Raw genomic sequence first — 57,671 nt, 5'->3', positions numbered from 1 at the left:
CCGCGAAGGACGGGTCGAATCCGCAGTGCTGCAAAGACACGATCAGCATCGAGGTGGTCGAGGTCTTGCCGTGCGTGCCCGAGACCAGCAGCGTGCGATGCCCGCGCATCAGCGAGGCGAGTACGGCGGGGCGCAACAGCACCGGAATATCGCGCCGATTCGCCTCGACCAGTTCGGGATTGGTCTTCGGGATGGCGGCATAGGTGGTGACCACCGCGGTCGGGCCGCCGGGCAGCAGATCGAGGGCACTGGCATCGTGCCCGATGCGCACCTGCGCACCGCGGGCCCGCAGCGCAAGCACACCGCGGCTCTCCTTGGCATCCGAACCGGAGACCGAGCCACCACGCGCGAGCAGGATGCGGGCGATTCCGGACATGCCGGCACCGCCGATCCCGACCATGTGCACGCGCGCCAATTCGGGCGGCAGAGCCGAGCGCGCCTGGTCGGCGCCGGATTCGACCGCCCCGGATTCGGTGGCATCGGCTCCCGTGGTCACCGGCCGCTCACCTCGACGACAATGCGCGCGAGCGCGTCGGCGGCATCGCGGTGTCCGGCGCCTGCGGCGGACAGGCTCATTTCGATCAGCCGTGTGCGGTCGGTCAGCAGCGGTATCACCTCGTCGATCACATATTTCGGGGTCAGCTCGGCATCGGGGACGATTCTGCCACCACCCTGGCGGACGATCGGCCTGGCATTGAGTTCCTGTTCACCGTTGCCGTGCGGCAGCGGCACATAGAACGCGGGCAGGCCGACCGCCGACACCTCGGCGACGGTCATCGCGCCGGAGCGGCAGACGACCGCATCGGCGGCGGCATAGGCCAGGTCCATTCGGGAAAGATACGGCACGGCGATATACCGCGCCCCATCCTCATCCGATTGCGGGACCTCGAGAGTGTTCTTGGGGCCGTGCGCGTGCAGCACCGAAACGCCCGCCGCCGCCAGCTGTGGCGCCGCCCCGGAGATCGCCTTGTTCAACGAGACCGCCCCCTGCGAGCCACCGAAGACCAGCAGAACCGGGCCCTCGGCAGGCAGGCCGAAATGGGCACGGGCTTCGGCCTGCAGCGCGGCCCGATCCAGCGAGGTAATGGACCCGCGCACCGGAATGCCGATGACCTCGGCCTTGGCCAGCCCCGAATCGGGTACGGCGGCGAGCACTCTGGCCGCGCGCCTGGCGCCGACCTTATTGGCGATACCTGCCTTGGCATTTGCCTCGTGCACCACCACCGGCACCGCGCGCCTGCGGCCGAGCGCGCCCCGGCCCGCCGCGAGGTAGGCGGGCAATGCGACATAGCCGCCGAAGCCGACGATCACATCGGCCTCGACCGCATCGATGACCGCTCTGGTCTTGGCCACCGACGCACGGACACGGCCGGGCAGCCGCAGCAGATCCGCGCTCAGCTTGCGCGGCAACGGAACCGGCGGGATCAACTCCAGCCGATAGCCGCGCTCGGGCACCAGTTTGGTCTCGAGTCCGCGTTCGGTGCCGAGTGCGGTGACCCGGATCGATTCGTCGAGTCGCCGCAGCGCGTCGGCGACGGCCAGCGCGGGCTCGATATGTCCCGCGGTACCACCGCCCGCGACGATCACCGACAGTGGTTTGCGGGGTCGCTCCGCACTCACCTGGATCTTCCCCGATCTCTCGCATGGTTTATCGGATAGCTCGGCTCCCACGCCCTGGTCGCCCGCAGTGAACTCGTCCCTCGGCTCTCTGGCACGCGCCGTCGACCGGATTCGGACTGACTCCGCTGCCCCTGCGGCCGTGCGCCCCGCGCCCGGTCGGCCTTGGCCCGTTCGGCCCGTGCCCGCTGTTCGGCCGCCTTGGCCTTGGCCGCGGCCGAGCGCGCACGTGCCGCATCCGCCCGCGCCGGTGAGTACACCTCCGGCTTGGGCAGTCGCAGCAGTCGGCTGAATCTGCCGTCCTGTCCGGCCTGCAGCGCCGCAATCGCCTCGGGCTCGTGCCGGGCCGCATTGGCGATGATGCCGAACATGAACAGAGTGATCGCCAGCGACGAACCGCCCGCCGAAACCAGCGGCAGCTGCAGACCGGTCACTGGCAGCAGGTTGACCACATAGCCGATGTTGATCAGCGCCTGGCCGGTGATCCAGGTGGTCGCGGTCGCGGTGAGCAACCGCAGGAACGGATCGACCGAACGGCTCGCGATGCGCAGGCCGGTGTAGACGAACAGTGCAAACAGGCCCAACACCAGTGCGCAGCCGAGAAATCCGAGTTCCTCGCCGATGATGGCGAAGATGAAGTCGTTGTGTGCATTCGGCAGGTACTGCCATTTGGCCCGGCTCTGGCCGAGGCCACGACCCCAGATGCCGCCGTCTGCCAGCGAGTACAGCGCTTGGCGCGCTTGGTAATTGATGCCCTGCGGATCATCACCCGGGTTGAAGAAGGCGCGCATCCGGTCCGAGCGATACCCCGCGGACAGTGCGAGGACGCCTGCGGCGATCACGCCCGAAATCGCGATAGTGACGAACAACCGCACCGGCAGTCCGCCGAACCACAGCAGTGCGGCGAGCACGATGCCCAGCGCGATGGTGGTCGATAGATTCGGCTCCAGCACGACGAGCAGACACACCAGCAGACCGGCAGGCACCAGCGGCACCAGAATATCTTTCAGGCCGGCCTGTTCCGAGCGACGCGAAGCGAGCAGATGCGCACCCCACACCACCAGCGTCACCTTCACGATCTCCGAGGGCTGCACCGAGATCGGCCCGATGAAGAACCAGCGCCGCGCACCTTGCACCTCGGAGCCGATGCCGGGAATCAACACCAGCAATAGCGCCAGCACCGAGATCGCGAACAGCGGAAACGACCATTGCCGCAGTCGGCGCAAGGAAATCCGCAGTGCCAGATAGAACAGCACCGCGCCGATCGCGGCGAACATGGCCTGCTGGATGAACAGCGAATACGCCGATCCGCCGTCGACATACGCCTCGACGCTCGATGCCGACAACACCATGACCAGACCGAGCACCGTCAGCAGTGTCGCGATCGTGACGACGAGATGGAACGACGCGAGCGGGCGCGCCAGCCAGGCGCCGAATTTGGTGGCAGCCAGCCGATTCCGCCGTGTCGTCTCGGTCATAGATGCCGCCCGATGTCACCGTCTTCCAGCGCGGCCACCGCGGCGGCGAAACTGCGCCCGCGGTGGGTGTAATCGGCGAACATATCCAAGGAGGCCGCGGCCGGAGCCAGCAGTACGGTGTCCCCGGGACGAGCGAGCCCGGCCGCGGCGCGCACGGCACGCGTCATCACGGCGTCGGCTGTCTCATCGATACCGGCCTCACCCATCCCTGCATGGTCTCCCGCGCGGGCCTCGACAACCGGGACCTCGGGCGCGTGTCGCGCCAATGCGGCCGCGATCACCGGCGCGTCGGCCCCGATGAGCACGGCGGCGGCGAGGCGATCGGCGATCTCCTCGACCAGATCCTCGACCGACGCACCCTTCAACTGCCCACCGGCGATCCAAACCACTTGCGGGTGAGCGAGTATCGACGAGCGCGCGGCATGCGGATTGGTGGCCTTGGAGTCATCGATGAATTCGACACCGGCCACATCGCGCACGAAGGCGGCTCGATGCGGACCGACCTTGTGCTCGATGAGGCCTTCTCGCACGAATTGCGGCGCCACATCGATGGCCCTGGTCAGCGCGGCGGCGGCGAGTGCGTTGGCGACACCGGCTGGTCCCTTGGGGCTGATATCGCCGACCTCGGCCAGGATGGCGGCCTTGGTGAAGGCGCGGTCGAGCAGTTTGCCGTCCACGACACCGAGTTCGCCGTCGGCGGGTACGCCGATCCGGAAGCCGACCGTCCGGCGCGCCTTACTGCGCCGGGCCAGCGAGGCGGCCACCGGATCGTCGAGTCCGACGACACCGACGCGACCGTAGAGTGCCCTGGACTTGGCGGCAGCATAGGCGTCGAGGCCGCCGTGCCAATCCAGGTGATCCTCGGCCACATTCAGCACCACACCGGCCTCGGGCCGCACCGAAGGCGCCCAATGCAATTGGAACGAGGACAGTTCGACCGCGAGCACCTGCGGACCGGGATTGCGGCGCAGCGCATCCAGGATCGGCAGCCCGATATTGCCGCAGGCGACACTGGCGATACCGGCCGCGCGCAGGATGGAATGCACCATCGAGGTGGTCGTGGTCTTGCCGTTGGTACCGGTCACCACCAGCCATTTGCGGACCGGGCCATAGATCCTGGCCTGATCGACCCACCAGGCGAATTCGACATCGCCCCAGACCGGGGTGCCCTCGGTCACCGCGGCGGCGAGCACCGGCGAATCCGGCCGCCAGCCCGGACTTGTGATGACCAGTGCGAAGCGGCTCCAGTCCGCGGTTTCCAGTTCGGTGCAGGTCGCGATGTCCAGACCGAGCCCGGCCGCCTCCGCCAATGCGGCGGCACCGCCGTCGGTGACCACCGGACGTGCGCCGATGTCGCGCAGCGGTTCGATCAACGAGCGGCCCGAGACACCCCATCCGGCCACCAGAACCTCGCGGCCACGCAGGAATTCGAGCATGGGCCCCGGTGTTCGCAGGGCCCGCGGAGAATGTTCGACCATCGCTACTTCACCCGACCGCTGAGAGATATTCGCTGTAGAACAGGCCGAGTCCGACCGCCGACGCCATGGCCGCCAACAGCCAGAACCGGATGATCACCGTAGTCTCGGCCCATTTGCTGAGTTCGAAGTGATGATGGAACGGCGCCATCTTGAACAGCCGATTGCGGGTTGTGCGGTACACCGCGACCTGCAACACCACCGAGGCGGTTTCCGCGACGAACAGCGCACCGATCACGACCATCAGCAACTCGGTGCGCGTCGTAATGGACAGGCCCGCGAGCATGCCGCCGAGGGCCAGCGAACCGGTATCGCCCATGAAGATCTTGGCGGGCGCGGCATTCCACCACAGGAACCCGACACACGCGGCTGCCGCCGAGGCGCAGACCAGCGCCAGATCCAGCGGATCGCGCACGTTGTAGCAGCCCGCCTCCGGGATCGTCGCGCAGGCGTTGCGGTACTGCCAGAACGTGATGATCACGTAGGCGCCCAGCACCAGGCTCATCGACCCCGCGGCAAGACCGTCCAGGCCGTCGGTCAGGTTCACCGCATTCGACCAGGCCACGACCAGCAGGCAGACCCAGCACAGGAAGATGATCACGCCCATCGACACCGTGGTGATATCGCGGACATAGGACAGATGCTTACTCGCCGGAGTCAACCCGTTGCCGCCGCGGAACTGCAGGGCGAGGATACCGAAAAGTACCGCCGCGCTGATCTGACCGACGTACTTGCCCGCGGCCGACAGCCCAAGATTGCGCTGCTTGCGCAGCTTGATGAAGTCGTCGAGGAAGCCGACCACACCGAGTGCGGTGGTCAGCCCGAGCACCAGAAGGCCCGAGGCGGAAGGCCCGTCGGCGTCGTAGCCGATGCCGATCAGATGTGAGCCGAGGTAGCCCGCCCACATGCCGACCAGGATGGCCACACCACCCATGGTCGGGGTGCCGCGCTTGGCCTGATGACTGGCCGGACCGTCGACCCGGATCTCCTGCCCGAAGCCCTGCCTGGCGAAGATGCGTATCAATAGCGGAGTCAGCAGGATGGAGACCGCAAGCGCGATCCCAGCCGCGAACAGAATCTGTCTCACGACTGAACCTCGCTGACGCTCGGCTCAGTCGTTCGGCAGAATGCCGCAGTGCCCATGGTTCGGCAGGAAGCCACGGCGTTCATGGTTCGCTCGCTTCGCTCACTCACGACTCCGCCTCGCTGCCGCTCGGCTCCGTCGTTCGGCCGATGGCCGCTGTGCCTTTGGTTCGCTCGCTCACGCCTCGCGCCTCCGTGCTACCCCGACTAATTCCCGCACGTTCCGCGCCGGTCAAATGTTCGGCGACCGCCCACAGTCCGACCGCCTTGGACGCCTTGACCAGCACCACATCGCCCGGCTCGACCTCGTTGTCGAGCAGCGCGATGGCCGCGCCGATATCGGGCACGAGGATCGACTCCTCGCCCCACGAGCCTTCCATTACCGCGCCCTGGTGCATCGCGTGGGATGGCCTTCCGGTGCCGACCACGATCAGCCGGGAAACATCCAGGCGCACCGCGAGGCGGCCGATCCGGTCGTGTTCGATGACGGATTCCTCGCCCAGTTCACCCATTTCGCCGAGGACGGCCCAGCTGCGGCGCGGGGTTCCGCCCGCACGAGACATGGTCACCAGCGCCTTGAGCGCGGCGCGCACCGAATCCGGATTGGCGTTATAGGAGTCGTTGACGACGGTGATGCCGTCGGCGGTGGTGCGCACATCCATGCGGCGGGCCGATGCGGCATGCGCGCCGCCGAGTGCCTGCGCGACGGTGTCGAGATCCGCACCGCATTCGAGCGCGACGGCGGCGGCGGACAGCGCATTGCCGACTTGGTGTTCGCCGTGCACGGCGAGCTGCACCGGGACGCTGCCCTTGCTGGTGTGCAGCGTGAAGCCCGCGCGTGCCTCGGCATCGAGATGCACATCGGTGGCGCGGATTTCGGCATTGCTCGCCTGGCCGACCGTCACCACGCGGGCCTGCGTGCGCGTGGCCATCGCAGCCACTTGCGGATCGTCGGCATTGAGTACCGCCAGTCCCGTCGACGGCAATGCCTCGACGAGTTCCCCCTTGGTCTGCGCGATCGCCTCGCGACTGCCGAATTCACCGAGATGGGCGGTGCCGACATTGAGCACGACACCGATCTTCGGCGGCGCGACCTGCGCGAGCGCGGCGATATGGCCCGGTCCACGCGCGGACAGTTCCAGCACCAGGAAGCGGGTGTCGGCATCGGCGCGCAACGCGGTCCACGGATGACCGAGTTCGTTATTGAATGATCCGGGCGGTGCGACGACCGGACCCAGCGGCGCTAGCACGGCCGCGAGCAGATCTTTGGTCGAGGTCTTGCCCGAGGAGCCGGTCACCCCGATCACGGTGAGTCCGCCTCTCGCAGTGTTGGATTTGCCGCGCTCGCGGGGCCCTGCGTGGTCCAGCTCCGCTACCGCCTCCGGGCCCGTCGCTCCCGCGGCGGAAAGACGTTCGACGCTCACCCGGGCGAGCGTAGCGAGCGCGGCCAGTACCGCGGCACCCGACCCATCCGAATCACCGGCCAGCGCAACGGATTTCGCGGGCACAGTACCCGGACTGGGAGTCACCACGATCGCGGGCACGCCAACCGGGCGCGCCGCGAGCACCGCGACCGCACCGGCGTCGACAGCTGACTTCGCATAGTCGTGGCCGTCGGCGTGCTCACCGGGCAGGGCCAGGAAAAGATCCCCGGAACCGATTCGACGCGAATCGAATTCGACCGAACCCGTTACCGTCACCTCCGGGTCGGGGGCGTCGTGCAGCGTGCCGCCGACGACCTCCGCGATCTCCCGCAGTGTCATCTCGATCATGAAACCGTCAAGTCCTCCGCGTCCGACCCCTGCGGACTCTGCTCAGTATTGGATCGGCCGCGCTCGCGGGGCCCTGCGTGGTCACGCTTCGCTGCCACCTCCGGGCCCGTCGCTCCCGCGGCGGTGTTGTCGTCCCGCGGGCCCCGCTCCCGTCGCTCCAACGCCGCCGCGAGCACCTCGCGGTCGTCGAACGGATGCTTCACACCCTGGATCTCCTGCCCTACCTCATGTCCCTTACCCGCCACCAGCACCACGTCGCCGGGACGGGCCCAGTCGACGGCGGCGGCGATGGCCGCGGCCCGGTCCCCGATTTCGCGCACCGCGCCGCGTTCAGCCTCCGGCACCGCCAGCGCGCCCCGGCGCAGCGCGGCGCGGATGGCGGCCGGATCCTCGCTGCGCGGATTGTCATCGGTGATGATCAGCAGATCGGCGCCGCGCGCACCGGCCGCACCCATCAGGGGGCGCTTACCCGCGTCCCGGTCGCCGCCCGCGCCGACGACCACGGCCAGCCGACCACCGGTATCGGCGGCAGTATCGGATTCGCGGTGCCCGCCGTGGATGCGCGTATCCCTTCCGGTGCCCGACGTCGACGGCCCCCCACTACCTGCCGCCTCCGGGCTCGTCGCTCCCGCCGCCAGATGACCGCGCAGCGTGGCGATCACCGACTCCACCGCCGCGGGCTTGTGTGCGTAGTCGACGATGGCCAGGAAGTCCTGTCCGCGCTCGACCCGCTGCATCCGGCCCGGCACGTCGACGGTGGCCAGTGCGGGCGCGGCGACGGCGGGATCCACACCGGCCGCGGTGCAGACCGCGACCGCGAGCAGTCCGTTGGCGATGTTGTAGCGCCCCGGAAGCCGCAGGCGCACATCGACATTCGCGTCCGGTCCGGCGGCGGTGAATTCCTGCTCACCGCCGTGCGCGGATACCTCGCCGGTCAGCTGCCAGGTGCCGGAACCGGTGGTGCATACGGTGATCGGTGCCGCGAGATCGGCGGCGAGGCGCCGGCCCCATTCGTCATCGACGCAGATGACCGACGTGTGCGCGGCGATCGGCGAATCGGCTTCGAAAAGCCTGCGCTTGGCGGCGAAGTAATCCTCGAAGTCGGCGTGGAAGTCCAGGTGGTCCTGGGAAAGGTTGGTGAACGCGCCCACGGCGAAGCGCACGCCATCCACCCGGCCCAGCGCCAGTGCGTGGCTGGAAACCTCCATCACGACCGCGTCCACGCCCTGCTCGACCATCAGCGCGAACATGGCGTGCAACTGCGGCGCCTCGGGCGTGGTCAATGCGCTCGGCACGCGGCGACCGCCGATCCTGGTCTCGATGGTGCCGATCAGCGCCGTGGACAGGCCGGCGGCGGTCAGCCCGGCCTCCACCAGATACGCGGTGGTCGTCTTGCCCGAGGTGCCGGTGATGCCGACGATGCGCAGCCGCTCGGACGGATTGCCGTAGAGCGCGCCGGAAAGTTCGCCGAGCACCGACCTGGGCTGCTCACGCGCCAACACCGGCACATCGAGCTCACCCACCAGTTCGGCGCCCGCGGGGTCGGTGAAGACGGCTACCGCGCCCCGTTCGACGGCATCGCGCGCGAAACGGGCGCCGTGCGCCTGCGCGCCCGGCAGTGCGGCGAACAGATCACCCGGTCGCACCGCATGCGAGCGCTGCTCGATGCCGGTGACCTGGATCTGCGCGAGGTCGGCTCGTGACGAGCTGGCACCGGTCATGGCCAGTACGGTGGACAACGGCGTCGACCGCGGATGGGTCGGCCGGAGCACGTGCTGGCTGGACTGCGCGGGCACAGGGCTCCTCTCGGGAATCGGCATGGACGGGATTGGGTGTCGAGTCAGGTTACCGACGTCGGCTCACCGCCGGGCAACGCGGCTCCAATCTTATGAAGCCTGCAGAACGAATCGTCGCGACGGCTCGAGTGATGGCGGGATCCGATCGCGCTGCAGCACCCAGGATGCGATGCTGTGGAACAGCGGTGCAACCGACCCGCCACCGCTGCCGTCGGAGCTGCGGATCGGCGCGTCGAGCATCAGGCCGATGACGTAGCGCGGGTTGTCCGCGGGGGCCATACCGGCGAAGGTGATGTAGTACGACGAGGTCGAATAGCAGCGGCAACTCGGGTCGACCTTCTGCGCGGTGCCGGTCTTGCCCGCAACCTGATAACCATCGACCGCCGCCGACGCACCGGTGCCCATTTGCACGCCCATCGGATCGCGCTGCACGACCGCCTGGAACATGGTGCGCAGCGTGGCCGCGGTCTGTGCGCTCACCACACGCACGCCGTCGGGCTGCGGCTCCTCGGTGCGGGTGCCATCCGGGGCGGTCTCGGCCTTGACGATGCGCGGCGGAATCCGCACACCGCCATTGGCAATGGCCTGGTACATCCCGGTCATCTGCAGGGTGGTCATCGAAAGGCCCTGTCCGATGGGCAGGTTCGCGAAGGTACCGCCGGACCACTGGTCGCGCGCGGGCACCTGGCCGGGGCTCTCACCTGGCAGCCCGACACCGGTGCGCTGGCCGAGGCCGAAGCGGTTGACCATATCCGCGAACCGGTCCTCACCGACCCGCTGCGCCAGCATCAGTGTGCCGACATTGGACGACTTACCGAAGATGCCGGTGGTGGTGTAGGGCAAGGTGCCGTGCTCCCAGGCGTCGTGCACGGTGACGCCCGACATCCGGATCTCACCGGGCACCTGCAGCACCTCATCGGGGTTGGTCAAACCGTATTCGATGGCCGCGGCCGCGGTCACGATCTTGTTGACCGAACCTGGCTCGAACGGATCCTGCACCGCGGGATTCTGCATTTCGGCATTGCCCCAATGCTGCGACCCCAGCGCGGGATTGAAGGTGTTGTCATTCGACATCGCCAGCACCTGGCCGGTCTTCGCATCCAATACCACGGCGGAGGCCGCGTTCGCGCCGGACATCTCCTTGGCCTGCTGCACCTGCTGCTGCACGTAGTACTGCAGGTCCGAGTCGAGGGTCAATTCGACGGAGTAGCCGTTTACCGCGGGCTGCTTATCGCGCCAGCTGCCCGGAATAACCGCACCGTCGGAGCCGCGGTCGTAGGTGTGCGAACCGTCGGTACCCGCCAGCAGCGAGTCCAGCGACGATTCGAGCCCCATCTGGCCGTGTCCATCCCAGCCGGTGGTGCCGAGCACATTGGCCGCCAGCGAGCCGCCCGGATATTCGCGCACATCCTGGCGTTCGGCGCCGATCTCGGGAAATTGCACGGTGATATCGGAGGCGATGCGCGGATCGACATTGCGGGCCAGGTAGACGAAGGCTGTATCGCTCTTCAGCTTGTCCAGCAGCGCCGATTCGGCGGGCGCATCCTTGCCGATCTTGTCGTGGATGGCCTTGGCGATGATTTTGAGCCGCTCATCGGGATCCGGGGCCTTGGCCGACTTCTCCTTCGCATCGGCGAGTTGTTTGCGCACGACCACCGGCTGGAAGGTCAGCGCCTGCGCGCTCAGGGTGTACGCCAGGGACTTGCCGTAGCGGTCGGTGATCGGGCCGCGGGTCGCCGTATCGATCTTGCGGGTGGTGCGCTGGCTGGCCGCCTGCGCGGACAGGCTGGGCGCGGAAATGCTCTGCACCCACAGCAATTGGAGCGCGACGACCGCCAGTGCGACCAGCATGATCACCCGGCCGACGCCGAGACGCAGGCGCAGCGGACGATCCGGGGCGGACGTGCGCGGTCTGGATGCGGTTGCCGGCCTCGATGTTCCAGCGGCTCTGGTCGAGCCCGCCTTGGATGCCGACGGCCCGCGGCGCTCACGCGACGCGGGCCTGGTCTGCCGCATGCTCATCGGGCGCCCTCGTCAGGGTTGGGCGCTGGTTGGGGTGCCTCGGGCTGCGCCGCTTGGGCTTGCGCTGGGACGGGCTGCGGAGTTTCCGGTTGCGGCGTCTCCACCGGAGCCTGCGCGACCGTACTCGATGTCGGCGGCGTCGCCGGTGTCGGGCTCGCCTGTCCCGCAAGGGCATTCGCGGGCTGGCCGGTATTCGGCTGGGTGGGTGGTGCGGTCGGCGTGGTCGTCACCGGAATCAATCGTTCGCCGCGGGCCTGGGCATTGACCGTCGGTGGGGCGGTCGGGGCGACCGGCGAGCTGTTCAGCGGCGGCACCGGTGCGCCCTGTGCGGGCGTCGGCTTGCCGATCACCGTTACCCCGCCATCGGGTCCGATCACCAGTCGGGCCGGATCCTTGGCCGGGATCATCCCGAGTTCACGGGCCCGCGCGGCGAGTTCGGGCGCGGAGTCGGCGGCCTCGACCTCGCGCTGCAGCGCCGCGCGTTCGTCGGCCAGCTTGCGGTTGGTCGCCCTGGCATCGCCGAGCTGATAGCTGTCCTCGGCCGAACGAGTGGTGAGCAGCAGGGTGAGCGCGAGGCCGCAGCCGAGCAGCGCGATGATGGCCGCCACGAACGGGATTCGCGTGGCCATCGCCGACGCGCGCTGCTTGGGCAGGTCGTGAGTTTCCCCCGATTGCTCGGCACGCATCCGACGTTTGGCATAGGCCCGTTGTGCGGCACCCGATTTCACCCGTTCGGCGGCCTGAACCCGGCGGGCGATCCGGCCCGGCGCCTCGACGGTACGCGTGCGCACACTCATGCTGTCCCCTCCTGGATTCTCTCCGCCGCGCGCATCCGCACGGGCGCCGCCCTCGGGTTCTCTTCGATCTCTTGTTCGGTCGCCTTCTCGGCACCTCGGGTCAGCAACTTGAATTCCGGTCCCATACCGGGCAATTCGACCGGCAGGTCGACCGGTGTCCGCGATGTGGTGCGCGGCGCCAACTCGTGTTTGACCACCCGATCCTCGAGCGACTGATATGACATGATCACGATCCGGCCGCCGACCCGCAGCGAGTCGAGGGCGGCGGGCAGCGCGGCGCGCAGCGAGTCGAGCTCGCCGTTCACCTCCACCCGCAGCGCCTGGAAGGTCCGCTTGGCCGGATGACCGCCCGTCCGCCGGGCGGCGGCCGGAATTGTGGCATAAAGCAATTCGACCAATTCGGCGCTCGTGCGGAACGGCTTCTGTTGCCGGCGGCGCAGCACCTCGGATGCGATCTTGCCCGCGAAGCGTTCCTCACCATAGGTTTTCAGTACGCGCGCCAGATCACCGTGACTGTAGGTGTTGAGCACATCCGCGGCGGTGATGCCGGTAGTCGGATCCATCCGCATATCCAGCGGCGCGTCGACGGAGTAGGCGAAGCCGCGCTCGGCCTCGTCGAGCTGCATCGAGGACACGCCGAGATCCATCAGGATGGCACTCACCGAACCAGTGGTCGGCAATCCGGCCTGCTTCAGCGCGGCCGCGATCCCGTCATATCGGATGTGTACCAAGGTGATTCGGTCCGCGAAGGGCGCCAATCGCGCACCGGCCAATGCCAGTGCATGGGTGTCGCGATCGAGTCCGACGAGATGGATATTCGGGTAGGTCCGCAGGAAGTGTTCGGCGTGTCCGCCCAAACCCAATGTGGCGTCGACATATACCGCGCCGGGTTCGGCGAGCGCCGGGCCGAGCAGCGCGTCGGCTCGCTGGAGCAGAACCGGAACATGGCGAGGACCGTCCTGTTCACGGTTCACCTCGACCTCCCGGAATCCTGCCTCGCGTCGTTGCGCATCGAGCCGTGTCAGTGGGATCACTCGCTGCGGGTCGCCTTGCTACACAGCTACTTTCGAAAATACGAATGCCGCGGGGTCTCTGACCGGAGCCTCGGCACCTGGCGTCGGGGAAGTACGTCAGGGTCCGCGCGTCCGGGCAGAGGCCGCGTGGCACTCGTTCGCTCAGGGCTAGAAGATTCCGCCCAGCGACTCGTCTCTCGCTTGCGCGTAGTCCTCCTCGTGCTCGGCGAGGTAGGACTCCCACGCCTGCTTATCCCATATCTCGAGGAAGTCGACCGATCCGATCACCACGCAATCCCGCGAAAGGTTCGCGTAGCGACGATGATCGGCCGACAACACGATCCGGCCCTGAGCGTCCGGACGCTGTTCATCCGTACCGGCCGCGAGTGCCCGAACGAATGCGCGCGCCTGCGGATTGCTTCGAGATGCCGCCGCAGCCCGCCGTGCGAGTGCGGTGAATTCTTCCTTGGGATATACGGCAAGGCTGTGGTCCTGACCCTTCGTGACCATCAACCCTCCCGCCAGATCGTCTCGAAACTTCGCAGGCAACGTCAGTCGCCCCTTGTCATCCAACCGAGGTGTGTAGGTACCGAGAAACAACCCGCTACCTCCCGGATCAACCCCGAGTTTCGGGGAGCACGATCACCTCGGATGTATGCCCTTCCTCTTGTGCGCGCTCCACATTACCCCACTTTCCCCCACTTTCAATCGAAACTCAGGGTGATCTGGCTCCCCGCGTCGTCGATTACGCAGGTCACCCCAGCTATCACGGTGGTGGAGAACTTTTTCCGTGTTCTGGCGACACGCGCCGCGCAGCGAGACAAGCGCCCGACAACTATCAGCAAACACCCAGGTTCCTCTGGTTTCAGCCGGTCACGGGACGGCGCGGAGGTGGGCGGTGGGAGGTTGTGGGGGAAGATCGTGGGGCGTTGTGGGGAACCGCGCGCGGCGAGCAGTCAGCAGTCAGGTGGTGCACGCATGAGAACGCGCCGCCGCACCTGTTCGGTGCGGCGGCGCGTTCGATATGTCGATGTCGGCTACGGGCGCGCTACTCCTGATCGAAGCGGCGGCGGAACCGATCCTCCATGCGCTCGGAGAAACCACCGGACTTGCGCCCTCGTCCCCGTCCGCCCGATCCGCCACTCGCGCCACCGGATTGGGCATTGCCCGACCGGTCGCCCTTGGCGATGCCCTTGGAACTGCCGAGCAGCAACAGCACGCCCGCGGCGAACATCACGATGAATCCGATCAGGCTGATGATCGGAAAGTCGCCGAGCTTCACCGGAGCGGCTATGCCGGCGACAAGTAGAAACAGACCGAGGACGAACAGGGCTGCGGCCTGGAGTCTGCGGCGACTCGAGGTCGAGCGAAGGCGTCCGCCGCGGACGGACGACGCGAACTTCGGATCCTCAGCATAGAGCGCGCTCTCGATCTGTTCGAGCATGCGCTGCTCGTGCTCGGAGAGTGGCACGGTACCTCCCCCGGCACTAGGACGTGGCTGTCGCCTCCGGGTAGGCGACAGATAGCCAAGGTCGACTATCTGCCACCAATGATACGAGTTCGATCAGTGCCGTACCACCTACTCGCCGATAACTAAGCGGTCATGCCCCCGGACCAGCCCGGCGCGGGACGCAATCGAGCCCTGGCATCGACCAGATCTTCCACGTCGTGAAGGAATGCGCCCACCCGCGAATAGAACTCGTCGGCCTGCTGATCATCCACATCGCGATCCAAGCCCGCCTCCAGCGCTGCCCTGATCTCCGAGCGAGCGCTGAAGTAGTCGGTCCACATGACGAATTCGGGCGCGGCGCGCTGCATCAGCACCCAGGCATTGCGCGAGCGCGCCCGCGGCGCGGCATCCGCCCCGGTAAACGCGAGCACGGCACCGGCACCGCGCAGCGCGGCGAGATACGCGGTCCGAAAACGCTCGCGCGGGTCGCTTTCCCCCGCCGCCTGCATGAGCAAGCCGTCCGCCCGCTGCAGCAGCTTGCCCGCCTTGCCGGGTTGCCCCGGGTGTTCGATCCGACCAGACATCAGCCGTCCCTCCGAGTCGCTCACCTGGCCTATCCTGGGCCCGAATGCCGAAGTTCTCAGCACCGCACGGATCGAACAGGTATTCGAACGTTTGAATTGAGATTGAATATAGGGACACCCACCGACAACTTTCCGCGGACCGACGAGAGCCATGACAGCCGTCAAGCCCAAACACATCCCCGCCAACGCCCCTGTCGTCATCGACCTTTCCATCGCGGCGCTGCGCTCCCGGCTGCACGACGCGCTGGCGGTGTACGTCGCGGCAATGGAATATCCGCACGGCACCGAACACCATCGCGCGCCGATGTGGACCGAGCACACCACCCGCGTCGGCTGGCAGGGCGTCGCCGCCGTCGTCCCGGATGATTCCGGGCAGATCGACCTGCGAACCGCGCCGATCGTGGCCATCGCTTACGGCTATCGCGGCGCCGCCCACCAGTGGTGGCACCAGCAGGTGCACAGCGGGATGCGCCGCTCGGGCTGGCCGGAACATTCTGCGCGCGAACTGCTTTCGGACTATTTCGAACTGACCGAGCTGCACGTACATCCGTCGGCGCAGGGGCGCGGCATCGGCGGCGAACTGCTGACACGACTGCTCGCGAATCGCACCGAGAGCGCGGTACTGCTATCCACACCGGAGGTGCACGGCGAGGCCAACCGCGCCTGGAAGCTGTATCGGCGACTCGGATTCACCGATGTGATCCGGAATTTCGTCTTCGCCGGGGATACCAGGCCGTTCGCGATCCTGGGACGGCGGCTGCCGCTGTGAGCGAGCGCGGCGAGTGAACATTGAGCACAGCCGGCCTACCGGTACGACGCAGCCGAGCGCCAGCGAGGCACAGTCGTGACGGTGGCCGTGATCGGGTCGGGCCACAATGCGCTCGTCGCCGCTTGCTATCTGGCGCGTGCCGGGGAACGGGTGGAGGTGCTCGAGCGCGACGAGGTGCTCGGCGGCGCGGTGTCGACGGTCGAACGTTTCCCGGGCCATCTGGTCGATCGCGGATCGTCGGCGCACATCATGGTGCGCCATACCGGGATAATCGAGGAACTGGAACTGTCGCGCTTCGGGCTGCGCTATGTCGATTGTGATCCTTGGGGTTTCACACCCGCGGGGCCGGATGGTGGTGCGCCGATCGTGTTCCATCGCGACCTCGATCGAACCTGCGCCGGGATCGCGGAGGTCTGTGGGGGCCGGGATGCGGCGGCGTATCGGCGCTTCGTCGAGGTCTGGGGGCCGCGGTCGGCGCGAGTGATGCGCGCGTTCGGCGGTACGCCCACGCCGGGTCGGCTGCTGCGTTCGTTCTGGGGGCTCGACGCGCGCGATGGCGGAAGTGCGTTGTCACGGGAGTTCCTGCAGACCGGTGATGCCCTACTGGACAGCTACTTCGACGATGAACGGCTCAAGGCGTCGCTGGCCTGGTTCGGTGCGCAGTCCGGGCCGCCGATGTCCGAGCCGGGGACCGCACCGATGGTCGGATTCGCCGCACTGATGCATACGTTGCCGCCGGGACGGGCGGTGGGGGGAAGTGGGGCGCTGACAACGGCGCTGGTCGCGCGGCTGCGCGCCGACGGCGGTGTGGTGTCGGCGGGTGATGCGGTCACCGAGCTGCGGCAGGTCGGTAACGGCTGGCAGGTGCGCACAATGTCGGGCCGAAATTTGCATGCGGAAACCGTGATCGCGGGCACCCACGTGCTCACCACGCTGGATCTGCTGCGGGACGGCGGATTCGACGGTGCGGTGCTCGACGAGTGGCAGCGGCGGATCCGGGTCGGGCCCGGTATCGGCATGGTGGTACGACTCGCGACCTCCGCGCTGCCGCAGTATCCCGATAGCTCGACCGCCGAATCCGCCAATGGTCTGCAGTTTCTCGTCTCCGATCGACGGCAGCTGCGCCGGGCGCACGGTGCGGCGCTGGCCGGTGACTTGCCACCGCGTCCGGTAGTGCTGGCCATGAGTTTCAGTGCGCTGGATCCGAGCATCGCCCCGGCAGGTGAGCATCAGCTCTCACTGTGGGCGCAGTGGCATCCGTACGAGTTGGCCGACGGCAGTGACTGGGCCGCGCACGCGAAGTCGGAGGCCGATCGGATCATCGCCGAAGTCGACTCCTACGCACCGGGGTTCGGGGCGAGTGTGCTGCGGCGGTATGTGCAGACACCTGTCGACCTGGAGCGCGAGCTCGGGTTGCGCGGCGGAAATGTGATGCACGTGGAGATGTCGCTGGATCAGATGATGCTGTGGCGGCCGCTGCCGGAGCTGTCCGGGCAGCGGGTACCCGGCGCGCCCGGGTTGTATCTCACCGGGGCTTCGACGCATCCGGGTGGTGGGGTGTCCGGTGCGAGCGGGCGCAGCGCGGCACAGCTGCTGCTGCGCGATCGACAGCGCAACCGGTTTCCCCTGCTGCGCAGGCGATGACGGAGCCGACCGGACCAGTCGTGCCGAAGCCGCGCGAGCAACCCACGCCGAGGACGGAAATCCCTGGTACAGCGAGTCCGGAGACCTCCGGGCGGGCCAATCCCTCCGGGGCAACGGACACCAACACCCAGGCTCCGACGAACCTGGAAACCACCGGAAGACCCGAGCCCGCCAGCCCAACAGATTCCGACGTCAGCGGTGCTGACAAGAACCTGGCAAGTCGGCCCGGCGCGAGTCGGCCTCCGCGGTCGACTGCCGCCTTTCGATGGACGCCGCGGTTGCTAGCGCCGACGGTTCCCGCGGTGCTGCTCGTGCTCGTGCAGATCAGTTATCCGCTTGCCTCGGGCGACGCTCGCGACCTGGTGACCGTGCTGGTCGTGCTGCTGTCGGCGGGGACGGCGGTGGTGCACGCGGTCGCGACGCGCGGCATCAGGTACGCCTCGGGGTTCGTGGTGATTGTCTCGGGGCTCGGACTGGTTGCCGAAATCGTTGGTACCGCGACGGGGTTCCCATTCGGTTGTTATGAGTATGCCGACGGCAGATTGGGGCCCGCGGTGGCGGCGGTGCCGTTGGTGGTCGCGCTGGCCTGGACCGGTGGGCTGTATCCGGTGTGGATGGTTGCCGGGTTGTTGACTCGACGTTGGGCCGGGCGAGTTGTTTTGACCGCGGTCGGGGCCGTCGGTTGGGATCTGTTCCTCGATCCGCAGATGGTGGCGGACGGACAGTGGACTTGGTGTGCCGCCGGTCGGGGGTTGCCTGGACTCGCCGAGATTCCGTACACCAACTATCTGGGGTGGTTCGCGTTGGCGCTGGTGATGGCCTTGCTGCTGACCGGCTTGGATCGCGTCGTGGGGACGGGAAATGCGAATACGTTTACGCCCGCGGCAGAGCGCCTGCCAACGACAGCGCAGACACCGGCGGCAGCCCCCGATGCGGCGGAGGCTGGCACACTGGCGCTGGAGTTGGGAACGCCTGACCCGACCAGTCCGGAGCACGAATCCCGAGGTCCGGTATCCCCGATCTCGGCAGACGCGGTGGTGCCGGCGGCGGTGTTCATGTGGACCTGGCTCGGGTCGACGCTCGCGCACGCGGTGTTCCTCGATCTGCCGTATTCGGCCTGGTACGGATGTGTCGGGCTGGGGGTGCTCGGCACACCGCTACTGGTGCGGTCGGTCCTGGCCCGGCGGGGGTGAAGCGATGCGGATACCACCTGTCCGACACTTCGGTCGGCGTGCGTTGCGCCCGTCGCGTGGCAATTCGGGGCGAGCGCCTGGCACGATGTGTGCCGTGCAGCCGAGTCCTCTCACCGCGATGCCCGACACACCGGTTCTACCGCCGCGTTCGCCCCGGCCCGCAGCGCGGGCGGCCGCGGCAGTACTGCTGGCCGCAATGTTGGTGCCCATGCTCGTGGGCTGCCTGCGGGTTCAGGTGTCGATGGGTGTGTCGTCCAATGACCGGGTCTCCGGTCGGATCGTGGCCGCGGTGGTGCCCGCGGACGCCAATGACAAGGGCCCGCAGTTGAAGGCGCCCGATTCGCTGGCCGCGAAGGTGCGGGTCGAGCCGTACAGCCAGGATGGCTATGTCGGCAGCAAGGTGTTCTTCGAGGATCTGTCCTTCGGTGAGGTCGGCCAACTCGGCGCGCTCTCCGATCAGACCCAGGGCATGTTCAACCTGTCGTTCCAGCGCACCGGCGATCTGGTCAGCCTCAATGGCCGGGTCGATCTGAAATCCGTTCCGCCGCACGGTTCGGATGTGCAGTTCACGGTGGCTTTCCCGGCCCGCGTCGCCAAGACCAACGGCAATCGCGAGGACGACTCCACCGTCTCCTGGAAACTGCCGCCCGGCGATGTTTCCACCATGCGCGCCGAGGTCAGCTACGCGGACCCGAATACCCGCTCCTTCGCGGGCTGGGCGGGCATAGTCGGCGGTATCACTCTCGCTGTCGCCGCCATTATCGCCGCCATCGCCTATATGGACCGCAACCCGACGCCGCCCGGCGCACCCGAGAGCGACTTCTCACCGAGCAACCTGTGGCGTTCACTGACCCGCCGCTGACGCGAACCCTGCGTACGGGCGCGGCGATCGCCGCGTGGACGGGCGCGGGTATCGCGCTGTTCGGTTGCGGAACCGCGTTATTCAACCGCGTGACGGTGCGCAGGCTGTCGACCGGACCGAATACGGTGATCGAGCCGGTCACGGTGTGTATCCCGGCTCGCGACGAGGCAGCGCGACTACCCGGGCTGATCGATGATCTCCGCGGTCAAGTGGGTGTGCCGCGACTGCGGGTGCTGATTCTCGACGATGCGTCCTCGGACGGGACCGAAGCGGCTGCGCTCGACGCGATTGCGGGCGATTCGCGCTTCACGGTGTTCCGCTCCGAGGCCGAACCCGCACCCGGATGGACCGGGAAGGCCGCCGCCTGCGCGCGACTCGCCGAGCTGGCCGAGGCCACGGTGCTGGTCTTTCTCGACGCCGATGTGCGATTGGCACCGAATGCGATAGCTGCCGCGACCACCGAATTGCGGCGCAGCCGGGCCACATTGTTGTCACCGTGGCCGTACCAAGTGACAGAGTCGCTGGCCGAGGCGCTGGTGCAGCCGCTGCTGTGCTGGTCGTGGGCGGCCAGCCTGCCGATCGCGGCAGCCAATCGCAGCCTGCGCCCCTCGACCGCCGTCGCCTGCGGCCAGTTCCTGGTGTTCGATGCCACCGCCTACCACGCCATCGGCGGTCACACCGCGGTCGCCGCGAGCCCTACCGAGGACCTGGATATCGCTCGCGCACTACGTCGTTCGGGTCGCCGGACCGCGCTGGTCGTGGCAGGCCCAGCGGCGAGCACCCGAATGTACCGTGGCGCGGCCGAACTGGAGACCGGTTACAACCGCTGGCTGTGGTCCGCCTACGGCGGAACGGCGATCGGCGGCACGGCGGTGGGAGCTGTTGCGACACTGGCCTACTGGGTGCCCCCACTGGCCGCGATCGGCGGTCGAGGCTCCGTACGCACCGCCGGTCTCATCGGCTACGGCGCGGCGGTCGCCAGCCGCCTGCTCGCACGCTCACTGGAACGCGGCACCACGACCCGCACAGACATCCTCGCGGGTCTAGCACACCCGATCTCCATCGACGCCTACCTCCGCCTTTGGACCCGCTCCCGCCACGCCCACCGCACCAACCTCCTGACCTGGAAGTCCCGCCCCCTAGCGCCCACCCGCTGATCAAGATCACGTGGAATCTGTGGCGGCATCGCCCGAGAGCCCCCGCCCTCAGGTCCACCTGATCTTGATCCGGCTCAGTTTACTGAGGTGAGTCCGACCGTCGGGAGGAAGAAGCAGGACTTGGTGCCGTTGTCGACGGTTCCGAAAACCGCGGCGAGTACCGTGCCGGATCCGGTGTCGACCGGGACCGCGCGCACCCCGCCGACCGGGAATGCGGCGAAGAGATCCTGGATGGCACGTTCGGCCAGTGGCCTTATCTCGGTCGGGATTTCGGTGGGCACCATCTTGCGGACCACATCGGAGATCGATCCCATGGCGGTGATGCCGCTGCGGCCATTGGCGAGGTTGACCCAGGCGACATTCATGCCCGTGGCATTCGTGCCGTCCGGGCGCAGGCCGTAGGGGACGAAGGTGAACATGACTTGGCCCGCCTTGACGGCGGTCGGGTCGAGCCCCGGAATCGCCACCGTGGTTTTGGGCCACGGGCCGGGCACCGCACCCGCGACCGCGGGGACCAGACCGAGTGAGCTGGTGTCGGAGCAGAACGGCGCGAGCGCCGGGTACAGGAACGGGTCGACACCGAAGGTCCGCAACGCCTCGACGACGTCTCGGTAAGCGGCGAACAAATCACCCGGCGCGGCCTGGGCGGACGGTGCGGTCGCGGCCGGAACGGGTGACGCGGGCATCGGCGCCGGACCCGCGGCGGCGATGCCGGGGGCGGCGAGAGTCAGCGCGACCGTACCGGTCGCGATGGCGGTTAGCGTGGTCAGACGGCGCAGCAGGGTCACGACAGGCCTCCTCATCGTCGGGCACGAATCGAGGTCCGAGACTACTCCGGCAAACCTTCGCAACAGTGTCTATTTCGACGAGCGACACGTTCGTGCCGCGCGCCGTCGCGGCAACCAGCAGGTGTGCAATCCGGACGGAAAGCACGCGAAGAACGGCGTCCGAAATGCCACGATCCACTGTGCGACCGAGCCAATAGTGCCTGCTCATGGCCATGCAAACAAGGTCTGCGCTCACGCTGATTCGTACCCTTGTGCCGGACTTCGCCTGCTTCGCATGATATTTCGGCTAGACCCATTGACCGACCCGTGCTCGGCGTCGGACACACCATCCAGAGCGACCGAGAGACCTGGCTCGTCGACGTCGCAGCAACCCCCCGGGCAACCGGGTGCGGGTGCTTCCGCCGGGAACGATGGAGGAACCGAAATCATGAGCGCGTCCGTCGCATCCGATCCGGTATCAGATGTACCGATACCGGGTGCCCACGCACCCGATGCCACGGCATCGGGTGCACCCACTGCTACCGTAAGCGCCACTGACGCACCGGCGATCGCCAGGTCCTGGCACCCGTGGCGCTGGGTGGTCAGCGCCATCGCGCTCGTGCTGCTGGCCCAGTTCATCCACGGACTGGCCACCAACCCCGGCTGGGATTGGTCGACATTCGCCAAATACTTCACCGCGAAATCGGTGCTGTCAGCGCTGAAGGTCACCTTGGAGCTGACCCTGTGGGGTACGGCACTGGGATTCCTGATCGGTACGGCATTGGCGATCGCCCGGCTGTCGAATAATCCGGTGCTGCGGGTGATCTCGTGGGTCTACATCTGGGCCTTCCGCTCGATTCCGCTGATCGTGCAGCTGCTGTTCTGGTTCAACATCGCCTACCTGTACCAGACGCTCTCGCTCGGAATCCCGTTCGGCCCTTCCTTTCTCACCTTCGAGGTGAACGGAGTGATCAGCGGCTTCACCGCGGCCGTCATCGGACTCGCACTGCATCAGGCGGCGTATGCGGCCGAGATCATCCGGGCCGGATACATTTCGGTCGATCCCGGGCAGCTGGAAGCAGCTGCGGCGCTGGGTATTCCCCGGGTGCGCCAGTTCCGCACGGTCATCGCCCCGCAGGCCATGCGCTCGATTCTGCCGAATGCGACCAATGAGGTCATCAGCCTGTTCAAGGGCACCTCGATCGTGTCGGTCATGGCGATCGCGGAACTCTTCTACCAGGTCCAGGTGATCTACGGTCGCAGCGGCCGGGTAGTGCCACTGCTCATGGTCGCCACCGTTTGGTACATCGTGCTGACCACGATTCTGTCGGTGGTGCAGTTCTATATCGAACGCCACTACGCCAAGGGCGCGCACCGCACGCCGCCACCGACACCGGCGCAGCAGGTGTGGCGCAGGCTGCGCGAGATCGCCGAAATCGGTTCCGCCGCACCGCGCGGGGCGACTCGATGAGCGCGCCGGTGGCCCTGGCTCCTGCGGTAGAGGTGCGCGGGGTGCGTAAGTCCTACGGCAACACCGAGGTGCTGGCCGGCATCGACCTGACCGTACGAGCCGGTGAGGTGGTCACCGTGATCGGACCGTCCGGCTCCGGCAAGTCGACGCTGCTGCGGGTGGTCAACCACCTGGAGTCGCTGGATGCGGGCACCGTGCATATCGACGGTGAATTGATCGGATATCGGCTGCGCCGCAATAAGTTGCACGCGCTGTCGGACCGCGAAGTGCGCAAGCAGCGCTCGCATATCGGCTTCGTCTTCCAGCAGTTCAATCTCTTCCCGCATCTGACGGTGCTCGACAATGTCACGCTCGCACCGATTTCCGCGCAACGTCGCCCGCGTGCGGAAATCGAGGCCGAGGCGCGGGAATTGCTCGAGCGGGTCGGCATCGGCGAACTGACCGATGCCTATCCGCGGCGGCTGTCCGGCGGACAACAGCAGCGCGTGGCCATCGCGCGGGCATTGGCGCTGCGACCGCCGGTGATCCTCTTCGACGAACCCACCTCCGCACTGGATCCAGAGCTGGTGGGTGAGGTCCTCGATGTGATCCGCGATCTCGCCGATGGTGGGACCGCGCTGGTGATCGTCACCCATGAAATCGGTTTCGCCCGTGAAGTCGCCGACACCGTCGTATTCCTCGACGGCGGCGTGATCGTCGAACAAGGTCCGCCCGCCGCCGTACTCGACAACCCGCAACACCCGCGCACCCGCGCATTTCTGTCCCGAGTCCGTTGAGCGCGGTGCGCGCTCCCCGATGAACAGGTATTCGATGAAGCTCTCTGCCCTGGTCGGCCTGGCCGCCGCGGTCGCCTTGCTGGCCACCGGCTGCGGCACCGATCCGGACGCGGAAAACTCCGCACAGCCCGCCGGTTCGATCACCTTCGACCTCTCCCCCGGCCAGTCCGGCCGGATCCACGCGCCCAGGGTCGACGCCATTGCCGCCGAACTACCGCAGGCCATCCGGGACCGCGGGACGCTGGTCGTCACCGGATCCGGTGGTGCTGCACCGCCATTGCGGTTCTACGCCACCGACGACAAGACCATCGTCGGGTCCGAGGTGGATTTCGCCTCGCTCATCGCCGATATCCTCGGACTGAAACTCGTTGCACAGGTGGCCGATTGGTCGCAGAACTTCGTGCGGGTCGATTCCGGCGAGGCCGATGTATTCATCTCCAACGTCACCGTGACCGAGGAGCGCAAGGAGAAGTACGACTTCGCCACCTACCGCAATGACACCGTCGCGCTGGAGATCCCCAAGCAGAGCAAGCTGGAGTATTCCGATCGTAAGAGCCTGGCGGGCAAGCGGATCGGCGTGGGCAGCGGCACCAATCAGGAGCAGCTGCTGGTCAAGTGGAACGAGCAGAATATCGCCGAGGGCCTGCCCCCGATCGATATCGCCTACTTCCAGCAGGTAACCGACTATTACCTGGCGCTGGCCTCGCAGCGCCTCGATGGATATATCGGACCGAACCCGTCCGCGATCTATCACAGCACCACCGCGAATCAGACCAAGATCGTCGCGACCTTCTCCGGCGCCGGTGACGCATTGCAGGGCGAGATCGGTGTGCTCACCAAGAAGGACAACGGGCTGATCGGCCCCATCAACAAGGCCGTCAACAACGCCATCCAGACGGGCACCTACCAGCAGGTCATCGATCGCTGGGGGTTGCGGACCGAGACCGTGCCGAGCTCGCGGATCAATCCGCCCGGCCTACCGAAGAAGTCGTGATCACATGAAGTTCCTGCTGTTCACCCTCGTCACCCGGGTGCCGGATCCGAATACCGGTCGGCTGCCCGAGACCAGGGAACGACTGCTCGACGTCATCGCCCAGGCCCGCATCGCCGAGGAGCTCGGCTACGACGGATTCGCCGTCGGTGAGCGGCACGAGGATCCGTTCCTCTCGGCCGCGCCGCCGGTGATCCTGTCCCATATCGCCGCGGTCACCTCGCGGATCAGTCTGTTCACCGCCGTCACCACGCTGAGTCTGTTGGATCCGGTACGCGCGTTCGAGGACTATTCGACGCTGGACAATCTCTCCGGCGGCCGCCTCGAACTGATCATCGGCAAGGGCAACGGTGCGGCGCAGGCGAAGCTGTACCACGTCACCGCCGAGGACCAGTGGGATCGCAATCGCGAAGGCTATGAGCTGTTCCGGGCGCTGTGGGACAGCGACACCGTGACCTGGGCGGGCCGGTTCCGGCCGGAACTGGTCGAGGCCAAGGCGCTGCCGCGGCCCTGGCAACCGCGCATTCGCATCTGGCACGGCAGCGCGACCAGCCGCGATTCGGTGGAACTCGCCGCGCGCCACGGTGATCCGCTGTTCTCGGCGAATGTCACCAATCCGATCGAACCGTATGCCGAACTGGTGCGCCACTATCGGGAGCGCTGGGAGCACTACGGACACGATCCGGCCGAGGCCCTGGTCGGCGCGGGCACCGCGGGATTCCATGTGGCGCGCACGTCACAGGAAGCCCTCGATGTATACCGCCCGATTTTCGAGGCTCGACTGGCATTGGCGCGCAAGCTCGGTCTGCCGATCGTATTCGAGACACTCGACGATTTCGTCGCGCGCAGTTCGGCGCTGGTGGGCAGCCCGCAGCAGGTGATCGACAAGGTCGGTCGCCAGCACGAGGCCTTCGGGCACGAGGTGATCCACCTGTCCGCCGAACGCGACGGCCGCAGCGAGTCGCAACATCACGCCGGCCTCGAACTCTTCCAGGCCGAGGTCGCACCCGAACTGCGCCGACGCATTCCGAGCCGACCACTGGCCACCGCGCCCAACGGCCGCGCCACCGCACGTCGCACCGACTACGACATCGATTCCCGCGGCGAACTCGTCCGCACCGAAACATCTGGAGTACCACAGTGATCCGTTCCCGACACCGAATCGCGGCGGTGGCCGCCGCCGTCACCGCGGCCGCGAGTCTGGCCGCCTGCGGCAGTGATTCGGCCACCGGCGGCGCCGACGCGGGCCCGCCACAGCCGGGCGGCACTCTGCGCTACGGCCTCTCTCAGGCGCCGACCTGCTCGGATCCGGCACAGTCCGGTACCAATCAGACGCTGTATGTGACCCGCCAGATCGTGGATTCGCTGACCGATCAGGATCCCAAGACCGGTGAGATCAAGCCGTGGCTGGCCAAGAGCTGGGAGATCTCCCCAGACGCCAAGGTGATCACCTTCCATCTCGCCGACGGTGTCACCTTCAGCGACGGCACCCCGCTCACCGCGGATTCGGTGCGCAACACCTTCGATTCGGTGATCAAACTGGGCGGGGTCAAGGCACCGCTCGGCTCCAGCTACCTCACCAATTACGTCGGCACCACCGCGGTAGACAAGCTGACCGCGCGGGTCGAATTCAGCAAGCCCAATGCCCAGTTCCTGCAGGCGTCCTCGACCGCGCAGCTCGGCATTCAGGGTGATGTCACCACGGCCGAACCCGCCGATCAGCGCTGCCTGGGCGACAATGTCGGCAGCGGACCGTTCACCTACGCGTCCTGGCGCCAGGACGCCTCGGCGACCCTGGCCAAACGTGCCGGATACCGCTGGGGTTCGGCGGTCTTCACCCATCAGGGCGAGGCCTATCTGGACAAGATCGAGTTCACGGTGGTGCCCGAATCCGGAGTCCGCACTGGCAGTCTCATCTCCGGTCAGCTCGACGCCGTCAGCGATGCGCTGCCGCAGGACGCACCGCAGATCGAGGCCGCGAACGGACGGGTGCTGAGCACCGCTAATCCCGGTGTGCCGTTCGGCTTCCAGACCAATGTCACGCGCGGACCGCTGCGCGATGTCGCGGTGCGCCAGGCGCTGCTGCCCGCGATCGACCGCAAACAGCTGGTGGACACCGTACTCGGACCGCAGTTCAAGCCCGCCACCAGTACATTGGCCAGCACTACACCCGGGTATCAAGATCTTTCGGCCCGGCTGAGCTATGACCCGGCCAAGGCGCGCAGCATTCTGGACCAGGCGGGCTGGACGCCGGGCGGTGATGGTATCCGCGCGAAGAATGGTGAGCGCCTGTCCTTCTCGGTGCTGTTCAGTCAGGCGTTCGCGGGCAATCAGGCCATCCTGGAACTGGTGCAGCAGCAGCTGCGCCAGGTGGGTGTCGAGCTGAAGCTGGATCTGGTGTCGGGTCCGGAGAGCACGGCTCGGCAGAACGTCAAGGATTTCGACACCACCTACTACAACACCACCCGTGCCGACGGTGACATCCTGCGCACCTCTTTCAGTGTCGACGGCCGCAATCTCAATGCCCGTGAACGCATCCCGGCGCTGGATGATCTGCTCGACGGTCAGCTGAGCGCCTCGGATACCGCCGCACGCACCGCATTGATCCGCACCGCGCAACAGGCCGTACTCGATGCGGGGCTGTGGATTCCTACCGTCGAACTGTCACAGGCGATCGGTGCGGCGCAGAACGTACAAGAGCTCGAGTTCGAGGCGTCCGCCCGGCTGCAGTTCTTCGACACCTGGTTGAGCGGGCGGTAGTCATGGCTCGGTATGTGGTTGTACGGGTCCTGCAGGCGATATGGGTGCTGTGGGCGGCCTTCACCATCTCGTTCGTGGTGCTCTACCTGCTACCCGCCGACCCGGTCTCCATCGCGGCCGACGGTGCAGGTGCGGGCACCCCGATCGACAAGGCGGCGATCGCTGAACTGCAGGCCCGCTACGGACTGGATCGTCCACTCTGGGAACAGTATTGGACCGCGCTGACGCACGCACTGACCGGCGACCTCGGCCACTCCATTGCCACCGGCCAGCCGGTCGCCACCGCGCTGGGTGACGCACTGCCCAATACGCTCGGATTGGCGGGGCTGGCACTGCTTTTCGCGGTGCTCGGCGGAGTGAGTGTGGCTTTCGCCGCGACCTATGCTCGCCGCCCGTGGTTGCGTGACGCGCTCAGCTCGCTGCCCTCCCTCGGGGTTTCGGTGCCGACCTTCTGGACCGGACTACTACTGCTGCAACTGTTCTCGTTCCACTGGCGGCTCGCCCCGGCCTTCGGCGGACACGGTTTCAAGGGCACGGTGCTGCCCGCGCTCACTCTCGCGATACCAATCGGGGCGGTGCTGGCCCAAGTGCTCGCCGCTGGGCTGGCGTCGACTTGGCGTCAGCCGTTCGTCGATGTGGCACTGGCCAAAGGGGGCTCGCGCGGGTGGGTGCTGCGCAAGCATGTGCTGCGTCCGGCCAGCGTGCCGACCTTCACCATTGCCGGTGTGCTGGTCGGCAATATGCTCGCCGGTTCCGTAGTGGTGGAGACCGTTTTCGCCCGTCAGGGCGTGGGCCGGCTCACCCAGACCTCGGTACTGGCCCAGGACATTCCGGTGGTGCAGGGCATTGTGCTGCTCACCTCGACGGTCTTCGTCACCGTGAATCTGGCCGTTGACCTGCTGTATCCACTGCTCGACCCGCGCATCGCCGGTCGATCCCGCCGTGCGGCAACCGATTCCGAGACCGACTCGAATGAAATCCCGGAAGAGGTGGTCGTCCATGCCTGAGCTATCCCTCGAAGCGGCGCGTGATAACGCCGTACTCTCACTGCCGCCCAGGCTCATCAGCGGCTATGGCTTCGCGCCGAGGCCCGATCTGCGACAGCGGGTGACCGACCATGGTTGATGTCGCCGATGAGTCGCGCCGGGTCGCACTGCCCGGACTGCGTCGGCCAGCACTGCAGTGGAAGTCGTTGCGCGGCAATGTCGTAGTGATTCTGTCCGGTGCCGTCGCGGTGCTGGCGCTCGGCTGGGCGCTGTTCCCTTCGGTTTTCGCCAGTGGTGACCCGCTGACCGGAGTGCCCGCGCAGAAGTTCCAGGGGCCCAGTGCCCGACACTGGTTCGGCACCGACAATCTCGGGCGCGATCTGTATACCCGGATGGTGCACGGCGCAGGACTCTCGCTCACCGCAACCCTGTCCGCGGTCGCCATCGCCCTGATCGCCGGATCGATACTCGGGCTGCTGTCGGGATCGATCGGCGGCTCGGTCGACACCGTCATCATGCGGTTCGTCGATGTGCTGCTATCGATTCCGTCGCTGCTGCTGTCCCTTGCGCTGGTCACCGCGCTCGGCTTCGGCACCCGCAATGTGGCCATCGCGGTTGGCGTTTCGCTGATCGCCAACTTCGCGCGGGTCATGCGCTCGGAGGTGCTTCGAGTGCGACAGGCACCGTATGTGGAGGCGGCGCACGCTGGCGGGGTCCGCTGGTACACGGTGCTGGCCAGGCACGTCCTGCCGAACTCGTATCAGCCGGTACTCGCCTTGGCCGCGGTCGAATTCGGTATGGCGGTGCTATCGGTCTCGGCGCTGAGCTTCCTCGGCTACGGCGCGAAACCCCCCACCCCCGAATGGGGCTCACTGATTTCAGAGGGACGCAATTTCCTCGCCACGGCATGGTGGATGACCACCCTGCCCGGCCTGGTGATCATCGTCGTCGTCCTCTCCGCACAACGTCTCGGCCGCGCCGTAGGAAGGAGTCACAGCGCATGAGTAAGCGCAGCACGTCCGCCGATCCGACGGACGGCACGCCGCAAGTCCGCGACGTCACGAATGGACCGAATGGGTCCGCAGCGGCACTGTTGCGCATCGACGGCCTGCACGTGCGCTACGCCTCCGACAGCGGCGACGTCGCCGCACTCAGCGGCGTATCCCTCACCGTCGTACGCGGCGAGGTTGTCGCGCTGGTCGGTGAATCCGGTTCCGGTAAGTCGACTCTCGCGCAATCGGTGATCGGATTGCTCGGCCCCAATGCCGAGATCACCGGCGGGACCATCACCTTCGACGGGGAGACGGTGGATACCGGATCCGAGCGGGCGCTGCGACGGATTCGCGGTGCGCGGATCGGATTCGTACCGCAGGATCCAGGACTTTCGCTGAATCCGGTGCGGCGCGTGGGTGATCAGGTCGCCGAAGCGCTGCTCGTGCACGGACTCGCCGATCGTCGCGATGCGGCCACGCGAGCGATCGAATTGCTCTCGGATGCCGGACTGGACGTGCCGGAGTTGCGGGCGGCGCAATATCCGCACGAACTGTCCGGTGGCCAGCGGCAGCGGGTGCTGATCGCGGCGGCGATCATCGCCGGACCGGATCTGGTGATCGCCGACGAGCCGACCAGTGCGCTCGACGCCACGGTAGCGCGACGGGTACTCGACAAACTCGCCGCGCAGACGGCGGCGCGCGGCACAGCGGTACTGCTGATCACCCACGATCTCGCGATCGCCGCCGAGCGGGCCGATCGGATCATTGTGCTGAGCGGCGGGGAGATCGTCGAAACCGGTCCAACCGCGACGGTGCTCACCGAACCACGTCATCCGTACACGAAGCGCCTGCTCGCCGCCTCACCGAGTCTGGCCCCGTTCGACGGGTTCCGCACACCGCGCACGAGCGCCGGTCCGCCGTTGCTCACCGTGCGGGATGTGCACAAGCGCTTCCGCGCACCGGCCGGTGGTTCGGTCACCGCGGTGGCGGGCGTCGGATTCGAACTCGGTCGCGGCGAAACCCTCTCGCTGGTAGGCGAATCCGGCTCCGGCAAGTCGACTACGGCGCGAATCGCCTTGCGGCTCACCGAACCGGACAGCGGCGCGATTACGTTCGACGGGCAGGACATGACCGCGGTGAAAGGTGGACGGTTGCGCGACCTGCGCCAGCGCTTCCAGGTGGTCTACCAAAATCCCTACGGCTCACTGGATCCGCGCTGGCGAGTCGGCTCGATCATCGAGGAACCGCTGCGGGCCTATGCCGTCGGCGATCGCAAGGCCAGACAGGAGCGGGTGCGTGAACTGCTCGGCCAGGTCGCGCTGCCGGAGAACTTCGCACAGCGCCGCCCGGCGGAACTGTCCGGCGGACAACGCCAACGCGTCGCCATCGCCCGCGCGCTGGCCCTGCACCCGGACCTGCTCGTACTGGACGAACCGGTCTCGGCTCTCGACGCCTCCGTCCAGGCCCAGATCCTGGAACTGCTGGACCGCCTGCAAACCGAACTCGGACTGAGCTACCTGTTCATCTCCCACGACCTCGCCGTGGTGCGCCGCATCAGCGACCGCGTCGCGGTCATGCGCGACGGTCGCATTGTCGAATCCGGCTCCACCGCCGACATTTTCGACAACCCGCAGCACGAGTACACCCGCGAACTGCTGTCGGCCATTCCCACACCGCACGTCGCCACACCGGGGGCGGCCTGATGACCGGCACCCGACTACGCCATCCCCACCACAACCGCACACTCGAAGGAGTCAGAGCGTCATGACGACCAGCATCACCAGTCTTTTCGAAACCGAGTGGGCGCATTGGCATCACGCCAGGCAAGACCAGTTGCGTGATCCGCTCGGCTTCCTGAGCCTGACCGGATTGCATTGGCTCACCGACCAACCCGAGCGCATGCCCGACATTCCCGGCACCTGGTGGGTCACCGACGACAAGGTGTTCATCACCGCCCGGCCCGCCGACCGCCTGCGGTTCGAGGGCAGCGACATCGCGGGCGTACAGATCGTCATACCGGCCGAAGGCGCGCCGGGACTCGAGGTGCTGCACGAGAATCGAGTGCTCGAGGTGATTCGGCGCAGCGGCCTCTACGCCGTGCGCGTGCACGACCCGGCCGCACCGACATTGCTGAGTTTCGAGGGCATCCCGACCTATGCCCCGGACCCGCGCTGGGTGGTCGAAGGCCGCTTCGAGCCGTTCGACGAGCCGCGCACGATCACCACCGGAGCCGTCGTCGACGGGCTCGAACATCACCACACCGCCTCGGGCACCATCGAATTCACCATCGGCGAGGTCACCGAGCGCGTCATCGCCTTCGGCGAGCCGACCAACCTGCGGGTGCTGTTCACCGATGCCACCAGCGGCGTCACCACCTACCCTGCGGCCCGCTCGCTGGCCGTCGAGGCACCCGACGCCCGTGGCACCGTCGGTCTCGATTTCAACCGGGCGGCCAATCTGCCCTGCGCCTTCACCGATTTCGCCACCTGCCCGCTCGCACCCGCGGAAAACCGGCTGCGGGTTGCCATCGAAGCGGGCGAACAGGATCCGCGCCTGGGACGGTCCGCGTGACGATCCCGCTTTCCATCCTCGATCTGGCCCCGATCAGCGCCGGATCCACCGCACAGCAGGCCCTGCGCAACACCATCGATCTGGCCCAGCACGCCGAGCAGTGGGGTTACCGCCGCTACTGGCTGGCCGAACATCATTTCGTCTCGGTGGCGAGCTCCTCCTCCATCACGCTGATCGGCCTGGTCGCCGCGGCCACCACCCGGATTCGCGTCGGCTCGGCGGCGGTTCAGGTCGGCCACCACACCTCGGCATCGATCGTGGAGGCGTTCGGCACCATCGACGCGCTCTACCCGGGACGACTCGACCTCGGCCTGGGCCGATCGGGCCATCGCCGCACTCAGTTCGGCGCACAGCCTGCGCATCCCAAGGGCGGTCACCCGGTCGTCGATACCGTGACCGGGCGCACCGAGGTCCGCGACGGCGTAGTTGTTCCGCCACCGTTCGATCCCGGACGGATCACCGACCGGTCGAAGTTCATCGCCTCGCTCGGCGCACTGCAACAGCATGGCGCGCAGGCACCGGACTTCCCCGACCAGGTCGACGAGGTACGCACCCTGCTCGACGGCACCTACAAGAGCGCCGAAGGCATTGCGCTGCACGCGGTTCCGGGTGAGGGCGCACAGGTCGAGCTGTGGTTGTTCGGCAGCTCGGCCAGTGAAAGCGCCGAATTGGCAGGCAAACTCGGTCTGCCCTTTGCCGCCGCCTATCACGTCTCCCCCGGCACCGCCCTGGACGCGGTCGCGGCCTACCGAGCGGCCTTCCGGCCCTCGGCCGGCCTCGCCGAGCCGTATGTGGTGATCTCCGCGGACGTGGTCGTCGCCTCCGATGACGCGCGCGCCCAACATCTGGCCGCCACCTACGGTCACTGGGTGCACAGCATCCGCAGCGGTGCGGGCGCCGCGGACTATCTCGATCCGGATACCGCCACCCCGCTGACACCGGAGCAGCGCCGATTGGTCGACGACCGCCTCGCCACCCAGTTCGTCGGCAGCCCACGCACCGTCGTCGAACGCCTGCAGGCCCTGCAGCGGGTCACCGGCGCGAACGAACTCCTCGTCACCAGCATCACTCACCGCCATGAGGACCGCCTCGAATCGCATCGACTTCTCGCCGATGCCTGGGGGCTGCGGACAGCGCGCGCCGCGTAGCCAGCATGCTGCCCCGTCGACCAATGTCGGGGCAGCTGGGGATTCCGCGCAACAACCGAGTTCGCAAGAACATCGGTAACTCGTCGGGGTACGCCCAGCACCCGACCCCCGACTAACTGTCGGCCCGCGACGCCACCGGTGTGGCACCCACGACCGGCAGAAGACTCGGGGAGGCGGGGGAGCTGGGTGCGGCGGTTACGCCGTAGCCGAGGTTGGTGAGGACCTCACCGGTGGCCTTGGCGAAATTCAGCGTGATGAAGTGCAGGCAGGGTGCGCCCTCAGCGATGAGGCGCTGGCCCATTTCGGTGGCGATTTCGATGCCGGCCTCGCGGACGGCGGCATTGTGCTCCTCCGACCCGTCACCGGCGGCCTTGCGCAGGCGCTCCATGACCGCAGGGGGCAGGGGACGTCCGCACAGTTCCTCGGCGCGTGCCACCGTGCGCAGCGAGGTGATGGGCATCAGCTCCGGGATGATCGGCTTCGCGCCCTCGATCGGATCGTAGGTCGCGATGCGATCGCGCAGGCGCAGATAGTGCTCGACGTCGAAGAACATCTGGGTAATCGAATACTCCGCGCCCGCACGCAGTTTCGCGGCCAGATACGCGGTGTCGTGCTCCAGATCCGGGGAGCGGTGGTGGCCCTGCGGGAACGAGGCGACGCCGACATGGAAGTCGCCGAGGTCGCGCACGATACGCACTAGTTCCTCGGCATAGGCCACACCCTCGGGATGTTTGCGCCATTCGCCGAGCGGATCGCCGGGCGGGTCGCCGCGCAGCACGAGAATATTGCGGATGCCCGAATCGGCGTACGCGCCGACCAGTGAGCGCAGTTCTGCGACGCTGTGCTCGACGGCAGTCAGATGCGCGACCGGCAGTAGCGTCGTCTCCTCGGCCAGCGCGCCGGTGATCCGCACGGTGCGGTCGCGAGTGGTACCGCCCGCGCCGTAGGTCATCGAGACGAAGGCCGGATGCATGCGCTCGAAAGTGCGCGCGGCCCGCCACAACCGCGCCTCGCCCGCGGCGTCACGCGGCGGATTGAACTCCACCGAGAAGGGCACAGAACCCCCCGAGTGGGTCCGCAGGCTCTGTACAACCGAGGGTGTTCCAGAGACGATCGGTGGCGTCGGGGACGGCCGGCCAGGGGTCGAACGTCCCCGCACGTTGTCGAAAGTCACCGGTCCAGTGTAGTGGTGGCCCCTCACCGGGCCGTCAGGTCGTCACAACCGTACGCGTATTCTGCGAGCAAGCGACATGCTCGCAGTCACCGGAACGACACGCGCGACGGTCCCCGTCCGGCAGCGAAGTACCTATAGCGCCCACGATCCACCGCGCACCAGCACCCGCACGACCTTGGAGGCTCCCCTGTCCGCCGGAACCGGTATCCAGACGCCTCAGGGCACCCCGCCCACGAACCACACGCCGGCGCCGGGCACCCCCGGATTCGTCGCGGCGGTCGAGGACGCGCTCAAAGCCTTTTTCCTGACCCGACGCCCCATCGTCGAACCGCTCGGTCCGGTTTTCATCCAGGCCGCGGACGCGCTCGAACTGTTCGTGCTGCGCGGCGGTAAGCGCACCCGCCCGGCCTTCGCCTGGACCGGCTGGCTCGGCGCGGGCGGCGATCCCACCGACCCGCACGCCGCCGCGGTCCTGAACGCCTGTGCCGCACTGGAATTGGTGCAGGCCTGCGCGCTGGTCCACGACGACATCATCGACTCCTCGCGCACCCGTCGCCGCTTCCCCACCGTGCATGTCGACTTCGAACAGCGCCACCGCGACCACGGCTGGGCCGGTGACGCCGAACACTTCGGCACCTCGGTCGCCATCCTGGTCGGCGATTTGGCGCTGGCCTGGGCCGATGACATGGTGCACACCGCCGGACTCGACGCCGCCGCCCTCGGCCGCTTCTCACCGGTATGGGCGCTGATGCGCACCGAGGTGCTCGGCGGACAGCTGCTCGATATCCACGGCGAGTCCGCGGGTGACGAATCCGTCGCGGCGGCGCTGCGCATCAACCGCTACAAGACCGCGGCCTACACCGTGGAGCGCCCACTGCACCTGGGCGCGGCACTGGCCGACGCCGATCCGCAGCTGATCGAGGCCTACCGGACCTTCGGCACCGATATCGGCATCGCCTTCCAGCTGCGCGACGATCTGCTCGGCGTCTTCGGCGATCCCGCGGTCACCGGTAAGCCCTCCGGCGACGATCTACGCGAGGGCAAGCGCACCGTTCTCGTCGCCGAGGCGCTGCAGCGCGCCGATGCCACCGATCCGGCCGCGGCCGATCTGCTGCGCACCAGCATCGGCACCAACCTGACCACGGACCAGGTCGAGCGGTTGCGCACGGTGATCACCGAACTCGGCGCGGTCGACGAGGTGGAGCGGCGTATCACCGAACTCACCGAACAGGGCCTGGCCGCACTGGCATCGAGTACCGCCACACCCGATGCCAAGGAGCGATTGCGCGCCATGGCACTGGCAGCGACGAGTCGCACGCACTAGCGGCGCGAGGAGATGCACATGAAAACTGTTGCGGGGTCGACCGATCGCGTCGTGGTGGTGGGCGCGGGCCTATCCGGCCTCGCCGCCGCCCTATATCTGACCGGAGCCGGGCGCACAGTCACCCTGCTGGAGCGAGCCGATCATCCCGGCGGCCGAGTCGGCCTATATCGCGGCCCGGACTACGAAATCGACTCCGGTGCAACGGTACTCACCCTGCCCGAGCTGGTCACCGACGCCCTCGCCGCCGTCGGTGCGACGCCCGAAACCTGCACGCCGCCACTGCGCATCCACCGACTCGCCCCCAGCTATCACGCCCGCTTCGCCGACGACTCCACCATCCGCGTCTACGCCGATCCCGAGGCCATGGCCATCGAGGTGGCCCGCGTCTGCGGCGAGGCCGAGGCCATGCGCTACCGACGGTTGCGCAACTGGCTCGCACAGATCTACCAGGCCGAATTCACCGAGTTCATGGATACGAACTTCGATTCGCCGCTGGATATGGTCCGCTACCCGGCCAAGCGCCGCGCACTGGCCACACTCGTGCGACTCGGCGGCTTCGGCAGGCTGGGCCCGCGCGTCTCGCGCTTCCTGCGCGATCCCCGTTTGGCCCGACTGTTCACCTTCCAAGCGTTGTACGCGGGCATGGCCCCGGCGAAGGCGCTAGCCGTATACGGCGCGATTCCACATATGGACACCTCGCTCGGCGTCTACTTCCCCGAGGGCGGCATGCGCGCCATCACCGCCGCACTCGCCGACGCCTTCACCGCGGCGGGCGGCACACTCGAGCTGAACGCCGAGGTCACCGGGATCGAATACGCGGGCAGGCGGGCCAGGCAGGTCCGCACCGCAGACGGGCGCACCGTCGACTGCGACGCCGTTGTCCTCACCGCCGACCTCGGCTCACTCGAGCGCTTCGGCGTGCGCCGCCGCCGTCGACTGCGCGCCGCACCATCCGCTGTCGTCGCACACGGCACCATCCCCGCCGCGATCGCCCAGACCTGGCCGATCCAGGCCCACCACGCCATCGATTTCGGGGACGCATGGAACCGGACCTTCGACGAGATCGCCGCCCGCCCCGGCCGCGGCCGCCTGATGAGCGACCCGTCATTGTTGCTCACCAGACCCGCCCTCACCGATCCGTCGCTCTACATCGACCGCGCCGACGGCAGACACGAACCGTTCTCGCTGCTGGCCCCCTGCCCCAACCTCGACGCCGCGCCGCTGGACTGGGACCGGCTCGGGCCCTCCTACCTGCGTGAACTCCTGAATGTGTTGGCGGAGCGCGGATATCACGGCATCGCCGAAAACTTCACCGTGGACCATCTCGACACACCCGGCACCTGGCACGAACAAGGCATGCTCGCGGGCACACCCTTCTCCGCGGCCCATCTGTTCCGGCAAACCGGCCCATTTCGTCCGCGCAATTTTTCCGGCGGCAGCGACAACGTGGTTATCGCCGGTTGCGGCACCACTCCGGGCGTCGGCGTGCCGACCACCTTGCTGTCCGGAAAACTGGCGGCAATCCGAATTATCGGCACCGCACAAGCCACTCGGGATGAATCCCCGCGCACCAGCGGGATAGTGTTCCCGGCGAGCCGATAAACTAACGGCCGACCTATTCGCCTGCGGTTGCGACCGCCGACCACTCCGGGGGGACCGACACCACATGCATCCCCCTGAGACGACGGCCGCCGCGCCCACCGACAACTCGATCACCGCGACCGAAGCAGAGGCGCGCCCATCGAGGGTTCCTGCGCGCCGGACAGCCCCGGCCGTCGCCGAACACGGATTCCGTACCTGGCTGCGGACTACCGCCGACTTCGTCCGCAGCCCCGAGGGACATTCGGCGCTGCTCGGTTTCTTCGGCGCGCTGATGATCACCTTCGGCGGATTCGGCGCGGGCAGCGTCCGCAAACGCGATCCGCTGCTCGAGGCGATACATCTGTCGTGGCTGCGGTTCGGGCACGGCTATGTGCTGTCCACCATGGTCATCTGGGTCGGTGTGCTGTTGATGATCACCGCGTGGGTGCGCTTGGGCCGCACCACGATCGGATTCGGCGACCGGCCCGACGCCGGAGTCACGCTGAACGAACTGCGCGCGATCGTCGGCATCTGGATCTTCCCGTTGTTGTTCGCGGTGCCGATGTTCAGCCGCGATGCGTATTCGTATCTGGCCCAGGGCGCACTGCTACGCGACGGCTTCGATCCCTACGTCTCCCCGCCGGTCGCCAATCCCGGTGTGCTGCTGGACAATGTGAGCCCGGTCTGGACCACCACCACCGCACCATACGGTCCGATCTTCCTGCTGCTCGGCAACGCGATCACCGCGATCACCGGCGATAACGTGGTCGCGGGCACCATCGCGCTGCGGCTGGTCATGCTGCCTGGACTGGCGCTGATGATGTGGGCGGTGCCGTATCTGACCAAGCACCTGGGCGGTAAGCCGAATGTCGCGCTCTGGCTGGCCGTGCTCAACCCGCTGGTCCTGATCCACCTCATCGGCGGCGTGCACAACGAAATGCTCATGGTCGGGCTCATGTGCGCGGGTATCGCACTCGTGCTCGAGCGCCATCATGTGGCGGGCATCGTGGTCGTCGCGATCGGCGTCGCCATCAAGGCGACCGCCGGTGTCGCACTGCCGTTCCTGGTGTGGATCTGGATGCTGCACGAGCGTGAACGTCGGGCGCTGCAACGCGCCGCGCAATCACCGGGTGCGACCCAAAGCCTCGAGAGCGAGGCCGAACCCGCGCGACCGAGCGCGGAAGTGCCGCATCCGGCGCTGATGTTCGCCAAGATCGCCGGACTCGGTTTGAGCGTGTTCGCGGTGGTCTTCGTGGCCGCCTCGGCCATCGCCGGGGTCGGCATCGGCTGGCTGACCGCGCTGTCGGGCTCGAAGAAGATCATCAACTGGCTCTCGCTGCCGACGATCATGGCGCATATGGTCCGCTGGGTGACGCCGTTCCCGATGGATCCGGTGCTCGTGGTGACCCGCGCCCTGTGCGCGCTGGCGCTGGTCGCCGTGCTGGCGTGGACCTGGTGGCGGTTCCGGCACAGCGAGCGCGAGGCGGTCTTCGGCATCCTCATCGCCTTCGTCGCCATCGTCATCCTTTCGCCCGCCGCGCTGCCCTGGTACTACTCCTGGCCGCTGGCGCTGGCCGCCGGGTTCGCGCTGTCAACCACCACGCTGATGGCGCTGGTCGGGCTGTGTACCTGGTTGATGCTGGTATTCCAGCCGGACGGTTCGATCGGGCTCTACAGCTTCGGGCACGTCGCCGCCGCGACCTTCGCCGCCGTGGTCGCGGCCCTGTCGCTGCGACGGGTGGACCCACTGCGACTGCGCGCTACCCCACCGGAGAGCAATCCGGTCGCCGTCATCCGGTCATGACCGAGGTCGCGCTGACCGCCCGCGGCTCGGAACTGGCCGCGGCATACCGCGTATGCCGGGCGATCGCCGCCGTACACGGACGCACCTACTTCCTCGCCACCCGACTGCTGTCGGCACCACGAAGACCCGCGGTGCACGCGCTCTACGCCTTCGCGCGCATGGTCGACGACATCGTCGATCACCCCACATACGACGCCGAACACGGACCCGCGGGCGAACTCGATCTGGTCGAGAAGCAACTGCGCGTCGCCTTGGAGCAGGCAAAGCCTCCCGTCGACCGGCGCACCCAGGTACTCGCCGCACTGGCCGACACCATCCAGCGCTACGACATCGCGCCCCAGTACTTCTGGACCTTCCTGGATTCCATGCGAATGGATGTGCCGGGCACCGCGCACTTCCGCGCCGAGTACGCCACCATGACCGAACTTCGCGGCTACATGCGCGGTTCCGCGGCCGCGATCGGTCTGCAACTGTTGCCCGTACTGGGCACGGTCGTCCCAGTAGCCGAGGCCGAACCCGCCGCCGCCGCACTCGGCGAGGCGTTCCAGCTCACCAATTTCCTGCGCGATATCGCCGAGGACTTGGACCGTGGCCGGATCTACCTCCCCACCCGCGAACTCGCGGCCTTCGGCGTCGACGCCGACCTGCTCGCCCACTGCCACCGGATCGGCCACACCGACCAGCGGGTCCGCCGCGCACTGGCCCACCTGATCGCGATCAACCGCGACTTCTACCGCTTCGCGAACCCGGGCATCGACCTACTCGACCCCCGTGTGCGCCCCGCCATTCGCACAGCGAGCACGCTCTACTCCGGCATCCTGGACGAAATCGAACACTCCGACTACGCGGTGTTCGCGCGCCGCGCCGTGGTCCCGCGCACCCGACGTCTGCGTGTCGCGGCAGTCGAGTTCACCGCAGCGGCCATGCGGATCTGAGCTCGACCGCAACGGTGACACTCACTCAACCACCACGGAGCGAGTCTCGACGGCTCGGACGCGCCTACCGGACGCTGCCGGACGAAGTCCGTCATCAATCTCTTGCGCTGGACGAGCGAAAGCGAGGCCACCGCACACCAGGGCGCCGTGAACACGCTGCGTCCGCGCGGCCGAGAACTCAGAAGGGGTCGGCCGCCGCGCGGCGCAGAACCTCGCGCGCGAGCGGGCCGTGTAATGCGTCGACTGGCTTACCGGGCAGGCTCTCGTCGTCGGTGAAGATCCACTCCAAGATCTCCTCATCGGTGTACTTGGCGTCTTTCATGACGGTGATCAAGCCCGGCAGCGACTTCACGATCGCGCCGGTGTCGTCGAAGAATCGCTCGGGCACGCCGGCAACACCATCGCGGCGCATGGCGAGCAACTGGTGGTCGCGCAGCATCTGATGCACCCGGGTCACCACGAGCCCGAGCTTGTCGGCCACCTCCGGCAGCGGGATCACCACCTCCGACTGGGGAAGAACATCGTCACTGCAAGGGAATGCACTCACCCGGATAACGGTAGACGGTCCCGCCCCACGTGCTTCGAGACACCCCTGGACCGTTCCCGCGCGATTCGATGGCACAACGGCACCCTGTCGGCCACAAATCATCACTTTGTCAACCACAACGGAGCGAGTCTTACGAGCGACCAGTTCGCGGCCCGTCTCGCGGCCGAGTGGTCGAAGCGCAGGCGCCGCAGGCGCGAGTCTCGACCGCTCGGCCGCGAGGCCCACCCGTCGCCCGACCACCACCCTCATCGAATCGCTCCGCGATGCTGACATTCCGGGCCGCGAACACGCCGCGCCCCGCGCGGCCAAAAACAGAGCCGATCGACACAGCTACGATCGTGAGCGGGCCGCGCGAGACGGTCAATCGCTTGTCGCATCGGAGCGATGGGTGAGAACTTTGTGAAAGCCGGAGGACATCACTTGATCGGGCAAATCCTGGAGGGGCGCTACCGCATCGATGCGCCGATCGCGCGGGGCGGGATGTCGATGGTCTTCCGAGGGGTGGATACCCGTCTGGACCGTCCGGTCGCGATCAAGGTGATGGATCCCAAATTCGCCGCCGATCCCCAGTTCCTATCCCGGTTCGAATTCGAGGCGCGCGCGGTCGCCAAGCTCAAGCATCCGTCTCTGGTCGCGGTCTACGACCAGGGCGTGGACGGCGAACATCCGTTCCTGATCATGGAGTTGGTCGAGGGCGGCACGCTGCGCGAGCTCCTGCGCGAACGCGGTCCGATGCCGCCGCATGCGGTGCGCGCGGTCGCCGAGCCGGTATTGGCCGCGATCGGCGTCGCGCATTCGGCTGGCCTGATCCATCGCGATATCAAACCGGAGAATGTATTGGTCTCCGATTCCGGCGAGGTCAAGATCGCCGATTTCGGTCTGGTACGTGCCGTCGCGGCCGCGAACACCACCTCGGCGAGCGTAATTCTCGGCACCGCCGCCTACCTGTCACCCGAACAGGTGACCGCGGGCACCGCCGATTCCCGCAGCGACGTCTACTCCTTCGGCATCCTGATCTTCGAACTGCTCACCGGCCGGGTCCCCTTCACCGGCGACACTTCGCTATCGGTGGCATATCAGCGCATCGAGAACGATGTGCCAAGCCCGAGCGAATTCATCGACGGAGTCCCGCCGGAGTTCGACGAGCTGATCGCGCGGGCCACCAACCGCGAACCCGCGCACCGCTTCGCCGATGCCAACGAGATGGCGGCCGAATTGCATTCGATCGGGGTAGCGCTGAATCTGCCGCCGTATCGGGTGCCCGCACCGCAGGAATCGGCCGAACACCTCAGCGCCAGCTACCAGGGCGCCGCGCCCACCCCGCAGCAGGCCAGGGCCGCGGCACCGCCACCACCGTCCGCGCAGCACACCAAGGTGGTCACCGCGGCGCGGCCGCGGGTGCCCGACTATGGTCCGGCGGACAACTACGGACCGCCGGACACCTACCGCGACCCCTACGCACCATCACATTCGCCGCAACCGTCACCCTTCGCGGACGACCGGAGCAAATCGCGTCGCACGGTCCTGCTCTGGGTCGCCATCGTCGCGGTCCTGACACTGCTCGTCGGGATCGGCGGTTGGTGGTTGGGTGTGGGGCGCTACTCGGCCGTCCCGTCGGTCGCCGGGAAGGATCAGGCCAGCGCGATTTCGGCCCTGTCGGATGCCGGTTTCGACACCGAGATCAGACAGAAGACCTCCGACACCATCCCGGTCGGCGGGGTGGTCGGCACCGATCCCTCGGCCGGATCCAAGGTCACCAAGGGCTCGACGGTGGCCGTGCTGATCTCCAGCGGCAAACCCCGCGTGCCGGATGTCAAAGCGGGCGACAACATTTCGAAGGTCAACCAGCTCATTCGCGATGCCGGACTGCAACCGGTGGACGCGGGCGAAACGGGCAGTACCGCACCCAAGGGCACCTTCGCGAAGGTGGATCCGGCTCCCGGCACCGTTCTGCCGCTGGCCGCGCAGGTAAAGGTGTACCGCAGCAAGGGATCTCAGCCGGTTAAGATGCCCGATCTGCGCGGCAAGACCACCGAGGAAGCTAACAAGGCGCTCACCGCGGCCGGAATCACGGTGCGCGAGACCAGAACTCAGTACGACCGCACCATCGAGGCGGATAAGGTCATCGCCACCGAACCGGCCGCGGGCGCCACGATCCAGGCCGGCGACGGCATCACCTTGATCGTCTCGAATGCCGTGAAGGTGCCCCTGCTGGTCGGCTCGAGCGTCGCCGACGCCCGCTCCAAGCTGCAGGCGCTCGGCCTGGTGGTGGCGGTGCGTCAGCTCGCCCCGTCCGAGAGCTCCGTGGTGATCGGCCAAGTTCCGGGCGTGGGTTCCAATGTCGAGGCGGGCAGTACCGTCTCGCTGACTGCGCTGCCCTGACGACAAAGAAGCGCCACATGTCGCGGCGCTCCTCTTCGGAAGCCGTGGTCAGCGCAGCATTTCGGCGACCAGGAAGGCCAGTTCCAGCGACTGCTGGGTGTTCAGCCGCGGGTCACATGCGGTCTCGTAGCGACCGGACAGATCCAGATCGGAGATGTCCTGTGCGCCGCCGAGGCATTCGGTGACATCCTCACCGGTCAATTCGATGTGCAGACCGCCCGGATGGGTGCCGAGTGCGTGGTGCACCTCGAAGAAGCCCTGCACCTCGTCGATGATCCGATCGAAATGCCGGGTCTTGTAGCCGGTGGAGGCCTCGTGGGTGTTGCCGTGCATGGGGTCGCACTGCCAGATGACCTGGTGTCCGGTCGCCTGCACCTTCTCGATAATTGGCGGCAGCACGTCGCGCACCTTGGTATTGCCCATGCGCGAGACGATGGTCAACCGGCCCGGCTCGTTATTGGGATCGAGCCGCTCGACGTACTCCACAGCCTGATCCGGCGTGGTGGTCGGGCCGATCTTCAGGCCGATCGGATTGGCGAGCAGTTCCGCGAAGGCGATATGTGCGCCGTCGAGATGGCGGGTGCGCTCGCCGATCCAGAGGAAGTGCGCGGACAGGTCGTAGAGCACCGGCTCGCCCGCCGGGTTCTGGCCGAGGCGCAGCATGGCGCGCTCGTAGTCCAACACCAATGCCTCATGGCTGGCGTAGATGCGGGCCGACTGCAGACTTGGATCGTTCACTCGACAGGCGGTCATGAACGCCAGGCCGCGGTCGATCTCCTCGGCCAGCGCCTCGTAGCGCGCACCCGCCGGTGACTGGGCGACGAAGTCGCGGTTCCAGTCGTGCACACGGTGCAGATCCGCCATGCCTGCACTGGTCAGGGCACGCACCAGGTTCATGGCCGCACTGGCGTTGGCGTAGGCGCGGACCAGTCGCGAGGGGTCGTGCTCACGCAGCTTCGCATCGGCGACCAGCGAGTTCACCATGTCGCCGCGGTAGGACTTGAGGCCGAGCGCGTCGGTGTCAGAGGAACGCGGCTTGGCGTACTGGCCCGCGATGCGCGCGACCTTGACCACCGGCAGACTGGCACCGTAGGTCAGCACCACAGCCATCTGCAGCAACGTGCGGATATTGCCTCGGATATGCGGTTCGGTGTTATCGGCGAAGGTCTCCGCGCAATCACCGCCCTGCATCAGGAAGGCCTCGCCGCGCGCGACCTCCGCCAGCTGCGCGCGCAACTCCTCCACCTCGGCGGGCACGCAGATCGGCGGCACGCTCTCCAGCACGGTGCGCATCATTGCCGCCTGTTCCGGATCCCACGCCGGCTGCTGTAGCGCCGGACGCGCCAGGGCGTCATCCAGCCGCCTACGCAGCTCTGCGGGCAGCGGCGGCAGCTCCGGCAGGCGATCGATGGGTACGTCGACGGTCCAGTTCACCTGTTCAGAATACGGACCCTCCAGCACGCGCAGGTACCCGGTATTAGGGGTGGATTCTGCGCACCTAGGGTGGATAGCCGGGCACTATCGCCACCGTACCGATCTTTGGAGGAGAGACCGATCTCGCTTCGATATTTTTATGACTGCGAATTCATCGAGGACGGGTCGACGATCGACCTCGTATCGATCGGTGTGGTCTGCGAGGACGGCCGCGAATACTATGCGGTCTCAACCGAATTCGATCCCGAACGCGCTGGCCCCTGGGTCCGCAGGTACGTGCTGCCGCAGCTCCCGCCGCCCTCTTCCCGGCTATGGCGCAGCCGCGAACAGATCCGCAAAGACCTCTACGAATTCCTGGTCCCGCGCCCCAGCGTCACCCCCGAACTGTGGGCCTGGGTGGCCGCATACGACCACGTCGCGTTGTGCCAGCTCTGGGGCTCCATGGTCGACCTGCCTAATGCGCTGCCCCGCTACACCAACGAACTGCGTCAGCACTGGGAGGCCCACGGTCGTCCCGAACTGCCCCCGGTCCCCCCGGACGCCCACGACGCCCTCGCCGACGCCCGCCACAACCTGGCCAAATTCGAGGCCATCGAGGCCGCCCGCCGCCGAGTCTCCCTTTGAAGCAAAGGCCCCGAGTCGAAGATTCGACTCGGGGCCTTTGCTTATCTGTCAGTGCGCGGACTTACCGTTCTGACCGTTCGCCTTCGCCTGGACCTTCTGCAGTACGGCGAGCTGCTTGAGCTCTTCCGCGTGGTCGTCCTCGAAGGCCTGCTCGATCTCGTGCACCGGATCGGCGCGCAGGAAGCTACCGGTGCCCGGCTTACCGGCCGAACCCAGCTTGTTCATCTTCTTGGGCACCGTCGCGCCCTGGTACTCCAGCGGGATCGGGTGGCCGTGATCGTCGACCGGGCCCAACGGCTGGTGCACCTCGATGTACTCACCGTGCGGCAGACGCTTGATCACACCGGTCTCGATGCCGTGTTCGAGCACCGCGCGGTCACTGCGCTGCAGACCGATGCAGAACCGGTAGGCGATGAAGTACGCCGCCGGCGGCACGACCAGCAGACCGATGCGGCCCATCCAGGTAGTGGCGTTCAACGAAATGTCGAACTTCAGCGCCAGGATGTCGTTGACGCACGAGAGCGTCAGCACCACGTAGAAACCGATCGACATCGCACCGATCGCCGTGCGCACCGGCACGTCGCGCGGGCGCTGCAGCAGGTTGTGACGCACATCGTCGCCGGTGAGGCGCTTTTCGATCCACGGGTACAGGATCAGCACCGTGAACACCAGCCCCATGATCAGCGCGACCCAGAACACGGCCGGAACCGTGTAGTTACCGATGTAGATCTCCCACGGCGGCATCAGACGCGCCAAACCGTCGGTCCACATCATGTAGAAGTCGGGCTGCGAACCCGCCGACACCTGAGACGGGTTATAGGGACCCAGGTTCCAGATCGGATTGATCTGCAGCACACCGGCCAGGATCGCCACGATGCCGAGGGTGAAGGCGAAGAACGCACCCTGATCCGAGGCGAACACCGGCACGATCCGCGCGCCGACGACGTTGTTCTCGGTGCGGCCGGGACCAGGGAACTGCGTGTGCTTTTGGTACCAGACCAGCGCCACGTGCGCGGCGATCAGCGCCAGGAAGATGCCCGGGAACAACAGCACGTGCGCGATGTACAAACGCGGGATGATGATGTCGCCGGGGAAGTCGCCGCCGAAGATCATCCAGTGCATCCAGGTACCGATGATCGGGATACTCATCGTGATACCGCCGAACGCGGCCCGCAGACCGGTACCCGAGAGCAGGTCGTCGGGCAGCGAGTAACCGAAGAAGCCCTCGAACATGGCCAGGATCAGCAGCAGGCAGCCGATGACCCAGTTCGCCTCACGCGGCTTACGGAACGCACCGGTGAAGAAGATGCGGAACAGGTGCACGATGATCGATGCCGCGAAAAGCAGTGCGGCCCAGTGGTGCACCTGACGCACGAACAGACCGCCGCGCACCTCGAAGGTGATGTTCAGCGCCGTCTCGTAGGCCCGCGACATGGTCACACCACGCAGCGGCTGGTAGGCACCGTTGTAGACGACCTCGCTCATCGACGGATCGAAGAACAGGGTCAGATACACACCCGACAGCAGCAGGATGATGAAGCTGTAGAGGGCGATCTCGCCGAGCAGGAACGACCAGTGGGTCGGGAAGACCTTGTTGATCGACCGCTTCATGAACGCGGCGGCGCGGTACCGCTCGTCCGCCTCGTTGGCTTGGGCTGCAACCCGACTCATGAACGACGCTCCCAGTAGGCCGGTCCGAGCGGCTCGATGAAGTCGCCCGCGGCGACCAGGTAACCCTCGGAGTTGACGGTGATCGGCAGCTGCGGCAGTGCGCGAGCGGCGGGACCGAAGACCGGCTTACCCCATTCGGTCGCCAGGAACTGCGACTGGTGGCAGGGGCACAGGATCTTGTTGGTCTGCTGCTCGAACAGCGACGTCGGGCAACCGAGGTGGGTGCAGATCTTCGAATAGGCGAAGTAGTCGCCGTAGTTGAAGCTCTCCTGCCCCTTGCGCTTGATGGCCTTCTGCGCATCTTCGGTGCGCAGCCGGATCAGCATGACGGCGTTGCGGATACCGCGCAGGGACTGCAGCGTCGCGTGCTCGTCACCGCGCCACTTCTCCTTCCACGGGAACACCGTCTCCATCGCGCCCGCGTCCAGGTCCTCGGGACGCACCAGCATGACGTCCTCGGGGCGACCGGTGTCGCGACGGATGTAGATCGTCTCGCCGGGGAAGTCCGGGGTCCAGCCCGAGACCCACAGCGGCGACTTGTCGCCCTTGGCCCACGGGTTCTTGATCATGCCGCCGACGAAGACCAGCAGCGCACCGATACCGAGTACGCCGACACCGGCGCCCGCGGTCCGGGTAATCATCTTGCGGCGGCCCAGCGTGGAGGTGTCCAGCGCATCCTGCAGTTCGGCGACCAGGGTGCGGCGCTCGACCTCGGGCGAGGGTCCGTCGTGCCGGTCCTGGATGGACAGCTCTGCCGGGATGAACTTCTTGCGGATCAGCACCACCGCGACGCCGATGACCAGCACCGAGATACCGAGGCTGAGACCGACCAGCGGGGTGAACAGCGAGTAGGCGGTGTGGCCTTCCTCGTCCTTGCCCTTGAACTCCCAAGGCCAGAACAGGAAGACCCCGACCAGGACCGCGGCCGCGATACCGGAGACCGCGAACCAGAACGAGACCTCCCGCTCGGCGCGCTTCTCGGCCCGGGTGCCCGGCACCGGGAACCGCTCGCGCCGGTAGGCGACGTCGACACCGTCGCGCTCGGTACCGAGCTTGACCAGCTCGTCGCGCGACATCGCGTCGAGTTCTTCCTCGGTGGGCTCAGCCGGTGTGGTGTTCACCGGCTCCTTCGACGGCTGCGCACCGTCGTGGCCCTCATCCGGCCGACCCATGTCAGTTGGCTCCTTGCTATCGCTCATGCCTGCACCTCGCTGGCGCTCGGCTCCGTCATGACCGATATATCGGCTGTGTTTGTTGTTCGCTCGCTGCGCTCGCTCATGAACGTGATCCGATCCACATCGCGGCACCCACGACGAGCGTGATGCCGACCACCCACATGGCCAGACCCTCGGTCGCAGGACCGAACCCGCCGAGATCCCAGCCGCCGGGGCTCTTCTCCTCGGTGGCGTTCTTGACGTAGGCGACGATGTCGCGCTTCTCTTCCGGGCTCAGCTGCCGGTCGGAGAACTTCGGCATGTTCTGCGGGCCGGTGAGCATCGCATCGTAGATCTGCTGCTCGCTCGCGGGCTCCAACGGCGGTGCGAACTTACCGGAGGACAGCGCGCCGCCGCGACCGGTGAAGTTGTGGCAGGACGCGCAGTTCATCCGGAACAGCTCCGAACCGCGGGCCACATCCGGACCGCGCAGCGATTCCTGGGCGATCTCGCCGTTGGCGTCGCGCACCACGCTCGGGCCGCCACCGTTGGACGCGACGTACGCGCTGAGCGCGTCGATCTGGTGCGCGTCGAACTTCGGTGGCTTGCGCTGGGCCTGGGCCTCGTTCCGCGCCATCGGCATACGGCCGGAGGAGACCTGGAAGTAGACGGCCGCCTCACCGACGCCGATCAGGCTCGGACCGCGGTCGGGCACGCCCTGCAGGTTGGCGCCGTGGCAGGTGATGCAGGAGGTCTCGTAGAGCTGCTTGCCGTCGCGGATCAGCGCGGACTGGTCCTCGTGCGCGGTCGCGACCTGCGGGTCCGGCGTAATCGCGGTGGCGAGGAATCCGGCTCCGACGAGGCCCACCAACAGCGCAAGCCCACCCGCGATGCGACGCCGCATACGGCGTTGCTTGCGCGTCTTGCTTGCCTGGCCGTTCCCGGGGCTGGCGGGCTCTGGCGCTGACGGGGGAGATGAACTCATCTGTGTCCCTTTGGAGTAGACGGAACCGACTTGTGCAAAAGCTTTGAGGTACTGGCCCGACTCAGCGGACGAAGTAGATCGTGGCGAACAGCCCGATCCAGACGATGTCGACGAAGTGCCAGTAGTAGGAGACGACGATCGCGGCGGTGGCCTGTGCCGGGGTGAACTTACTGACCTTGGTGCGGACCAGCAGGAAGACGAAGGCGATCAGACCACCGATGACGTGCAGACCGTGGAAACCGGTGGTGATGTAGAACACCGAGCCGTAGGCACTGCTCGAGATCGAGGTGCCCTCCTTGACCAGGTTGGTGTACTCGTAGCCCTGACCGGACACGAACATCGCACCCATGATCAGGGTGACGACATACCAGCGTCGCAGGCCGAACACATCGCCCTTCTCCGCCGCGAACACACCCATCTGGCAGGTGAACGACGAGGCGACCAGCACGGTGGTGACCGGCACGGCAAGCTTCAGGTTCAGCTCGGTCGGTTCCGGCGGCCAGTTGCCGTGGGCCTGGGCGCGCGCGACGAAATACATCGCGAAGAGCCCGGCAAAGAACATCAGCTCGCTAGACAGCCAGATGATGGTACCGACGCTCACCATGTTGGGCCGGTTCAGCGAATGCACACGCTGAGTAATGGCCGATCCTGGGGTCCCTACTGCGGTCGTCACGGGGGTAAGTATGACTCGTCGTAGTACGACACAACTACCCGGGTGCGAAACTTGTCCTCCCGCGTCGGAAAACGCACGGACAGACAGCGTTTGATGGCCGCGCCTTCGGCGCGGCGTGTCGGCGGCCCCCAGGTGTCTCGCGGCCGACCATTGCGAGCGACCTGCAAGCAGTCGCTGGCGGCGTCGTCGAGACTCGCGACTGCGTCGCATGCGCTTGGACGACTCGGCCGCGAGACGGGCCGCCGACGGTCGCTCGTAAGACTCGCTCCGTTGTGGTGATGTAGGTGTGTGAATGTCGCGCGACCAGACGATTACAGCCTCAGATGGTGACAGGCGTTGGTAAGGAAAAGCTGAGATCAGGAGGCGGATGTGACGTGGTGGTGGCAACGGCTGTTCGGCGGGAACGAACCCGAACCGCTCGATCCGACCCGTTCCGATCTAGTAGTCGTCGCGGAATGCTTCGATGACTCCGAAGGGTGTTCGACAACACTTTCGCGCGCCACGGCTCTCCAAGCCGACGCGCCCGCACTGCTGCGCCACCATTTGCGTATTCCGCCTGATCGGATCGATGAGGTGTGTGCGATCGCGGCCCAGGACGGTTACGCCGCGGCCCCGCGCACCGAAGGTCCGCACGAACTGGAAGCGCTGACCCTGCAACGGGTTCAACTGCTGGACGCACTGCATTGTTCGCAGGAACGGGCGAGGATGGTCGGCCTAGCCCAGCGCCACGACGGCGTCGCGGACGGCTGGGACGCTCTGCAACCGGGTTCCCCGACCGCGCAGCGGTAATAACGTCTCGACCACTACGCTCTATCGCGACAGACTGGTGCGCGAACCAGTGGTGACAGGAGAAGTGGACATGCGCAGCTGGCCCCAAGTACTCGGGACCCTTGCCGATGGTGGCGATCTGGCAGCGGAGGACACGACCTGGGTGATCGACGAGATCTTCACCGACAATGCGACGCAGGCGCAGATCGCCGCATTCGGTGTCGCGATGAAGATCAAGGGCCCCACTCCTACCGAGTTGTCCGGTATGGCCGCGGGCATGCTCGGCCACGCCCGCCTGGTGCACGTCGACGGCGATGCGGTCGACATCGTCGGGACCGGCGGCGACCGGGCCGGTTCGGTGAATATCTCGACGATGTCCTCGATCGTGGTGGCCTCGGCCGGTGTTCCGGTGGTCAAGCACGGCAATCGCGCGGCCTCCTCGAAGAGCGGCGGCGCCGATGTGCTGGAGGCATTGGGCGTAAAGCTGGCTCTCGGCCCCGAGGCCGTTGCTCGCTGCGTGCGCGAGGTCGGCATCGGTTTCTGTTTCGCGCCGCTGTTCCACCCCGCGTTGCGTTTCGCCGGTCCGGCCCGCAAAGACATCGGCATTCCCACCGTTTTCAATGTGCTCGGCCCGCTCACCAACCCCGCGCAACCGCGAGCCGGGCTGGTCGGCTGCGCGTTCCCCGATCTACTTCCGGTGATCGCCGGGGTCTTCGCCGAGCGCGGCGCCAGCGCGCTCGTGGTGCGCGGCAATGACGGTCTGGACGAGATCACCACCTCCGACACCACCGACGTGTGGGTGGTGTCGGGCGGGAAACTGCGGGAGACCACCATTGATCCGACCCGTATCGGTATCGCGCGCGTCGAGCTGAGCGCCTTGCGCGGCGGCGACGCGGAGGTCAATGCGGGTGTCGCGCGCAGCGTATTCGCGGGTACCTCGGGCCCGGTGCGCGATGCGGTACTGCTCAATTCCGCCGCCGCCATCGTCGCCTACGACCTGTCCCAGAGTGTCGGCGATCCGGATGCTGATATCCACGACGCCATCGCCGCGGGCATCGATCGCGCGGCCGAAGCCATCGACACCGGCAAATCCGCAGCCCTGCTCGACCGCTGGGCCAAACTCACCAACACCCTCGGCGACAACTGACACCCCGCGCCGGGAATCATGCGCCGCATGTCGGCAGGCCCCTTGTGGCGGTAAAGGTTACAGTGACGCGGCAATCCGGCGTCGCCCGTTTCGCGTCGGGCCTACGCCGCCCGGCTCGACTCCTGAGGAGCACACGATGAAGCGGGGCGTTTACGCGGTACTCGCCTCGGGCGCTGCCCGAACCTTCTCCGACTCCTCCATCCTCATTCGCTGAGTACGGCTCACTCGCCGAGAGAGAAGCCCGCCTCGACGTCGGCGCGGGAATAGGACTTGAAGGCGATGTGCGTAGTGGTGCGGGCGACGCCGGGGGTCTTGTCGATCCGGCCGGTCACCACCTCGGCGATCTCCTCGTGGTCGCGCACCCGCACGATCGCGATCAGATCGACATCGCCCGCGCAGGAATAGACCTCGGTGACGCCCTGGGTGTCGGCCACCGCCTGCGCGGTCTCCGGAATGCGGGCGTTCTCGGCCTGGATCATCACGATCGCGGTAATCATGGCTGTCAGCCTAGGCGGTCACCATGCTTGTACTCCGCGAGTTCGGCCTCCGGGCCGTGGAGTCGGGCCCGCGCCGCCGCATCGGCGAGAGCTGCCCAACCAGCCCAGCGTCCGGCACCGCGGATCGGCTCGCCGTATCCCTCACTCGTGCGCACGATCCGCACCCCCGGCCGTGCCAACCATCGCGTCACCAGACCGACCTCCTCCGGCGATGCACCACGCAATGGCGGCACCGGATCCGGCAGCACGGTCTCCGATGCCGCGACGATGCGTTCGATCACCGGCATCGGCGGCACACCCCGTGCCGAGGTTCCGGCCCCCGCCAGCCGCCCATAGCGGATCACCGCGTACTCCCAACCACCCGCGCCGTTCGGATGCGCCGCGATCAGTTCCCCGATCCGCGCCACCGCGGCGAGTCGTTGGGTACGGTGCAGTGCCCGCACCACCGCGCCGGTCCGGTCACGCAGTCTGGCGGCGGCCTCGAAATGCTCAGCCTGCGAATAAGTTTCGATGCGGTCGAGCATGGCCCGCAGCGCCGCGTCGGAGTGGCCCGCGAACAGCGCCCGAACGGCCGCGGCGACGGGTTCGTATTCCTCCTTATATATAGGAGTGCCACCGACGGCTGCCGGGCATCCGCCGACCACCGCGGGCGGACAGTCGTGGCGACCGTCGCGCGGCAGTCGCGTGGTGCAGGTGCGCAGGCCGCTGTGCTCCGCGATGGTCAGCGCGATGTCGTTCGCGTCCATCCGAGAAGGGAAGGGCCCCAACGCATCCGCGGTCGGTGTCCGCGCGATCGCGAATCGCGGAAACGGTTCGTCGGTCAGCGTTATCCACCAACCGCGCTTCGGGAATTTCGAGCGGCGGTTATAGGGCGGGGTGTGCGCGACGATCAGTCGCAGCTCGCGCACCCCGGCCTCCAGGCCGTGCGCGCACACCACATGGTCGACCCGAATAGCAAGGGAGACCATCTCTTTCATCCGGCCGCGGGTCTCGGATCCGGTGAAGTAATTGCGCACACGGCGACGCAAATTCACGGCCGTCCCTATATAGAGGACTTCGTCGGAGGGTCCGCGGAAAAGATAGACGCCCGGACTCGACGGCAGATCGTTGGCGAGCACCCGCTTGGCGCGTTGGCGCGGTGTGACATTCGGCAGATAGTCGAGCAGTTCGGTCAGGCTGTGCACGCCCAGATTGCCGACCCGTCCGATGAGGGCGTGCAGCACGTCCACGGTGGCCCTGGCGTCGTCGAGGGCGCGGTGGTTCGGCTGGGTGCTCGCACCGAGCAGCGGCGCGAGCACACCGAGCCGGACCGAGGGGGCTTCGTCACGGGCGAGTACGCGCCGCGCCAACTTCACCGTGCACACCACCGGCCCGCTCGGCCATGCCGTATCCATACGGGCCGCGGCGGCGCGCAGGAAGGCCATATCGAAGCGGGCGTTGTGCGCGACCAGCACAGCGCCCTTGGCGAACTCGAGAAAACCCGGCAGCACCGCCTCGATCCGGGGCGCCTCGTAGACCATCGCGGTGGTGATCCCGGTGATCTGCACGATCGCAGGCGGTATGGCCCGTCCCGGATTCACCAGGGTCGCGAACTCCCCCAGCACCTCACCGCCGCGCACCTTCACCGCACCGATCTCGGTGATCGCGTCAGCTTCGGGACTGGTGCCGGTGGTCTCCAGGTCGACGACCACGAAGGTGGTGTCGTAGAGCGGGGTCTCGAGCTCGTCGAAGGCCAACTGCAATGCGGCGGCCTGGCGCGGCGTCGGATCGGGCACGGCGTGCAGCGTAGGGCCTCGGTACGACAGGAAGCGCCGGGAAAGCCACTCGGGATTTCAGCGGAGAAATGTCCGAATTACACGGCGAGGATTTCGCTCCGATTCCCACAAAATGATCTAGAACACCAAAAAGTGGCGCACATCACATTATTCAGCAGATTGCATCAATCGGACGGACACGCCCGGGCGCCCGGAGTCGATGCCCTCGGCGTGCTGCCCATGCCCCCTACGAGAAGACCGTTCGGTCCGACTCGCCCGACTGAACACAAGCCAAGATACCTTCGCGACCTGGAAAAATTCGGATAAACCCAGCGTCTGAGACGCGCCGCCGCCGGACGTCGGACAGCTCGCCAGCGACGTCACCACCCCTGGGAAATCACCCGTCGTTATCGTTTCGTGATTGGTGTGACTCAAGTCGCACATATTCGGTGGCGAATTTGTTGAGCATCGCCATTTCGGATGTCTCCGGCTTTACAAAACACCGTGATGTGTTCGTAACCTTTTCGAGACCTCACGGAGTTCGGCGCACCACCCGACGGTGCCTCGACACGCAGTCCGCTGTACCACCGGGTGCGGCGTCGTGGGGCAGATTGGAAGTACCGCATCATGGCGACCAACACCGTCAAGCGACATGCCAAGCGTGCCGTCGCGGCCGGAGCCGTCGGAGCTGCCTCGCTCGGCGTCTTCCTGTTGCCCGCCGCGCCCGCCTCGGCCCAGCCGGTCACCATCCCCGGCGTCGGCACCTTCGACGTGCCCAACGAGATCCCGATCCCGCAGGGCATCCCGGGCATCGAGATCCCCAACCCCGCACCGCTACCGTTCATGGCGCCCCAGAAGTCCGTCGGCGATATCGCGCTCGACGCCGCGATGAGCAAGCTCGGCGCGCCGTACGTCTACGGTGCCGCCGGCCCGAATGCCTTCGACTGCTCGGGCTTGGTCAAGTGGTCCTACCAGCAGGCCGGTCTGGAGCTGCCGCGCACCAGCGGTGAGCAGCTGAACGCGGGCGCCCCGGTCTCGCTCGACAACCTGCAGCCGGGCGATCTGGTGTCGTTCTACGGCGGCAGCCACTCCGGCCTGTACGCCGGTGACGGCAACGTCGTCCACGCCTCCACCTCGGGCACCCCGGTGAAGCTCGCGCCGATTTCCTCCATGCCGGTCGCCGGCGCGCGCCGCTTCTGAGCAGCTCTTTCGACCACCCCGCCCGGCCGTACGAAACGGCCGGGCGTCGGGACGGCATAGCGTAGCGATCGCTTGCGGGCCGTTCGAAGGGCCAGTGATCATTTTGTGGCCCACTGGACACAGACCTACGCCGTTCCGTAACCTAATCGAGACCTTCCCGGGTTGCGGAGTTCGCCGCAGCGGTTCCGCAGCTTACGGAGGCGACAAGATCGCTTCACGAGAGAAACGGGGCCTGGCGCGCTGTGACAGCACATCACCGGAGACATCGCAGTAAACGTCTGGTGGGAGGGGCATTAGCGGCCGCAGTCCTGGCCGCCGCACTCTGCAGTGGCAGTCCAGCCGGAGCCGATCCGGCCGCCATGCCGACCACGGCCAGTGAGGCCGTACAGCGGATGATCGACCTGTCTCGCGAATCCGAACAGCTCAATCAGCAGGCACTCGGCGCGCAGGCCGATCTCGACACCAAACTCGCCGCCCTGCACGATGCCGACGCCGAACTCGCCGCGGCCACCCAGACCGCCGACGCGGCCCGCGAGGAAGTCCGCAAGTTTCAGCCGATCGTCGATCGCACCGTGATCGCCGCCTATCAGGGCGCACGCACCAGCCGGCTCTCCGCTGTGCTGCTGAGTGATTCACCGCAGCGTCTGCTCGACCAGATGTCCACCATCGATGTGATCTCGGCCAGGAACTCCGAGCAGCTCAATCTCTACAAGCAGGCCACCGCCACCGCGACCGAGGCGGAAAAGGCCGCACGTGCCGCCGCCGATACCGCCCGCGCGGCCTCCGATAAGGCCGACCAGGTGCGCGCCGATCTCGAGCGCAAGCGGGCCGGCCTGTCCGGATCCATCGCGCAGGTCGTAGAGGCATGGGGGCAGTTGTCCACCAAGGACAAATCGGCATTGGCCGGATCACCCTTCCCGCCCGGTTTCGATACCGATACCCTGCTGCGCGGACTCGTCCCCGGCAGCGGCACCAGCGCATTGGCCGCCGGACTCACCCGCATCGGCGACCCGTATGTCTGGGGCGCGACCGGACCGCATCAGTTCGACTGCTCCGGCCTGGTGCAGTGGGCCTTCAAACAAGTCGGCAAGGATGTGCCGCGGACCAGTTCGCAGCAGGCCACCTACGGCACCCCGGTGGCCCAGAAGGATCTGCAACCCGGCGACGTCGTGTTCTTCTACTCCGATATCTCCCATGTCGGCATCTATGCGGGCAATGGAATGATGCTGCACGCCTCCACGTTCGGGGTTCCGGTAGCCGTTGCGCCGATGGGGTCGACGCCCTATCACTCGGCTCGACGATACTGATCAGCTATGAGTAGCTTTCGGCGGGCCCGCGCCTGGTTGTTCGTGCGGCGCCGCTTCCAGTTCGTCGCCACGGTGGCGATGGTGACCATACTGACCGGCACCTGCGGTGCACTGCTGATGATGCCGAATTCGGTGCTGCCGAAACTGCATGCGGCCCAGCCGACTTCGATCGGCAGCCTGCGCGCCGCCGACGACGATCCGCGCCTGGCCGCGGTGCGGCGAACACTCGAACCCTTCGGACAGCTCGTAACGGAGCAGCTGCCGACCGGGAACGGCCAGCAGTCCCTGGTCGTCGGTCATCCGGCCCAGCAGGCCGAAATCGATACGCTCGCAGGTGAACTCGCGGCCGCGACCACGGCCGTCACCGGCGTATGGGGTCCGGGCTGGGCCCAGTCCGCGATGGTGGTAGTCGCATCGAATCCGTCGGAGTTCGCCGCACTGGTGCGCTCGGGTGCGAGCATGCCCGCAGATGTCGCCGCGGCCTCGGTCGCTGATCCGTTCACACCGGGCACCCAGCCGACCGGGCAGCGCGTCGTCTTCAGCTCCGATGCCGGACGCCGCCTCGACGCCGGCGGTCTGCGCACGCTGCTGCGCCATGAACTCACCCATATCGCCACCCGGGCACAGACCGTCGACGGCGCGCCGCAGTGGATGCTCGAGGGCTTCGCCGAATTCGTGGCCCACCTCGGCGCCGGACAGCATTTCGCCGATATCGCACCCACGGTCGCCACCCGCATTCGCGCCGGAGATGTCCCGCGCGATCTCCCGTCGGCCGCCGACTTCGCGGGCAGCGGTGCCGTCGTCGCCTATGAGCAGGCGTGGTCGGTCTGCGCGTTCGTCGCCGATAAGTTCGACCAGCCGCGCCTGGTCGAGCTGTACCGCCGCATCGCCGCGGGTAAACAGGACTCCGCGAGCGAGGACCGCATCATGCGCGATGTGCTCGGCACCAGCCGTGACGATCTGGTCGCCGACTGGCGCAGCTGGTTGTCCGCCCGCGCCGCTTGATCTCGGACCGCTACCGACTACCCGCCACGACGGAGCGAGACTTGCGAGCGACCGTTCGCGGCCCGTCTCGCGTCCGAGCCCTCGAAGCGCATACGCCACAGTCGCGAACTCCCATCACTGACGCAACCACGACGGAGCGAGTCTTACGAGCGACCGTTCGCGGCCCGTCTCGCGTCCGAGCCCTCGAAGCGCATACGCCACAGTCGCGAACTCCCCTCGCTGACGCAACCACGACGGAGCGAGTCTTACGAGCGACCGTTCGCGGCCCGTCTCGCGTCCGAGCCGTCGAAGCGCATGCGACGCAGTCGCGAACTCCCCTCGCTGACGCAACCACGACGGAGCGAGACATACTAGCGACGTTCGCGACCCGTCCCGCGTCCAAGCCGTCAAAGCGCATACGCCGCAGTCGCAGGCTCCCGTCACTGACGCAACCACAACGGAGCGAGACATACTAGCGACGTTCGCGACCCGTCCCGCGTCCAAGCCGTCAAAGCGCATACGCCGCAGTCGCAGGCTCCCGTCACTGACGCA

49 protein-coding genes, 1 pseudogene and 1 riboswitch (1 of these 51 running past the window's edge) are annotated in these 57,671 nt (G+C 67.1%); of the genes and pseudogenes, 27 read left to right on the top strand and 23 right to left on the bottom strand.

Features of this window, described 5'->3' with window-relative positions; genetic code table 11:
• The 13 genes and pseudogenes from murC to ACIBJI_RS39790 form a co-directional block, all read right to left on the bottom strand.
• On the bottom strand, positions 1–400 hold the beginning of the coding sequence (gene murC / locus ACIBJI_RS39850) for a UDP-N-acetylmuramate--L-alanine ligase (protein WP_364353365.1). It extends 1,040 nt beyond the left edge of the window; only the first 400 of its 1,440 coding nucleotides appear in the window; it begins with the start codon at positions 398–400; its stop codon lies off the left edge, out of view.
• Between the two features lie 92 nt (positions 401–492).
• Positions 493–1,620: an undecaprenyldiphospho-muramoylpentapeptide beta-N-acetylglucosaminyltransferase gene (murG, locus tag ACIBJI_RS39845; protein ID WP_364353237.1), complete on the bottom strand. Its 1,128-nt coding sequence runs from the start codon at positions 1,618–1,620 to the stop codon at positions 493–495.
• A complete protein-coding gene (gene ftsW, locus ACIBJI_RS39840) occupies positions 1,617–3,095 on the bottom strand; it encodes a putative lipid II flippase FtsW (RefSeq protein ID WP_364353240.1) in 1,479 nt (492 codons plus the stop codon). The genes murG and ftsW overlap by 4 nt, the downstream gene beginning before the upstream one ends.
• Positions 3,092–4,531 (bottom strand): UDP-N-acetylmuramoyl-L-alanine--D-glutamate ligase, encoded by a 1,440-nt coding sequence (murD, locus tag ACIBJI_RS39835; protein WP_397088201.1) that lies wholly within the window; start codon positions 4,529–4,531, stop codon positions 3,092–3,094. Before murD ends, ftsW begins: the two co-directional genes overlap by 4 nt.
• A gap of 49 nt (positions 4,532–4,580) precedes the next feature.
• Positions 4,581–5,657, bottom strand: coding sequence for a phospho-N-acetylmuramoyl-pentapeptide-transferase (gene mraY / locus ACIBJI_RS39830; RefSeq protein ID WP_364353243.1), 1,077 nt, complete (start codon positions 5,655–5,657; stop codon positions 4,581–4,583).
• 103 nt (positions 5,658–5,760) lie between these two features.
• Positions 5,761–7,425 (bottom strand): UDP-N-acetylmuramoyl-tripeptide--D-alanyl-D-alanine ligase, encoded by a 1,665-nt coding sequence (gene murF, locus ACIBJI_RS39825; protein WP_364353246.1) that lies wholly within the window; start codon positions 7,423–7,425, stop codon positions 5,761–5,763.
• A gap of 152 nt (positions 7,426–7,577) precedes the next feature.
• Positions 7,578–9,245 (bottom strand): annotated as a pseudogene (locus tag ACIBJI_RS39820) (Mur ligase family protein); the annotation flags it as partial.
• Positions 9,246–9,311: 66 nt separating this feature from the next.
• A complete protein-coding gene (locus tag ACIBJI_RS39815) occupies positions 9,312–11,237 on the bottom strand; it encodes a peptidoglycan D,D-transpeptidase FtsI family protein (protein ID WP_397088199.1) in 1,926 nt (641 codons plus the stop codon).
• A gap of 2 nt (positions 11,238–11,239) precedes the next feature.
• Positions 11,240–12,040, bottom strand: coding sequence for a hypothetical protein (locus ACIBJI_RS39810; protein WP_364353252.1), 801 nt, complete (start codon positions 12,038–12,040; stop codon positions 11,240–11,242).
• The gene (gene rsmH / locus ACIBJI_RS39805; RefSeq protein ID WP_397088197.1) at positions 12,037–13,014 is read right to left on the bottom strand and encodes a 16S rRNA (cytosine(1402)-N(4))-methyltransferase RsmH; all 978 of its coding nucleotides are present in this window, start codon (positions 13,012–13,014) and stop codon (positions 12,037–12,039) included. Before rsmH ends, ACIBJI_RS39810 begins: the two co-directional genes overlap by 4 nt.
• 207 nt (positions 13,015–13,221) lie before the next feature.
• On the bottom strand, positions 13,222–13,653 hold the full coding sequence (gene mraZ / locus ACIBJI_RS39800) for a division/cell wall cluster transcriptional repressor MraZ (protein WP_036535307.1): 432 nt from the start codon (positions 13,651–13,653) through the stop codon (positions 13,222–13,224).
• Positions 13,654–14,101: 448 nt separating this feature from the next.
• Positions 14,102–14,524 (bottom strand): DUF3040 domain-containing protein, encoded by a 423-nt coding sequence (locus ACIBJI_RS39795; RefSeq protein ID WP_062988705.1) that lies wholly within the window; start codon positions 14,522–14,524, stop codon positions 14,102–14,104.
• A 122-nt stretch (positions 14,525–14,646) separates the two neighbouring features.
• Positions 14,647–15,087, bottom strand: coding sequence for an SAV_6107 family HEPN domain-containing protein (locus ACIBJI_RS39790; RefSeq protein WP_396959331.1), 441 nt, complete (start codon positions 15,085–15,087; stop codon positions 14,647–14,649).
• A 151-nt stretch (positions 15,088–15,238) separates the two neighbouring features.
• Here ACIBJI_RS39790 and ACIBJI_RS39785 point away from each other — a divergent pair, with 151 nt between their 5' ends.
• The 5 genes from ACIBJI_RS39785 to ACIBJI_RS39765 all read left to right on the top strand — a co-directional run bounded on the left by ACIBJI_RS39785 (position 15,239) and on the right by ACIBJI_RS39765 (position 20,712).
• A complete protein-coding gene (locus ACIBJI_RS39785; RefSeq protein WP_364353259.1) occupies positions 15,239–15,856 on the top strand; it encodes an N-acetyltransferase in 618 nt (205 codons plus the stop codon).
• Positions 15,857–15,931: 75 nt separating this feature from the next.
• Positions 15,932–17,500: an NAD(P)/FAD-dependent oxidoreductase gene (locus tag ACIBJI_RS39780; protein WP_364353262.1), complete on the top strand. Its 1,569-nt coding sequence runs from the start codon at positions 15,932–15,934 to the stop codon at positions 17,498–17,500.
• Between the two features lie 302 nt (positions 17,501–17,802).
• On the top strand, positions 17,803–18,693 hold the full coding sequence (locus tag ACIBJI_RS39775; protein WP_397088187.1) for a carotenoid biosynthesis protein: 891 nt from the start codon (positions 17,803–17,805) through the stop codon (positions 18,691–18,693).
• Between the two features lie 85 nt (positions 18,694–18,778).
• Positions 18,779–19,555, top strand: coding sequence for an LppM family (lipo)protein (locus tag ACIBJI_RS39770; protein ID WP_397088185.1), 777 nt, complete (start codon positions 18,779–18,781; stop codon positions 19,553–19,555).
• Positions 19,531–20,712, top strand: a complete 1,182-nt coding sequence (locus ACIBJI_RS39765; protein ID WP_397088183.1) for a glycosyltransferase — start codon at positions 19,531–19,533, stop codon at positions 20,710–20,712. The genes ACIBJI_RS39770 and ACIBJI_RS39765 overlap by 25 nt, the downstream gene beginning before the upstream one ends.
• A 74-nt stretch (positions 20,713–20,786) precedes the next feature.
• On the opposite strand, the gene ACIBJI_RS39760 is transcribed toward ACIBJI_RS39765, so the two are convergent.
• Positions 20,787–21,500 carry a hypothetical protein gene (locus ACIBJI_RS39760; RefSeq protein ID WP_397088181.1) on the bottom strand — a complete coding sequence of 238 codons (714 nt, stop codon included), beginning with the start codon at positions 21,498–21,500 and terminating at the stop codon, positions 20,787–20,789.
• A gap of 322 nt (positions 21,501–21,822) precedes the next feature.
• Positions 21,823–21,917: riboswitch (SAM riboswitch) on the top strand.
• A gap of 10 nt (positions 21,918–21,927) precedes the next feature.
• Here ACIBJI_RS39760 and ACIBJI_RS39755 point away from each other — a divergent pair.
• The 11 genes from ACIBJI_RS39755 (at position 21,928) to ACIBJI_RS39705 (ending at position 33,174) form a co-directional block, all read left to right on the top strand.
• Positions 21,928–22,950 carry an amino acid ABC transporter permease gene (locus ACIBJI_RS39755; RefSeq protein WP_364353268.1) on the top strand — a complete coding sequence of 341 codons (1,023 nt, stop codon included), beginning with the start codon at positions 21,928–21,930 and terminating at the stop codon, positions 22,948–22,950.
• Positions 22,947–23,726: an amino acid ABC transporter ATP-binding protein gene (locus ACIBJI_RS39750; protein ID WP_397088179.1), complete on the top strand. Its 780-nt coding sequence runs from the start codon at positions 22,947–22,949 to the stop codon at positions 23,724–23,726. Before ACIBJI_RS39755 ends, ACIBJI_RS39750 begins: the two co-directional genes overlap by 4 nt.
• A gap of 19 nt (positions 23,727–23,745) precedes the next feature.
• On the top strand, positions 23,746–24,720 hold the full coding sequence (locus tag ACIBJI_RS39745; protein ID WP_397088177.1) for an ABC transporter substrate-binding protein: 975 nt from the start codon (positions 23,746–23,748) through the stop codon (positions 24,718–24,720).
• A gap of 4 nt (positions 24,721–24,724) precedes the next feature.
• Positions 24,725–25,861 (top strand): LLM class flavin-dependent oxidoreductase, encoded by a 1,137-nt coding sequence (locus ACIBJI_RS39740; RefSeq protein ID WP_364353277.1) that lies wholly within the window; start codon positions 24,725–24,727, stop codon positions 25,859–25,861.
• Positions 25,858–27,477, top strand: a complete 1,620-nt coding sequence (locus ACIBJI_RS39735) for an ABC transporter substrate-binding protein (RefSeq protein ID WP_364353280.1) — start codon at positions 25,858–25,860, stop codon at positions 27,475–27,477. Before ACIBJI_RS39740 ends, ACIBJI_RS39735 begins: the two co-directional genes overlap by 4 nt.
• Positions 27,478–27,479: 2 nt before the next feature.
• Positions 27,480–28,484: an ABC transporter permease gene (locus ACIBJI_RS39730; protein ID WP_397088174.1), complete on the top strand. Its 1,005-nt coding sequence runs from the start codon at positions 27,480–27,482 to the stop codon at positions 28,482–28,484.
• On the top strand, positions 28,477–28,602 hold the full coding sequence (locus ACIBJI_RS39725; RefSeq protein WP_397088172.1) for a hypothetical protein: 126 nt from the start codon (positions 28,477–28,479) through the stop codon (positions 28,600–28,602). The genes ACIBJI_RS39730 and ACIBJI_RS39725 overlap by 8 nt, the downstream gene beginning before the upstream one ends.
• Positions 28,595–29,467, top strand: coding sequence for an ABC transporter permease (locus ACIBJI_RS39720; RefSeq protein ID WP_364353289.1), 873 nt, complete (start codon positions 28,595–28,597; stop codon positions 29,465–29,467). Before ACIBJI_RS39725 ends, ACIBJI_RS39720 begins: the two co-directional genes overlap by 8 nt.
• A complete protein-coding gene (locus tag ACIBJI_RS39715; RefSeq protein ID WP_364353292.1) occupies positions 29,464–31,158 on the top strand; it encodes an ABC transporter ATP-binding protein in 1,695 nt (564 codons plus the stop codon). The genes ACIBJI_RS39720 and ACIBJI_RS39715 overlap by 4 nt, the downstream gene beginning before the upstream one ends.
• 61 nt (positions 31,159–31,219) lie before the next feature.
• Complete coding sequence (locus tag ACIBJI_RS39710; protein WP_364353295.1) at positions 31,220–32,026, top strand: DUF1684 domain-containing protein; 807 nt, start codon at positions 31,220–31,222, stop codon at positions 32,024–32,026.
• Positions 32,023–33,174: an LLM class flavin-dependent oxidoreductase gene (locus ACIBJI_RS39705; protein ID WP_397088170.1), complete on the top strand. Its 1,152-nt coding sequence runs from the start codon at positions 32,023–32,025 to the stop codon at positions 33,172–33,174. Before ACIBJI_RS39710 ends, ACIBJI_RS39705 begins: the two co-directional genes overlap by 4 nt.
• A 112-nt stretch (positions 33,175–33,286) precedes the next feature.
• On the opposite strand, the gene ACIBJI_RS39700 is transcribed toward ACIBJI_RS39705, so the two are convergent.
• Positions 33,287–34,348 carry a methylenetetrahydrofolate reductase gene (locus tag ACIBJI_RS39700; RefSeq protein ID WP_364353301.1) on the bottom strand — a complete coding sequence of 354 codons (1,062 nt, stop codon included), beginning with the start codon at positions 34,346–34,348 and terminating at the stop codon, positions 33,287–33,289.
• Positions 34,349–34,523: 175 nt separating this feature from the next.
• On the opposite strand from ACIBJI_RS39700, the gene ACIBJI_RS39695 reads away from it, so the two are divergent.
• The 4 genes from ACIBJI_RS39695 (at position 34,524) to ACIBJI_RS39680 (ending at position 39,992) form a co-directional block, all read left to right on the top strand.
• Positions 34,524–35,672: a polyprenyl synthetase family protein gene (locus ACIBJI_RS39695; protein WP_397088195.1), complete on the top strand. Its 1,149-nt coding sequence runs from the start codon at positions 34,524–34,526 to the stop codon at positions 35,670–35,672.
• Between the two features lie 18 nt (positions 35,673–35,690).
• Entirely contained in the window at positions 35,691–37,274 is a 1,584-nt protein-coding gene (crtI, locus tag ACIBJI_RS39690; protein WP_364353304.1) for a phytoene desaturase family protein, read from the top strand.
• A 64-nt stretch (positions 37,275–37,338) separates the two neighbouring features.
• The gene (locus tag ACIBJI_RS39685; protein ID WP_364353307.1) at positions 37,339–39,057 is read left to right on the top strand and encodes an alpha-(1->6)-mannopyranosyltransferase A; all 1,719 of its coding nucleotides are present in this window, start codon (positions 37,339–37,341) and stop codon (positions 39,055–39,057) included.
• Complete coding sequence (locus tag ACIBJI_RS39680; protein ID WP_397088167.1) at positions 39,054–39,992, top strand: phytoene/squalene synthase family protein; 939 nt, start codon at positions 39,054–39,056, stop codon at positions 39,990–39,992. Before ACIBJI_RS39685 ends, ACIBJI_RS39680 begins: the two co-directional genes overlap by 4 nt.
• Before the next feature lie 178 nt (positions 39,993–40,170).
• Here ACIBJI_RS39680 and ACIBJI_RS39675 read toward each other — a convergent pair whose 3' ends face one another.
• Positions 40,171–40,539 (bottom strand): Rv2175c family DNA-binding protein, encoded by a 369-nt coding sequence (locus ACIBJI_RS39675; RefSeq protein ID WP_364353313.1) that lies wholly within the window; start codon positions 40,537–40,539, stop codon positions 40,171–40,173.
• A 384-nt stretch (positions 40,540–40,923) separates the two neighbouring features.
• On the opposite strand from ACIBJI_RS39675, the gene pknB reads away from it, so the two are divergent.
• Positions 40,924–42,921: a Stk1 family PASTA domain-containing Ser/Thr kinase gene (gene pknB, locus ACIBJI_RS39670; RefSeq protein ID WP_364353316.1), complete on the top strand. Its 1,998-nt coding sequence runs from the start codon at positions 40,924–40,926 to the stop codon at positions 42,919–42,921.
• 48 nt (positions 42,922–42,969) lie between these two features.
• On the opposite strand, the gene ACIBJI_RS39665 is transcribed toward pknB, so the two are convergent.
• Positions 42,970–44,355: a class II 3-deoxy-7-phosphoheptulonate synthase gene (locus tag ACIBJI_RS39665; RefSeq protein ID WP_364353319.1), complete on the bottom strand. Its 1,386-nt coding sequence runs from the start codon at positions 44,353–44,355 to the stop codon at positions 42,970–42,972.
• A gap of 105 nt (positions 44,356–44,460) precedes the next feature.
• Between ACIBJI_RS39665 and ACIBJI_RS39660 the strand changes: the two genes are divergently transcribed.
• Positions 44,461–44,979 (top strand): polyadenylate-specific 3'-exoribonuclease AS, encoded by a 519-nt coding sequence (locus ACIBJI_RS39660; RefSeq protein WP_364353322.1) that lies wholly within the window; start codon positions 44,461–44,463, stop codon positions 44,977–44,979.
• Between the two features lie 48 nt (positions 44,980–45,027).
• On the opposite strand, the gene ACIBJI_RS39655 is transcribed toward ACIBJI_RS39660, so the two are convergent.
• The 4 genes from ACIBJI_RS39655 to ACIBJI_RS39640 all read right to left on the bottom strand — a co-directional run bounded on the left by ACIBJI_RS39655 (position 45,028) and on the right by ACIBJI_RS39640 (position 49,462).
• Positions 45,028–46,650, bottom strand: a complete 1,623-nt coding sequence (locus tag ACIBJI_RS39655; RefSeq protein ID WP_364353325.1) for a ubiquinol-cytochrome c reductase cytochrome b subunit — start codon at positions 46,648–46,650, stop codon at positions 45,028–45,030.
• Entirely contained in the window at positions 46,647–47,822 is a 1,176-nt protein-coding gene (locus tag ACIBJI_RS39650; protein ID WP_364353389.1) for a ubiquinol-cytochrome c reductase iron-sulfur subunit, read from the bottom strand. Before ACIBJI_RS39650 ends, ACIBJI_RS39655 begins: the two co-directional genes overlap by 4 nt.
• Positions 47,823–47,925: 103 nt before the next feature.
• A complete protein-coding gene (locus ACIBJI_RS39645) occupies positions 47,926–48,789 on the bottom strand; it encodes a cytochrome c (protein ID WP_364353328.1) in 864 nt (287 codons plus the stop codon).
• Positions 48,790–48,850: 61 nt separating this feature from the next.
• Positions 48,851–49,462: a heme-copper oxidase subunit III gene (locus ACIBJI_RS39640; protein ID WP_364353331.1), complete on the bottom strand. Its 612-nt coding sequence runs from the start codon at positions 49,460–49,462 to the stop codon at positions 48,851–48,853.
• Between the two features lie 369 nt (positions 49,463–49,831).
• Here ACIBJI_RS39640 and ACIBJI_RS39635 point away from each other — a divergent pair, with 369 nt between their 5' ends.
• Together ACIBJI_RS39635 and trpD are read left to right on the top strand one after the other, a co-directional pair.
• Positions 49,832–50,251 (top strand): hypothetical protein, encoded by a 420-nt coding sequence (locus ACIBJI_RS39635; protein ID WP_364353334.1) that lies wholly within the window; start codon positions 49,832–49,834, stop codon positions 50,249–50,251.
• A gap of 70 nt (positions 50,252–50,321) precedes the next feature.
• A complete protein-coding gene (gene trpD, locus ACIBJI_RS39630) occupies positions 50,322–51,377 on the top strand; it encodes an anthranilate phosphoribosyltransferase (RefSeq protein WP_397088164.1) in 1,056 nt (351 codons plus the stop codon).
• A 221-nt stretch (positions 51,378–51,598) separates the two neighbouring features.
• Here trpD and ACIBJI_RS39625 read toward each other — a convergent pair whose 3' ends face one another.
• Together ACIBJI_RS39625 and ACIBJI_RS39620 are read right to left on the bottom strand one after the other, a co-directional pair.
• Positions 51,599–51,874, bottom strand: a complete 276-nt coding sequence (locus ACIBJI_RS39625; protein WP_364353340.1) for an Lrp/AsnC ligand binding domain-containing protein — start codon at positions 51,872–51,874, stop codon at positions 51,599–51,601.
• A 5-nt stretch (positions 51,875–51,879) separates the two neighbouring features.
• Positions 51,880–53,649 carry a DEDD exonuclease domain-containing protein gene (locus ACIBJI_RS39620; protein WP_397088162.1) on the bottom strand — a complete coding sequence of 590 codons (1,770 nt, stop codon included), beginning with the start codon at positions 53,647–53,649 and terminating at the stop codon, positions 51,880–51,882.
• 606 nt (positions 53,650–54,255) lie between these two features.
• Between ACIBJI_RS39620 and ACIBJI_RS39615 the strand changes: the two genes are divergently transcribed.
• The 3 genes from ACIBJI_RS39615 (at position 54,256) to ACIBJI_RS39605 (ending at position 57,140) form a co-directional block, all read left to right on the top strand.
• On the top strand, positions 54,256–54,828 hold the full coding sequence (locus ACIBJI_RS39615; RefSeq protein WP_396959313.1) for a C40 family peptidase: 573 nt from the start codon (positions 54,256–54,258) through the stop codon (positions 54,826–54,828).
• Positions 54,829–55,109: 281 nt separating this feature from the next.
• A complete protein-coding gene (locus ACIBJI_RS39610) occupies positions 55,110–56,135 on the top strand; it encodes an NlpC/P60 family protein (protein ID WP_364353349.1) in 1,026 nt (341 codons plus the stop codon).
• Between the two features lie 6 nt (positions 56,136–56,141).
• Complete coding sequence (locus tag ACIBJI_RS39605; RefSeq protein ID WP_396959315.1) at positions 56,142–57,140, top strand: hypothetical protein; 999 nt, start codon at positions 56,142–56,144, stop codon at positions 57,138–57,140.
• Positions 57,141–57,671: the final 531 nt, after the last annotated feature.

The sequence above is a fragment of the Nocardia sp. NPDC050408 genome, assembly GCF_044458905.1.
Taxonomy (GTDB): Bacteria; Actinomycetota; Actinomycetes; order Mycobacteriales; family Mycobacteriaceae; genus Nocardia.
This window is presented reverse-complemented; position numbering and strand designations above follow the sequence as displayed.

What these genes read in the sequence shown, in the direction of transcription:
- ACIBJI_RS39680 (WP_397088167.1), top strand. Translation starts at nt 39,054, where the DNA reads ATGACCGAGGTCGCGCTGACCGCCCGCGGCTCGGAACTGGCCGCGGCA.
- ACIBJI_RS39710 (WP_364353295.1), top strand. Translation starts at nt 31,220, where the DNA reads ATGACGACCAGCATCACCAGTCTTTTCGAAACCGAGTGGGCGCATTGG.
- trpD (WP_397088164.1), top strand. Translation starts at nt 50,322, where the DNA reads ATGCGCAGCTGGCCCCAAGTACTCGGGACCCTTGCCGATGGTGGCGAT.
- ACIBJI_RS39815 (WP_397088199.1), bottom strand. Translation starts at nt 11,237, where the DNA reads ATGCGGCAGACCAGGCCCGCGTCGCGTGAGCGCCGCGGGCCGTCGGCA.
- murF (WP_364353246.1), bottom strand. Translation starts at nt 7,425, where the DNA reads ATGATCGAGATGACACTGCGGGAGATCGCGGAGGTCGTCGGCGGCACG.
- ACIBJI_RS39645 (WP_364353328.1), bottom strand. Translation starts at nt 48,789, where the DNA reads ATGAGTTCATCTCCCCCGTCAGCGCCAGAGCCCGCCAGCCCCGGGAAC.
- ACIBJI_RS39650 (WP_364353389.1), bottom strand. Translation starts at nt 47,822, where the DNA reads ATGGGTCGGCCGGATGAGGGCCACGACGGTGCGCAGCCGTCGAAGGAG.
- ACIBJI_RS39625 (WP_364353340.1), bottom strand. Translation starts at nt 51,874, where the DNA reads ATGATTACCGCGATCGTGATGATCCAGGCCGAGAACGCCCGCATTCCG.
- ACIBJI_RS39740 (WP_364353277.1), top strand. Translation starts at nt 24,725, where the DNA reads ATGAAGTTCCTGCTGTTCACCCTCGTCACCCGGGTGCCGGATCCGAAT.
- ACIBJI_RS39720 (WP_364353289.1), top strand. Translation starts at nt 28,595, where the DNA reads ATGGTTGATGTCGCCGATGAGTCGCGCCGGGTCGCACTGCCCGGACTG.
- crtI (WP_364353304.1), top strand. Translation starts at nt 35,691, where the DNA reads ATGAAAACTGTTGCGGGGTCGACCGATCGCGTCGTGGTGGTGGGCGCG.
- ACIBJI_RS39615 (WP_396959313.1), top strand. Translation starts at nt 54,256, where the DNA reads ATGGCGACCAACACCGTCAAGCGACATGCCAAGCGTGCCGTCGCGGCC.
- ACIBJI_RS39730 (WP_397088174.1), top strand. Translation starts at nt 27,480, where the DNA reads ATGGCTCGGTATGTGGTTGTACGGGTCCTGCAGGCGATATGGGTGCTG.
- ACIBJI_RS39770 (WP_397088185.1), top strand. Translation starts at nt 18,779, where the DNA reads ATGTGTGCCGTGCAGCCGAGTCCTCTCACCGCGATGCCCGACACACCG.
- ACIBJI_RS39790 (WP_396959331.1), bottom strand. Translation starts at nt 15,087, where the DNA reads ATGTCTGGTCGGATCGAACACCCGGGGCAACCCGGCAAGGCGGGCAAG.
- ACIBJI_RS39725 (WP_397088172.1), top strand. Translation starts at nt 28,477, where the DNA reads ATGCCTGAGCTATCCCTCGAAGCGGCGCGTGATAACGCCGTACTCTCA.
- ACIBJI_RS39655 (WP_364353325.1), bottom strand. Translation starts at nt 46,650, where the DNA reads ATGAGTCGGGTTGCAGCCCAAGCCAACGAGGCGGACGAGCGGTACCGC.
- murD (WP_397088201.1), bottom strand. Translation starts at nt 4,531, where the DNA reads ATGCTCGAATTCCTGCGTGGCCGCGAGGTTCTGGTGGCCGGATGGGGT.
- ACIBJI_RS39750 (WP_397088179.1), top strand. Translation starts at nt 22,947, where the DNA reads ATGAGCGCGCCGGTGGCCCTGGCTCCTGCGGTAGAGGTGCGCGGGGTG.
- ACIBJI_RS39715 (WP_364353292.1), top strand. Translation starts at nt 29,464, where the DNA reads ATGAGTAAGCGCAGCACGTCCGCCGATCCGACGGACGGCACGCCGCAA.
- pknB (WP_364353316.1), top strand. Translation starts at nt 40,924, where the DNA reads ATGGGTGAGAACTTTGTGAAAGCCGGAGGACATCACTTGATCGGGCAA.
- ACIBJI_RS39605 (WP_396959315.1), top strand. Translation starts at nt 56,142, where the DNA reads ATGAGTAGCTTTCGGCGGGCCCGCGCCTGGTTGTTCGTGCGGCGCCGC.
- ftsW (WP_364353240.1), bottom strand. Translation starts at nt 3,095, where the DNA reads ATGACCGAGACGACACGGCGGAATCGGCTGGCTGCCACCAAATTCGGC.
- ACIBJI_RS39785 (WP_364353259.1), top strand. Translation starts at nt 15,239, where the DNA reads ATGACAGCCGTCAAGCCCAAACACATCCCCGCCAACGCCCCTGTCGTC.
- ACIBJI_RS39755 (WP_364353268.1), top strand. Translation starts at nt 21,928, where the DNA reads ATGAGCGCGTCCGTCGCATCCGATCCGGTATCAGATGTACCGATACCG.
- ACIBJI_RS39685 (WP_364353307.1), top strand. Translation starts at nt 37,339, where the DNA reads ATGCATCCCCCTGAGACGACGGCCGCCGCGCCCACCGACAACTCGATC.
- ACIBJI_RS39745 (WP_397088177.1), top strand. Translation starts at nt 23,746, where the DNA reads ATGAACAGGTATTCGATGAAGCTCTCTGCCCTGGTCGGCCTGGCCGCC.
- ACIBJI_RS39810 (WP_364353252.1), bottom strand. Translation starts at nt 12,040, where the DNA reads ATGAGTGTGCGCACGCGTACCGTCGAGGCGCCGGGCCGGATCGCCCGC.